Origin of the sequence: Streptomyces sp. NPDC088387 (assembly GCF_044753385.1) — a bacterium.
Taxonomy (GTDB): Bacteria; Actinomycetota; Actinomycetes; order Streptomycetales; family Streptomycetaceae; genus Streptomyces.
Genome location: NZ_JBIVNC010000006.1, coordinates 517,050 through 574,720, shown reverse-complemented (window position 1 = coordinate 574,720; position 57,671 = coordinate 517,050). Strand labels below are relative to the sequence as shown.

The window sequence follows — 57,671 nt, the reverse complement described above, 5'->3', positions numbered from 1 at the left end:
ACGCGTGCCCACCAGGCCGTGGACCCGGGTGTGCTCGGCGCCGTCGTCCGTCGCCGTCGCCGTGACGGTTCCGTCGCCCAGTACCCACTGGTCCCCCCAGTCCTGCATGGCGACGAGCAGCGGCAGCAGGGCGACTCCGGCGTCGGTGAGCAGATACTCGTAGCGGACGGGCCGCCGCTGATAGAGGGCCCGGCGCAGGACGCCGTGGGCGACGAGCCGGCCCAGCCGCTCCGTCAGGACCTTGCGGGACAGGCCGATCTCGGCCGCCAGCGTGTCGAAACGGACGTGGCCTCGGGCGACCTCCCGCAGCACCAGTACGTTCCACCAGTCCCCCAGGACCAGGGCCGCCTGGGCGATGCCGCAGGTCTCGTCAGCGTTGTGCATCCTCATGGACCCATAGTAGGTTCCTTTTCGGGACTCACTTTGTTTCCGGAGGGAACTTTTTGCTCGCAGTGATGCGGGCCCAGCGTGAGGAGTTGCACGTGACCGCCATCAGCCGGGTCGTCGCACGGGAGATCATCGACAGCCGGGGCAATCCCACGGTCGAGGTCGACGTAGAACTGAAGGACGGCTCGCTCGGCCGTGCGGCCGTGCCGTCGGGCGCGTCCACCGGAGCGCGCGAGGCGGTGGAGCTCCGTGACGGCGACGCCTCGCGGTTCCACGGCAAGGGCGTACGGCGTGCCGTCGACGCCGTGAACGAGAAGGTCGCCGACGCCGTGACCGGCCTGGACGCCGACGACCAGGCGGGCGTCGACCACACGATGATCGAGCTGGACGGTACGGACACCAAGTCGCACCTCGGTGCCAACGCCCTGCTCGGCGTCTCCCTGGCCACCGCGAAGGCGGCCGCGGCGTCGCACCGGCTGCCCCTGTACCGCTACGTGGGTGGGGTGGACGCCCGGCTGCTCCCGGTGCCGATGATGAACATCGTCAACGGCGGTGCGCACGCCGACAATCCGCTCGACTTCCAGGAGTTCATGATTGCCCCCATCGGGGCGGCCACCTTCGCCGAGGCGGTCCGCATCGGCTCGGAGGTCTTCCACACCCTGCGCGGCAACCTGGTCGCCGCGGGGCACAGTGTGAACGTCGGTGACGAGGGCGGTTTCGCACCCGACCTGCGCACCGCCGACGAGGCCCTGGACTTCGTCGTACGCGCCATCGAGCAGACCGGCTACAAGCCCGGCGAGGACATCACCCTCGTCATGGACCCGGCCTCCTCGGAGTTCTTCCACGACGGTGTCTACGACTACTCGGGCGAGGGTGTCCGCCGTACTCCCGCCGAACACGCCGACTACCTCGCCACACTCGTCGACCGCTACCCCGTCGCCTCCATCGAGGACCCGATGGCCGAGGACGACCATGAGGGCTGGCGCGACCTGACCGCGCGGCTCGGTGAGCGGTGCCAGCTCACCGGCGACGACGTCTTCTGCACCAACGAGACCCTGCTGCGCGCCGGGATCCGTGACGGCATCGCCAACTCGATCCTGGTGAAGGTCAACCAGATCGGCACGCTCACCGAGACCCTCGCCACGGTCTCGGCGGCCCACCGCGCCGGCTACACCGTCGTGATGTCCCACCGCTCCGGCGAGACGGAGGACACCACGATCGCCGACCTCGCCGTCGCCACCGGCTGCGGCCAGATCAAGACGGGCTCACTCTCCCGCTCCGACCGCACCGCCAAGTACAACCAACTCGTCCGCATCGAGGAGGAGTTGGGCCCCCAGGCCCGCTTCGCCGGCCGCGAAGCCCTGGGCCTGCGCCGCTGACGGGCAGCAGTCCCGCCGGGTTGCGGCAGCAAGAGGCCACCTCCCTGCGCTCAAGCACGCCCTCAGACACCGAGGTCTCCTTCCTCTCCCTTCGCGCCCGCGGGCGTCACGTTGTGGGCAGGGTCGTGTCGAGCCAGTCGAAGATGGTCTGGTGGGAGCGGGCCATCGCGCCCATGTGGCAGTGTTCGCCGGCGCCCTCGGCCTCGGTGAGGGTGACGAGGGTGGTGGAGGCGTTGGTGAGTGCCTTCTCGACCTCGTGGGGCTGACCCTTGAGGAACTGGTCGTTCTCGGCGTCCAGGATCAGGGTGGGAGCGGTGATCCGGTCGGCGACTCCGTCGAGGGTGTACGCACGGGTCCTGCGGACGAGGTCGGCGAAGGAGGTGGCGCCCATCGCCCAGACGCCGTTGCGCAGCGCCCAGCGCAGTTGGGTGCTGACGCCGGTCAGCATGGTCAGGACCGGGTCGGCGACATCGTCGCGTTCGTCCTTGATCCACCGGGTCAGCTCGGGCGGCAACGCCCGGTCGAAGGCGGCGTGGAAGTCGTGGATGCCGTCGTCCAGGACGAGCGCGGCGACGCGCTGGTCGAATGCCGCGCTGCGCGCGACGAGATAGCCGCCGAGGCTGTAGCCGAACAGGGCGATCCTGTCGTCGGCGAACTCGGGACGGCTCACGGCGTAGTCGAGGACCGGTGTCATCACGGCCTCCCAGTCGGGGCGGAAGACCAGCTTCTGTTCGCGCAGGGCGGCGCCCTGTCCGGGGCCGTCGAACGCGAGGACGTTGTAGCCGCGGCTGAGTGCGGCGGCGGCGATGGCGAAGTAGGCCTCCTCCAGCGTCGAGTCGTAGCCGCTGCAATACACGACGGTCGGGCGGGCGGCGCCGGAGTCGTCGACCAGGAAGACGTATCCCGGGAGCGTGGTCCCCTCGTAGGGGATGGCGACCTGCTCCACGGGGGTGTCGAGCAGGCCGGCCGCGGTGGCGAAGGCCTGGTGCGAACGGGACGACAGCAGTGTGACCTCCGGGTCGTGGGCGGGGTCCTCGCGCAGGAAGAACTCCGCCGTGCGGTAGTAGTTCGACGCCCGCAGCAACGCCTCGCGTGCGCTCACCCGGTGGCCCTCGGCCAGCGATCGCTCACCGATGGCCCGGGCCCGCTCGGCCGTCGCCTTCCATGCCCGGTGCCAGCCGGCCTCGTCGCCCTCCGCGATGTTCCGGGCCGTGGCGACCACCTCGCCGACATCCGCGCCGCCGTAGTTCGCGAAGCCGGCCGCGCGCAGCGACTCGAAGGAGAAGGACTCGTCGTCGAAGAGGAACTTCATGTGGTGCTCCGATCGATCTGGAGTAGCGAGACGGAACGGGGTCGTCTCGGCTAGCGACAGTACGCCGCCCCGCAGCCGAGACGCAACCGTTCCGTCTCACGTAACATGAACCCATGAGCCCCGGAACCTCGTCCCCCTCGGCGTCCCCCTCGGCGTCCCCATCCGCATCCGCATCCGCATCCGCATCCGCACCCAAGCGCGCCCCCGGCGGTCCCGTCCTGCAAGACGACGTGACCCGCGCCCTGGAGGTCGCCTTCTTCGAGGAGCTCGGCGCGGTCGGGTACGGCAGGCTGTCGATCGAGGCCGTCGCACGCCGGGCCGGCGCGGGCAAGGCGGCCGTCTACCGGCGCTGGCCCTCGAAGCAGGCCATGACGGTCGAACTGGTCTCCCGGGCCGCCGTGACCGCCGTGCGTGCGCACGACACCGGGAACCTGCACGACGACGTGGCCCGGTTCGTCCGGGACACCATGACGGCGCTGAGCGATCCGCTGGTGTCCCGCATCATCCCCGACCTGCTGGCCGAGACCGCGCGCAACGGAGAGCTGGCCGCGGCCCTGGTGCCGGGCATCCGGACCCCGCGCCGCGAGAACGCGGCCCGCATCCTCCACCAGGCCGTCGAACGCGGCGAACTGCCCACCGACACCGACGTCGAACTCGGCCTGGACTTCCTGGCCAGCCCGATCTACTGGCGACTGGCCGTGGTCAGGAACCCCGTCGACGACGTGTACGTCGAACGCGTCACCGCGAAGATCATCGCCGCGCTGAAGGCGTGAGCGGTCGGGCGTGGTCGGACCTCCTGCTGGACCTCCGCCGACCGTGTCCGGAGCCGATTGTCAGACCCGTCCGGAACACTGTCAGGACCAGGTACTGCGCAGGGCGAACGGAGACTCCGATGGGCGCGATGAACGAACTCCTCAACGTCACGGTCATCGGAGACCTCCATCAACGGCTGGGCCCTGTCGCGTCCGGTGACGATCTCGCCGCGATCACCGCCGACGAGCTCGAACCGCTCAGCCTGCGTGAGAGAACCGACCTCGTCTCGCAGGCCCTGCTGAGATCCCTGCCGCCCACCTGGCGTGAGGCCAACGCGATCGTCCGGGGGCTGCTCGAAGACCCGTCGTTCGACGGCTGGATCATCTGGCCGGTCGGGGAGACCGTGACGACACTCGCGCTCACCGACGGAAGTACGGCCGCCCTCGACGACGCCCTCGCGCTGATGGCCGAGCTGACACCACGGCTCACCAGCGAGTTCGCCGTCAGACGGCTGATCGAGGCCGACCCCGAGCGGGCCCTCGCCGCCGCACTCGGCTGGGCCGGACACCCGGACGAGCACGTGCGCCGGCTCGCCAGCGAGGGAACGCGCGCCTTCCTGCCCTGGGCGATCCGCGTACGCGCGCTGCTCGACGACCCGGCCGCGACCGTACCGATCCTGGACGCTCTCTACCGCGACCCCAGCGACTACGTCAGGCGCTCCGCCGCCAACCACCTGAACGACCTCAGCCGCCTCGACCCCGAACTGGTCGTCGCGACCGCCGGTCGATGGCAGGCCAGTCCCTCGGCAACAACACCCCGCGTGGTCCGTCACGCTCTGCGCACCCTGATCAAGAAGGGGGATCCCGGCGCGCTGGCCCTGCTCGGCTTCGCGCCGGCCGAGGTGGTGGTCGGAGACCTCGAACTGCCGGTGTCCGTCGTCGACCTGCCCGGCGAGCTGTCGTTCACCTTCACCGTCACCAACGCCGGGGACACACCGGCCGACATCGCGGTCGACTACGTCGTGCACTATGTGAAGAAGAACGGCCGGCTCGCCCCGAAGGTCTTCAAGCTCACCACCCGACGCCTCGACGCCGGAGAGAAGGCGACCCTCGCCGCACGGCACGGCTTCCGTCCGATGACCACGCGAGTGCACTACCCCGGCACACACGCGCTGGAGGTGCAGATCAACGGACAGCGGTACGGCCGGACCGAGTTCGAGGTGAAGTAAGTCCTGGTCGGTGGAGAGGGTCATCCGCCACGATGGGCGGCATGGAGACACCGAGTACCGACTGGATCACCCGGATCACCTGGATCACCGTTGCAGCCTTCGAGAACCTGCCGGGTCGCCCCCGCCGTGCCGTAGTAGTCGGCGGCCGGAAGAAGGTCATGGCCGGTAGAGGTGCGTCTCCGTCACCTCAGGCCTGCCTCCAGCACCGGCCGGTGTTCGGCGACCCACGTCCACGCGGCTCGTACCTGGTCGACGAAGCCCGCCGAGCGCAGCGCGACGCACGGTGGGTGGCCCATTTCGGCGGCTGTCTCGATCCCCCGCCAGCAGCGGTCCTGCCACCACAGGACCGTCTCCACGAGTTCGCCACGGTCGTCGAGCCCGTACGCGTCGCACAGCAGCCGCATCCCGCGCACGGCGGTGGCCGGGTCGGTGACCGACGGGCCGAGGTCCAGGTACTGCCAGCACATCTGGGCGATGTCGTGGATACGCCGTCCGGGAGCGGCGAGGTCCCAGTCCAGGAAGGCCACCGGGCGTAGGCCACGGCCCAGGTCACGGTAGACGGTGTTCTTCGGGGCCAGGTCGTTGTGGCACACGACTTCCTCGCTCCCGGCCAGGGCTCCGCCCGCGGTGCGGTCGTGGAACTCCCGTACCAGCCGGGCGACTCCCGCGAGGCTCTCGTCCGAGACCACCGCGGCCGGCTGCACCGGCTCCCAGGCCGCGTGCCCCTCCAGGTACTCCAGGATCTCGCGGCCGTCGGTGTCGATACCGAGGAAGCGTGGCGCACCCGTCCAGCCGTGCTCGGCGAACAGTTCGAGCAGTTCGTGCACAAAAGGGGCGTTCCGCGCCGGTGTACGGCGGACCGTGTCGCCGACCCGGACGACGTCGCTCACGAACCCGCCCGGCAGCCTGTTCCCGTCCACCCCGCCATCCTGACACGCCGGACCCGTGACCTGTCCGGGAACGGATCCGACCTCCTGACGTGCGGCGGGCGGTCCCTACCACTCGGGTCGGGTGCATCCGCGGACGTTCCCGAGTGGCGTTTGGGTGATGTGTTTCGCGCCAAAGTGCGGAGCGGCGGTTTTCGGCCGGACCCGAGACCGTCCCTCGTTGGTTCAGTCCGGACCAAGTTCGTGCACGCGGCCGGCTCCGGGTGGCGGGAACCGCCTTGGCCAGGATGCCAGTGCACGAAATGCCGAACAGATGGCCGCCTGCCACCGCTCGCCCCGGGACGGGACAGGTGGTGGATTGGTGTGTTATTCGCCCTTGTTCGTGCGGGTGCGCGCCTCCGCCCGCCCCGGACCGAGTGCCGAATACGGCGGATTGACTCCGGTGTGGTTCGCACGTGCGTACGCGACGTGTTCCGCCGGGCCGGATAGGGGCACATGGCACGTTGGCGCGGGGACCGGCTGCCGGATGGCGGCAGCCGCTGAAAAGGGGTGGGGGAGATGGTGCGTACTGTCGTGGTGCATGACGAGAACCTGCTGTGCTCGGCGCTGGTGCAGCTGCTCAGATCGGACGACACACTGGACGTCTCGTCGTTGTGTCCCGACGCAGACTGTCCGGATCACAGAGCGGTGGCCGCCGATGTCTGTGTCATGGACGGCGAGTATCTGACGGGTCCGGACAAGGGGCGCGTCGAGCGCCTGCGGATCCGTTTCGGGGGCCGGCTCGTCGTCCTCACAACGGCCAAGCGGCCGGGGGTGCTTCGCCGGGCGTTCGACGGGGGCGCCCTCGGACTGGTCGACAAGAACGCCCCCGCGCAGCGGCTGATCACCGCCGTGCACACGGTCGCCCGAGGTGAGCGCTTCCTGGACGAGTCGCTCACCGTGGCCCTGCTGAAGGGCTCGGAGATGCCGCTGACCACCCGGGAGCTGGGTGTGCTGGCCCTGGCGTCCCAGGGCGCGCCGATCGCCGAGATCGCGGCGCGTCTGCATCTGTCCCGGGGGACGGTCCGCAACTACATGGCCACGGCGATCCGGAAAGTGGGCGCCCGCAACCGGGTCGACGCGATCCGGATCGTCCAGAGCGCCGGCTGGACGTGACGCGCCGTCCGTGGCCTCGGCCCCCGGTCCCACCACCTCTTCGTGCGGGTCGCCGTCATGGCCGTGGCGCCGGACCGGCGAGCCAGTGGCCCGTCAGATCTCGGTAGAGGGGCGAACGGCCCAGCAGTTCGTCGTGGGTGCCGCACTCCGCGCGTACACCGTCCAGCACCAGGATCCGGTCGGCGCGGACCGCCGAGGACAGCCGGTGCGCCACGACGAGCAGCGTTCCGGGTCGTGCGGCGAGGGCCTTCTCCGCGCGGGCCTCGGTGGCCGGATCGAGGTGACTGGTGGCCTCGTCGAGGAGAAGCAAGGGTGCGGGTGAGAGACAGGCGCGGGTCAGCGCGATCAACTGCCTCTCCCCCGGCGACAGTTCGGTCGGCCGTACCGGGCCGTCGAGCCCGCCCATGCGCTCGACCAGTGGCTCCAGGCCAAGTAGCCGCACGGCCGCGTCGAGTTGCTCGCGGGTCACGTCCGTGTGCAGATACGCCAGGTTGTCGCCGACGGTGCCGGAGAACACGTAGGCCTCCTGCGGGACGAGTACGCGCAGTGCGGCGAGTTCGGCGGCGGCGCGGCCCGTCACGACCTGTCCGAACACGCGCACTTCGCCGCGGCTCGGTGCGAGCGTGCCGGCGACGAGGCGGGTGAGGGTCGACTTGCCGATACCGCTCGGGCCGACCACGGCAAGGTGCTCGCCCTGGGCCACACACAGGTCGAGTGCGTCGAGTACGGGTTCGGCGTGGACTCCGTACGACAGCGTCACGGATCGCAGTTCCACCGCCGGGGCCGTGCGGCGGGGTGGTGGGGCCGTGGGGCTGGGCGGCGGGGCCGGCACGTTGGCCGGTGTTCGTGCGGTCGTCGTCGCCGCGTCCGGCATCGGGCCGATGATCCGGTCCAGGACGACGAGCAGGCGGGCCCCGGCCGTGCCCAGTGCGGTCATCAGTGTGTGCAGCGCGGGCAGCAGGGACTGGACGAGGTAGGTGAACGCCCCCAGCAGGGCGCCCGCGCTCACTCCGCGTCCGCGCAGCCAGGGCACGGCCACCAGCAGCGCGAGCACGGGCAGATGGCCCGCGACGCCCAGGGCGGCCGTACGGACTGCGGCCCAGCCGGCCAGGGTCCGGGCCTGCGCGGCGGCGTCCGCCACCAGGGCCGCGCCCTCCCGTTCGCGTGCGGGCCCGGTCCCGCAGGCGGTGAGGTCCCGCAGTGCCGCGCGGGAGCCGGCCGCGTGGTGACCCAGTGCCTCGTCGGCGGCCAGGGCCCGGCGTTGGGCCGCCGCCATGGGCCGCAGTGTGCACAGGAACAGTGCCAGCCCACCCCCCAGCGGCGGCACGACCACCAAGAGCAGGGCGGGGTGCAGGGACAGCAGGCCCAGCAGGGCGCCTGCGGCGGTGAAGACGAAGGAGCGCAGGGTGAGGACGAGACCGGCGAAGCTGTCCCGGGCGATCTCGACCTGGTTCGTGAGCCGCGAGACGGCCGCCCGGTCCGCCCCGCCGGGTCCGCCCCTGGCGGACCGGTACATGGACCGGTCCACCGCGTGCCGCACCAGACCGTCGCGCAGCGGCTCCGTCAACCCGGCGAGCTGCGCGAACACCCCCCGAACGACCGGGGCACCGGACAGTACGGCGACCAGGGCTACCGCGAGCCACAGCAGTCCCCGGCGCGGGTCGTCGGCGAGGAAACCCTCGTCGACCGAGCGGGCGACCGCGTAGCCGACCAGGAACGCCTGCGCCGACTCGGCCAGCGACCAGAGCGCGAGCCGCGCCAGCACACCTTTGCGGCGGGCGAGGAACCGGCGTGCGCGCGGGGTGAGACGGGCCAGCGCACCGGTCCCGTCGTCCCGGGGTCCGTCGGGGTCCGAGGTCCCAACTCCGCGGTGACCGGCGGCTGTCACGGCCGCACCTCCGCCGACTTGTGATGGCGTACGGCGTCTTCGCGCGGCGGCACGACCTCAACCTCAAGACCGTCGACTCCGGCGACCTCGGTCCCGACAGCCCCGGTCCCGGCAGCCCCGGTGCCGCCAACCTGGGCCCCGCCGGCCCCGCTCGCGTCGCCGGCCCCGCTCGCGTCGCCGGCCCCGCTCGCGTCGCCTTCGACTCCGTCGGCGCCGAACACCTCCCGGTACGCCGCCGTGCGCCACAGTTCACGGTGCGTTCCGACGGCGCGCACCTCCCCCTCCTCCAGCCAGAGCACCAGGTCCGCGCGGTCCGCGACCGACGGGCGGTGCGCGACCACGAGCCGGGTGCCGTGCCGGACCGAGCGGCGCAGCGCCAGGTTCACCTCGTGCTCCGTGGCGGTGTCCAGACTCGAGGTGGCGTCGTCCATGACCAGCAGCCGTCCGGCGTGCGCGAACGCCCTTGCCAGGCCCAGGCGTTGGTGTTCCCCGCCGGAGAGCGGCGCCTGGGTCAGCGGGGTGTCGTAGCCGTGCGGCAGGCGGCGTACGAAGGTGTCGGCACCGGCCGCGCGGGCTGCTTGCCGTACGTCCTCGGGGGCCGGCCGCCGCGCCCCGGTGGCGACCGCTTCGGCGACGGTGCCCTCCCCCAGGACCGGGCGTTCGAAGGCGTAGGTCACCTCGGTGCGCAGTGCGTGGTGCGTCAGCCGCTCCAGCGGGACGCCGTCGAGCAGTACGTGTCCCTCGTCCGGGTCGATCAGCCGTCCCGCCACGGCCGCGAGGACGGATTTCCCCGCCCCGGTGCGGCCGACCACCGCGGCCGTGGTGCCGCCCGGCACGCGCAGGCGGTCGGCGCGCAGTACCTGCCTGCCGTCGCGCACCACACGCACATCGCGGAGTTCGAGGTCGCCGGGGCCGTCCGGCGGCAGTCGCCGCGATCCGTACGCCAGTGGGGGCATCTGCTCCAGTTCCAGGGTGCGGCGCCGGGCCTCGCGGGCGCGTACGAGTGCGCCGAGCAGTGCCGCGGCGCCGCCCACTCCGGCCGCGAGCTGTGCGTACCGGGTGGCGGCGAGCAGGTCGCCCACGCTCAGCTCGCCGGCGGCGAGGCGCAGGCCGCCGACGGCGGTGGCGGCCAGGATCAGCAGTGGGACGAGGACGTTGCTCCGGCCGAGCGCCCGTCCGTGCAGGGCCCACATGTGCCGTCCCTGGGCGGCCAGTTCGGTCAGCGGCGCCAGGACCCGGGCGCGCTCGCGGGCGCCGGTCCCGGCGGCGCCGATCGTGGCCGTGCCCTCCAGGGTTTCCAGGAGCCGTGACGCGATGAGGGACTGTGTGCGCTGGTAGGCGGCGACCGAGGCGCCCGTGTCGCGGGCGAAGCTCCGCAGCACCAGGGCCAACGCGGGCAGACCGGCCAGTACACAGGCGGCCACCCAGATATCGACGAAGGCCAGGGCGACGAGGGCACCGAGCGGGGTGATGAGCGCGGCCGCGATCGCGGCCCGCGCCGCGGGGGCGCCGCCCGCGTCCGCGGCGTTGAGGGTCATGCGGGTCCCGACGTCCCCCGGCTGGTGGGCGCGCGCGCTGTCCGGTACGGCGCGCAGCAGTCCGCGCAGGGTGCGGGAGCGGATAGTGGCCGTCCACGCGGCGTTGCAGCGGCCGGTGAACAGTGCGGTCAGGCTGTCCAGGAGCAGTTCGCCCAGGAGGAGTCCGGCGCTCAGCAGGAGCCACCGGCCCGCGTCGCCGTCACGCAGGAGCAGGTCCAGGGTGCGGCCGAGGACGAGGGGTTGGGCCACCGCGGTCGCGGCGGCGGCGACCGAGCACAGCAGGACCAGTGCTTCCAGCGTGCGCCCGGGTGCCGGACCGTCGGTCCCCTCCGGCGTACCGGGTGACCGCTGCTTCCAGCGCCTGCTCGTTCGCACCGGCGAATACCTCCGTCCGTCCCCCGGGGCCACCGGCCGTGGGCCCGGCGGACCCGGCGGATGTGGCGGCCCGCCCGGCCGTGGTGACCACGCGGGCGGGCGTGGCGCCCCGGGAGTTGCCCCGGGGCGCCGGTGCCGGGCGACAACGGTCAGCGTGTCGCCGTGGCCGTCAACTCCGGTGTCAGTTACAGGTCGTGACGCTCAGGCTGCTGTCGCCACAGAGCAGGAGGCTCGCGCGGCTCCCGGTCTCGACGTCCCCCATGGCCTCTTCCTTGGGGGTTTCCATCGACTGAAGGTCAAACAGGTTCATGACGGTTTCCTCTCGTACGGCAACGGGTGTGCTTTTTCACGACCCCTGATGGGGCCGAGTCATGGGGCCGCCGCTTGGGCGCGGCGGCGGAAGGAACGGCAGGCCGGCGGGTGTGTCGCCGAGTACGGAGGCGACAGCGAGAAGGCATCCGGCGGTTCCGGTGGAGAGGTCCATGGACAGGCGCATCATCTGCTCGCCGGGAAAGGCGAGCCGGCCTTCGTAGGACATGGCGTGCCAGGACAGCGCGTCGAGCTGGCGCCGGACGGCCTCGGGGCCCGTGCCAGGTGCCGGAGTGGTGGTGCGGCCGAGGTGGAGCACCATGCCGGCGACGCCCCGGTAGAGACCGGGCTGGGCGTAGAACATCGCCTGGGCCGCGGCCACGATCTCCGTCCGGGCCTGTGCGAACTCCGCGTCCTCCCGGTGCGTCAGGTAGTCGTCCAGCACCATGCCGATGCCCACGCTGCCCGCGCCGAGGTAGGGCATGGTGCGCCATCCCTCGTCGACCTGGAGGGCGCCGCCCGCGCCGCGGACACAGCGGGCGAGGTCCTGGCGCAGCGCGTCACGGGCGAGGTCGAGGAGGGTGGTGTCTGCGGTGCGTTCGAAGAGCCGCAGGAAGAGCAGTGCGCGTCCGGTGGCGCCGTACAGCAGACCCGCGCGGGGGCGGCCGGGTGCCTCGCGGCCGGCCGGCAGGCCGGTGGCGGCGAGCTCGGCGCAGCGCAGGGCGGCCGAGTGCAGCGTGGTCTGTCCGGTGGTGACGGCGAGGGAGTCCAGGGCCAGGCCCAGTCCGGCGGTGCCGCTGTGCAGGTCCGGGGCGAGCTGGTCGAAGGGCTGGTCGAGAAGTAACTCGGTGAGGTCGAGGGCACGGTCGCGGTGGCCGAGCCGGTCGAGCGTCCAGGCGATTCCGGCGATTCCGTCGTGGAAGCCGAGCGGCATCCCCGAGGGGGGTTGTTTGGTCCGCTCCAGGAGCCACTGCTCGCCGTCCTCGTACCTCCCCGCCCCGCTCTCGGCCAGGGCGTACAGCACGCCGGCCGCGCCGTGGCCGAAGGCCAGTCCGCCACCGGCGGTGGCGAACTGCGCGATGTCACCGGGGAAGAGCCGGTCCGTGCGGGTCGGCGTCGCGGAGGCGCGGACGGCCTCCGCCATGGAGTCCCTGCTGCGGGGCCAGTCGTCCGGCCGAACCGGGGGTATCGGTCCCTGGACGGCGGGTATCGGTCCCTGGACGGGGGGTGTCGGACCCTGGACCGGAGCCATCGGCTCCTGGAGCGGAGACATCGCCCCCCGGACCATTGGCACCGGCTCCCCGGCCGCAGATGCTGGCCCCGCGGACCCCGTCCCGGCGGGAGTGCGCTCGACGCGCGTGATCTCCTCCACCGCCGCGTCCAGGAAGGCGCGGTCCACCGGGAACTGGTCCGCCACCACGTCGGCGAGGTGGGCGGCCTTGCGCCGGTCGACGGCCAACAGGCTCGTGAGCGGCAGGAACAGCGCGAGCCGCAGACACGCCAGCGCGTAGCGGTCCACCGCCACGCCACGCCGGTCGGAGGGTGCCACGAACCCCGGGTTGGCGACGGTCTGCCGGCCCGGTTCGTCGACGTGGTGGGCGGACTCGAAGTCGAGGAGGGCGACGCTGTCGTCGTCCCGGATCATGATGTTGAACAGGTGCAGGTCGTTGAAGACCACACCCCGGGCGTGGACCTGGTCTACGGCGTCGGTGACCCGTGCGTGGACGTCAACGGCCCAGTCGGTGTACTCGGCGAGTCTCCGCTCCCCCGGGTCTGCCTCGATGAGCGGGTGGCGGCGGGCGAAGAAGGTGTTGAGGGGCTTGCCGTCGATGTACTCCAGGACGAGGAAGTGGTGCTCTCCGACGGTGAGGTGGTCGAGCACCTCGGGTGTGCAGCCGAGTCCCGACAGCCGCTCCAGCGCCCGGCGTTCACGGTGCAGCCGGGTCACGGCGTCGGCGCCGTCGGCCGCCAGTCCGGCGTGCGGACGCGCCTCCTTGAGGACGACGCGCCCGCCGGTACGGCTGTCGCGGGCCAGGTAGACGCCGCCGCCGTTGGAGAAGTGCAGGGCGGACTCGATGGTGTAGGGCAGGTCGGCGACGGTCACCGCCGAACGGGCGTCGAGGTGCGGGCGCAGGAAGGCGGGCGCGTTCACCCAGTCCGGCAGGCGGAAGACCGGGCCGCGCAGATCGGGCACCAGCACGCCGTCGGGTCCGGCGACGGCAGGCCGCAACTCCCCTTCCGCGTCGTAGCAGTTGCGGCGGGTGAAGCCGCCGTAGCGGACGTGGACTGGGCCGTCGCCGATTCTCAGGTCGCTGAGGATGTGCGGTCCGGGCTCATCGGTGAGCAGCTCGGACAGCTCCCCCACGAGCCGTTCGAAGTCCGCCTCGTCCGCCGGGTACACGGTGATGAACTTGCCGCTGCCGGCGCGGTCGGCGTACTTGGCGTTGCGCTGGTGCAGCAGATAGCGGCTGGGCACGAACTTGAAGGCCGTGCCGCCGGTGACGCAGTGCCGCCACACGCGGTCGAGTACGGACTCCGCGTTGTCGAGACACGCGGAGACGTGGATCTTCCAGCCCTGGGCGGGCAGTTCGGCGTCGACGGGGCGCAGTGCGAGCCAGTCGCCGCTCTCGTTGCGCTGCCATCCCCCGGGTACGGGTGCGGTGGCCGCGGCGTACCGGGAGCGTCCGGCCCCGGTACGGGTGCCGGTGCGGTGGGGAGCGTCGTAGAACTGCGGGTCCGCGTCGCAGTACACGGCATAACCCTTGTTCACGCGTTCTCCCCCCGTCGGTCGCTGACGGAGTCGACGTTGTCACGTGGCATATCGCCGCCGACAGTTACCGCTGTCATCACTCCGATGTGCGGAACGCACGGGTAACTTGGCGCGGCGCGGAGCACGGGGCGGGGGGATTTCGCCGGTGGGAGGTCCCGTGTCCTGGTCAGGGACGCCGGGGACCGGCGGGTGGACGCCGCGGACCGGCCGGCCCAGGGGGCGCTCCCGCCGACCGGTCCCGCGTCCGTGTCACGCGCTGCTCCGCCGCCGGCCCACGGTGGCCGCCGCGCGCCGGGGGCGATGCCCGCGCGTGTACACGTTCATGGAGTGGCGGGCAGACGGCCGTCAGCGGGCCGGCGGCGATCGACCGGGGACAAGGGTGGAAGTCCGGGTGTCCACCACGTGTTCCTGCTGTGTTCGCGATCCGCCAACGTAACGTCGACAGCATTCTGTCTACAGTATTCGGCGCTGGCAAGAGTGCGGACGGGCGCATGACTGCTGCTGGAGTCACAGTCGAATAGATCCAGCCATTTGCGGCTCGGCGCGTAGACTGTAGACGAAAACCAATTTCAGGCTCATTGAGCCACTACGGAGGGGTTGGAGCCATGGCGTCCGCGGCGTTGCCGACCGGTACCGTGCCCAAGCTGGAGCGACCCGGCCCGCTCCGCGAGAGGGTCTACGAGGCACTCCTGGAGCTCATCGTCACCAGGTCGCTCAGGCCTGGGCAGCATCTGGTCGAGACCGAGCTGGCCACTCACCTCGGGGTGTCCCGGCAGCCGGTCCGCGAGGCGCTACAGCGGCTCAACACCGAGGGGTGGGTGGATCTGCGTCCCGCACAGGGCGCGTTCGTGCACGACCCCACGGAGGAGGAGGCCGACCAACTCCTCGTGGTGCGCAGCCTGTTGGAGGCCGAGGCGGCGCGGCTGGCGGCGGCCAACGCCACGCCCGCCGCCACCGCGCGGCTGACCGGGTTGTGCGAGGCCGGCGAGCGGGCGCTGGCGGCCGACGACGTCGACGGGGTGGTCGCCGCCAACGCCGCGTTCCACGCGTATCTGATGGAGCTCGCGGCGAACTCCGTGCTCGCGGAGCTGTCCGCGCAGGTGGACCGGCGCGTGCGGTGGTTCTTCACGCCGGTCGCCCGGACCCGCGGCGCGCTGTCGTGGCAGGAGCACCGGGCGATGATCGACGCGATCTCGACCGGGGACGAGCTGCGTACGCAGCAGTTGATGAGGGAGCACACGGAGCACACCCGGGTCAGCTACCACGCACGCAGGGATGCCCGGCACTGACGGGCACGGGCGGTCGGATACGGCTGCCCGCCGCGGACCACCCGTCGTCGGGCGGCGTCACATCGCGGCGGGCGAGTGAGCCCTCCTCTCCTTTGTGCCGGTGCGGAACCCGTGGGACGTGTCAGGCCGTTTCGCCGCTCACCTGGAGCGACTTGGCCCGGACCCGGGAGGGTGCGGGGCGGCCCGGCTGCCGCAGCAGCATCGCGAGTCCCGCCGCGACCAGACCGAAGCATCCCGCGAGGGCGTACGCCCCCGAGTAGCCCCAGGCCGCGACCACCGTCGCGCCCAGTCCGCTGCCGGCCAGGCCGCCGACCAGCTTCGAGCTGTACACAAGGCCGTAGTTCTGCGCGTTGTTGTTCTCTCCGAAGTAGTCCGGGGTGAGCGAGGCGAACATCGGGAAGAAGGCGCCGCCGCCGAATCCGGAGACGAAGGCGAAGAACAGGAAGAGCCATTCGTTGCGGATGTCACCGGCCCACAGCACACCGAACTGCGACAGCCCCTCGATCAGTACCACCGCGATCAGGGTCTGCTTGCGGCCGATCCGGTCGGAGACCCAGCCGGTCACCCCGCGGCCGGTGCCGTTGATGATCGACATAAGACCCATGGACGAGGCGGCCACCAGCGGCCCGAATCCCATCTCCTTGGCGAACGGGACCTGGAAGGAGATGCCGAAGATGGAGACCCCGGAGCACAGCACCAGGCAGAACCACATCAGCGGGAGCATGCCGGTGCGGATGGCCTCCATCGGCTCGTACTGCCGTACGGCCGGCGGGTTCTTGGACAGTGCCTTGTTGCCGGCGTTCTTGCTGTGCTCGATCGGGTCGACCTCTTCGGGCCACCAGTTCTTGGGCGGGTCCTTGAAGAACCAGCCGCAGATCGCCACGAACACCAGGACGTAGACACCCACCCAGTCGAGCACCGTGCGGTAGTTCCCGGCGTCGAAGGAGTACGTGAACACGAAGATCATCGGCACCGAGCCGTAGGCGAAACCGCCGTTGACGAAGCCGGTCTTGCCGCCGCGCCGCTCGGGGTACCACTTGCCGACGATGTTGACGCAGGTCGAGTAGATCATGCCGGCGCCCGCGCCACCGAGGACACCGAAGCCCAGGATCGCCAGCGCCACGTTCGGCGCGTAGCTGAGGGCGAAGAAGCCGAGCCCGGCCAGGACGGCTCCGACGAGCATGGCCCCACGGGCCTTGAGGATGCCGCGTTCGCGCAGCCGTCCGGTCGGGAAGGCGACTCCCGCCTGGAAGACGGTCCAGAAGCCCAGCACCCAGAAGGTGTTGGTGGACGACCAGCCGTGTGCCGAGGAGAGCACTTCCTCGGCCGAGCCGAAGGCGTACTCCGCGACGCTGATGGCCATCATGGCCACCCACGGCAGCACCACCATCAGCAGTCGCGGGCCACCCAGGAGGTCCCTGGCGCTTTCGCCGATCCGGTATACGCGTCCGTTCGCATCGGTGACCTCGCGAAACGCGGGTCGTGGGGATGGAGCGGTGGTTGTCATGTCGTTTTCCCCTTGCTGAAGAGACTCGCCAGCGCCCCCTGGTCGGTACTCCGTGTGCAGTGCGGGGAGGTCAGGCTCCGGGCTGCGGCGCCTCAGGCCGACCTGCGGTGCGGACCGGTCGTCACGGTCGCACCGTCGAGGGTGGGTGCCGGCGCGGCGGGGGTTCGCTGCGCTGTGCCCGGGGTGGCAGTGGTACGCCGGGGATGGATCCGTTGGTGGCGATGGTCATCGCGTCACCTCACTCATTCGTCGCTCGTCGCCGAGCGCGACAGGACGGCAGCGGGGAGTGCATACCGTATGCAGTGATGAGGACCGTAGGCCTCCGGAGCCCTGTCGGACCCACTTGGGAGATTGAGGTTTTCCCCAAAAATGATCAAAGGGCTGGCATAGAACCGCCTCTGACCTGGCATTTTACGGTTTTTCAGCGCGGCCATAACACAAACGCGGAGTGATGGCATACAGTATGCAATCCATGAGGGGGTGAGCCCGCTCCCCGCCAGGCCCGGATCGAAGGAGCCGCCCCATGTCGTACCGCTCCGTCCTCGCCCACATCCTGAGCAGCACCATCGAGCCCTCCGCCGAGCAGACCAGCGCCCGCGAACGCTTCCCCCGCGCCTCGGTGGTCGCGCTCGGCGAGGCGGGGCTGCTCGGGCTCACCGTCTCCGCCCATCTCGGCGGCGGGGGCCGTGGGCTTCCCGAGGCGGCCGAGGTGGTGACCGAGGTGGCGCGCATCTGCCCGGCCACCGGCGCCGTGCTCCGGTCCCACTACGCGGCCGTGGCCCTCATCGAGGCGTACGGCGGCCCCTGGGTACGCCGGCGGGTCGCCGACGGCGGGCATCTGAGCACCCTCGCGCTGACCGACGCCGGCGCGGACGGAGAGCCCGGCTCCGACGGCCCGCACCCGGCCTCGTTCGCCTCGGGGACCGGCGACGTGGCGGCGCTCCACGCGCGCAAGCACAACGTCGTCGGGGCGGGTGAGGCCGACAGCTACGTGTGGTCCGCCCCGCCGGTCGACGGCGGTGACCGGCCGGACCTCTGGCTGGTCCCGGCGGACGCCCCGGGCCTGTTCGTGCCGGCGCGGCCCAACGGCACCGGGCCGCGCGGAAGCGGCGCCTCCACCGTCTGCGCGGATCCCGTCCTGGTCCCGGCGAGCGCGCGGCTCGGCCGGGACGGCGACCGGCGCGACGTGCTGGGCACCGTCCTGGCATGGCTGGCCGAACTGCCGGCCGCGCGCCCGGCGGTCCCGGCCCCGGTCCGGGCCAAGGCACTTGCCTGACCATCCGGACGTTCCCGGCTGTGGACGCGGCCATTGTCAACTGCATACAGTATTCCATGAACTTCGTGGACAGCCAGAGGACAACAGCAGGGGCGCATGCCGAACGAGCCGGAGGTCCAGCGACGGGCTCGTCGATCACCACCCCGTAGATCCATCCGATCGATCCAAGGGATTCCACATGCACAACGGTCAGGGGGAGGAACCGTGACGACGAGCATCAGCGATGTGACGACTCAGGCCACCATCAGCGCGATCGTGGCCGCCCATCGCGACCATCGTGGATCACTACTGCCGATACTCCACGCCATCCAGACCGAGCTGGGGCATGTGCCGGAGGACGCCGTCCCGCTGCTCGCCAAGGAACTCAACCTGTCCCGGGCCGACGTGCACGGCGTGGTGACCTTCTACCACGACTTCCGCCGCGAGCCGGCGGGCCGTACGACGGTACGGATCTGCCGTGCCGAGGCCTGCCAGGCACTCGGCGCCGAGGCCCTGGTGAGCTGCGCCCGTGACCGGGCCGGCGTCTCACCGGGAGAGACCCGCGCCGACGGTTCGGTCACCGTCGAGCAGGTCTTCTGCCTCGGCAACTGTGCACTGGGCCCGTCCGTCGAGGTGAACGGCGAGGTCCTCGGACGTATGGGCGTGGACCGTCTGCGCTCCCTCCTCGACGAGGCGGTCGTGTCGTGACCCAGGCCCCGAACTCCCCCGTGACGGTGTACGTCCCCCGCGACTCGGCGGCCCGGTCCGTCGGCGCGGACAAGGTCGCGGAGACCATCCGGCAGACGGCCGCCGAACGCGGCCTGCCGGTCAGGCTCGTGCGCAACGGATCGCGCGGCATGCTCTGGCACGAACCGCTGGTCGAGGTGGCCACACCCGAGGGCCGCATCGGCTACGGAACCGTCGCGCACACGGACGTCGCGGCCCTCTTCGACGCGGGCTTCCTGGACGGGTCCGAGCATCCGCTGCGGCTGGGCGTCGTCGACGAACTCCCCTGGCTGGCACGGCAGAACCGCGTCACCTTCGCCAGAGTCGGCGTCATCGACCCGCTCTCCCCCGAGGACTACGAGCGCCACGGCGGCCTCACCGGACTGCGCACCGCGCTGCGCATGCGGCCGGACGAGGTGGTCACCGAGGTCACCGAGTCCGGACTGCGCGGCCGGGGCGGCGCGGGATTCCCGGCCGGCATCAAGTGGAAGACCGTGCTGGGCTGCGACGGCCCGCTGAAGTTCGTCTGCTGCAACGCCGACGAGGGCGACAGCGGCACCTTCGCCGACCGCATGGTCATGGAGGGCGACCCGTTTATGCTCATCGAGGGCATGACGATCGCCGCGCACGCGGTCGGTGCCACCGAGGGCTACCTGTACATCCGCTCGGAGTATCCCGACGCGGTGGCCACCATGCGGGCGGCCATCGGCATCGCCCGGGAGCAGGGCTGGCTCGGCGAACGGATCCTCGGCTCGGACCTCACCTTCGACCTGCATGTGCGGGTCGGCGCCGGCGCGTACATCTGCGGCGAGGAGACCTCCATGCTGGAGAGCCTGGAGGGCAAGCGGGGTGTGGTCCGCTCCAAACCGCCGATCCCCGCGATCGAGGGGCTGTTCGGCAAACCGACCGTCGTCAACAACGTCCTCACCCTGGCCACCGTCCCGGTGATCCTCGCGGAGGGCGCGAAGGCGTACGAGGAACTCGGCATGGGCCGCTCCCGCGGCACCCAGGTCTTCCAGCTCGGCGGCAACATCGCCCGGGGCGGCATCGTGGAGACCGCGTTCGGCATCACCCTGCGCGAACTGGTCGAGGACTACGGCGGCGGCACGTTCACCGGCCGCCCGGTGCGCACCGTGCAGGTGGGCGGCCCGCTCGGCGCCTATCTGCCGACGTCGCAGTTCGATCTGCCCATGGACTACGAGGCGTTCGTCGCGGCCGGCGCGATGCTTGGCCACGGCGGTGTGGTGGTCTTCGACGATTCCGTGGACATGGCGGCGCAGGCCCGCTTCGCGATGGAGTTCTGCGCGGCGGAGTCGTGCGGCAAGTGCACTCCCTGCCGCGTCGGTTCGGTCCGCGGCGTCGAGGTGATCGACCGGATCGTGGCCGGCGAGGAGCGCGAGGAGAACCTCGCCCTGCTCGAAGACCTCTGTGAGCTGATGACCGACGGATCGCTGTGCGCCATGGGCGGGTTGACCCCGATGCCGGTGCGCAGTGCCGTCTCACACTTCTCCGACGACTTCCTCGCAAGGGGGGAGGGCACGGTATGACACTCCTCAAGGAACCCGACTTCGGAACCCCGGAACGGCCCGGCGGGGCGAGTATCTCCGTCGAGGTCGACGGACTGCCCGTCACGGTGCCCGAGGGCACCTCGGTGATGCGCGCGGCCGCGCAGGCCGGTATCGACATACCCAAACTCTGTGCCACCGACAGCCTGGAGGCGTTCGGCTCCTGCCGGCTGTGCGTGGTGGAGATCGACGGCCGCCGCGGCACCCCCGCGTCCTGCACCACACCCTGCTCCGACGGCATGGTCGTCAAGACGCAGACGCCCAAGGTCGAGAAGCTCCGCCAGGGCGTGATGGAGCTGTACATCTCGGACCACCCGCTGGACTGTCTGACCTGTTCCGCCAACGGCGACTGCGAACTCCAGGACATGGCGGGCGTGGTCGGACTGCGCCAGGTGCGCTACGGCTACGAGGGCGAGAACCACCTCGACGCCGCCCCGGACCTGAGCAACCCCTACTTCGACTTCAACCCGTCCAAGTGCATCGTCTGCTCGCGCTGTGTGCGGGCCTGCGGCGAGGTGCAGGGCACCTTCGCGCTGACCATCGAGGGCCGCGGCTTCGACTCCAAGGTCTCCGCGGGCGCCGGTGAGCTGTTCATGGACTCCGAGTGCGTCTCCTGCGGCGCCTGTGTCCAGGCCTGCCCCACGGCGACCCTCCAGGAGCGCTCGGTCGTCGAACTCGGCATGCCGTCCCGCTCGGTGATCACGACCTGCGCCTACTGCGGTGTCGGCTGCTCCTTCAAGGCCGAGCTGCGCGGCGACGAGCTGGTCCGGATGGTGCCCTACAAGGACGGCGGCGCCAACGAGGGCCACTCCTGCGTCAAGGGCCGCTTCGCCTTCGGCTACGCGACCCACCCCGACCGTCAGCTCAAGCCCATGGTCCGGGAGAAGATCACCGACCCGTGGCGCGAGGTCGAGTGGGACGAGGCCATCCAGACGGTCGCGCGGAGGATGCGCGGCATCCAGGACACGTACGGCCCGGCCTCGATCGGTGCGATCAGCTCCTCGCGGTGCACCAACGAAGAGGTCTTCGTCGTCCAGAAGATGGTCCGCGCCGCCTTCGGCAACAACAACATCGACACCTGCGCCCGGGTCTGCCACTCCCCCACCGGGTACGGGCTGAAGCAGACCTTCGGGGAGTCGGCCGGCACCCAGGACTTCAGGTCGGTGGCCGAGGCCGACGTCATCGTGGTCATCGGCGCCAACCCGACGGACGGGCACCCGGTGTTCGCGTCGCGGATGAAGCGCAGGCTCCGGGAGGGCGCCCAGCTCATCGTGGTGGACCCGCGCCGGATCGACCTCGTGCGCTCGCCGCACATCGAGGCCGCGCACCATCTCCAGCTGAAGCCGAGCACCAACGTGGCCGTTATCAACGCCATGGCGCACGTCGTCGTCACCGAGGGCCTGGTCGACCGCGGCTTCGTCGCGGACCGGTGCGAGGGCTTCGAGGACTGGGCGGAGTTCGTCGCCCTGCCGGAGAACAGCCCGGAGGCCACCGAGGCCGTCACCGGGGTGCCGGCCGACGAACTGCGGGGCGCCGCGCGGCTGTACGCGGCCGCGCCCAACGGGGCCATCTACTACGGCCTCGGTGTCACCGAGCACAGCCAGGGCTCCACCATGGTCATGGGGATGGCGAACCTGGCGATGGCGTGCGGCAACATCGGCCGCGACGGTGTCGGCGTCAACCCGCTGCGCGGGCAGAACAACGTGCAGGGCTCCTGCGACATGGGCTCGTTCCCGCACGAACTCCCGGGCTACCGCCATGTCTCCGACGACGCGGTCCGTACCGTGTTCGAGGAGCTGTGGGGGCGCTCGATCCTGGCCGAGCCGGGGCTGCGTATCCCGAACATGTTCGACGCGGCCATCGACGGTTCGTTCCGGGGTCTGTTCGTGCACGGTGAGGACATCGCCCAGTCCGATCCGAACCTCCAGCACGTCACCGCCGCGCTGAGCTCCATGGACCTGGTCGTGGTGCAGGACCTGTTCCTCAACGAGACGGCCAAGTTCGCACACGTCTTCCTGCCCGGCGCGTCGTTCCTGGAGAAGGACGGCACCTTCACCAACGCCGAGCGCCGGATCAACCGGGTGCGGGCGGTGATGAAGCCGAAGACGGGCAAGCACGAGTGGCAGATCGTCTGCGAGATCGCCACCGCGATGGGTTACCCCATGGAGTACGACCACCCGAGCCAGATCATGGACGAGATCGCCCATGTCACCCCGACGTTCACGGGTGTCTCGTTCGAGGTGCTCGACAAGCTCGGCAGTGTCCAGTGGCCGTGCAACGAACAGGCGCCCGGGGGCACTCCGACGATGCACGTCGACTCGTTCGTCCGCGGCAAGGGCAAGTTCGTGGTCACGTCCTACGTGGCGACGGACGAGCGCACGACCTCGCGCTTCCCGCTGGTGCTGACGACGGGCCGCATCCTCAGCCAGTACAACGTCGGGGCGCAGACCCGCCGTACCGGCAACGTGGCGTGGCACGCCGAGGACGTGCTGGAGCTGCATCCGCTGGACGCCGAGAACCGCGGTGTCACCGACGGCGACCTGGTGACGCTGGCCAGCCGGGTCGGCAGCACGACGCTGCGGGCACGGGTGTCGGACCGGATGCCGCCGGGGGTCGTCTACACGACGTTCCACCATCCGGTGACCGGGGCCAACGTGGTGACCACGGACAACTCGGACTGGGCGACCAACTGCCCGGAGTACAAGGTGACCGCCGTGCAGGTGGGTCTGGCCCACCCGCTGGAGCGGCACGCCACCGAGGCCGTGGGCACCGACCGGCTCGCGGCGGTGGACTGAGATGTCCGCCGCCGTGCCGTCCGAGCAGCGGATGGCGAACCAGATCGCCGCGAACTTCCGCCACGTCCCGGCCGACGCGGCGGCCAAGGAGATCGCCGGGCACATCCGCCGGTTCTGGGACCCGCGGATGCGGGCCCGGCTGCTCGATCTGGTGGACTCCGGGGCGGACGGCCTGGATCCCGTGGTCGTGCTCGCGGCGGAGTCGATCAGGCAGCCCTAGGAGGCGCGGCCGGGCAGCCCGGGGAGGCTGTGACCGCCCCAGGGGGTTTCTCCAGACTCCCGGGCCCCGCCCCGCCGGACCGGCCGCCCGCCGTATCCCATGACACCGCCTCATCTCCCTTCGCCAAGAGGGGAGATGAGGCGGATCCATGTGGGGGGCGGGCGGCTCAGGCGGCTGCCGCGCCGTCCAGGCCACGGCTGGTGACCAGCCGTACGCGGCCTTCGCCGAGGTGGTAGGAGAGGCCCACGACGCCGGCTCCGGCGATCAGCGCGGGCGAGCGGTCGACGAGCAGGTCGACGGTTCGGCGTATGTGCTCGTCCACGATGTCGGGCTCCTCGCTCAGCCCGGCCGCGCGGGCGGCCAGGACGCTGGGCGTGACCCGCTCGACGACGTCCCGGACGTACCCGGGCGGGGCCACGCCGTCCTCCAGGACGGTACGGGCGGCCCGGATCGCTCCGCAGGCGTCGTGGCCGAGGACCACCACGAGGGGGCAGCCGAGCTGGCCCACGCCGTACTCGATGCTGCCGAGCACCTCGGGGCCGACGACGTGGCCGGCGGTGCGGACCACAAAGAGGTCGCCGAGTCCGCGGTCGAAGATGATCTCGGCGGCCAGTCGTGAGTCCGAGCAGCCGAAGACCACGGCGAAGGGGTGCTGCCCGGGCATCAGGGCGGCCCGGCGCGCGGCGTTCTGGTTCGGGTGCTGCGGGTCTCCGTCGACGAAGCGCCGGTTGCCCGCGAGAAGCGTGTCGAGGGCCTGGTCTGCGGTGGGCGTCTGGGTGAGGGCCATGGAATCAGGATGCGGAGATTCCATACAGTATGCAATACATGTGCACGGACCGTTTTCCCGTGCGGGGCGGGGCCTTTGGGGCCGTGCGCACGGGATCGGCCCGAGCCGCCGACGGCTCGGGCCGATCCCGTGGACTACGCGCCGGGCGTGGTCACTTCTTGCCCGACAGGCCCTTGGGGTTGAGGTGCGCGATGGCACCGCTCTCCGTGCCGTCGGCGGGGTCGATCACGCAGTCGATGAGGGCCGGCACACCCGCCGCCAGCGCCTCGCGCAGCGCCGACTCGACCTCGTCGGGCGTGGTCGCCTGGTAGCCCTTGCCGCCGAACGCCTCGATCATCAGGTCGTGGCGGGCCTTGAGAGCAGTGGGCGCCGGGTCCGCCGCGTGGCCGGAGGGCTCGTCGCCGCGGTACACACCGCTGTTGTTGAGTACGACGGTGACGATCGGCAGGTTGTAGCGGCACACCGCCTCGATCTCCATGCCGCTGAACCCGAAGGCGCTGTCGCCCTCGATGGCGACGACCGGCTCCCCCGTCTCGACGGCGGCGGCGATCGCGTAGCCCATGCCGATGCCCATGACGCCCCAGGTGCCGCTGTCCAGGCGGTGCCGCGGTACCTGCATAGGGATGGTGTTGCGGGCCAGGTCCAGGGCGTTGGCGCCCTCGTTGACGACGTAGGCGCGCGGGTTGTCCGCGAGGACGTCACGGATGGCCTGGAGCGCGCCCAGGAACTTCATGGGGTGCGCGGTCCGGGCGGCCTCCAGGCGGCCGGCCATCTTGGTGACGTTCTGCGTGGAGCGGGCGGTGAGTTCCTCGCGCCACTGCGCCGGGGCGGAGATCCGGCCCGGCTTGCTCCGCTCGACCAGCGCCTCCATCACCGAGGCGACGTCACCGACGAGCGGGGCCGCGATGGGCTGGTTGCTGTCCATCTCGGTGGCGGCGATGTCGACCTGGACGAACTTGGCGTCCGGGTTCCACTGGGGCGCGTCGCCGTGGCCGAGCAGCCAGTTGAGGCGGGCGCCGACCAGCATGACGACGTCCGCCCGCTTCAGCGCGAGCGACCGGGCGGTGGCCGCGGACTGCGGGTGGTCGTCGGGCAGCAGGCCCTTCGCCATCGACATGGGCAGGTAGGGGATGCCGGTGCTCTCGACGAACTCCCGGATCGTGCTGTCCGCCTGCGCGTACGCGGCGCCCTTGCCGAGCACGACCAGCGGCCGCTCGGCGCCGGCGAGCAGCTCGATGGCACGGTCCACGGCCTGCGGCTGCGGCAGCTGGCGGGGCGCCGGGTCGACCAGCTCCCACAGCGAGGCCGCGCCCTTGTCGGCGTCGATGATCTCGCCCAGCACCGCGGCCGGGATGTCCAGGTACACACCGCCGGGGCGGCCGGAGATCGCGGTGCGGATCGCGCGGGCGATACCGCGCCCGATGTCCTCGGCCCGCTGTACCCGGTAGGCCGCCTTGACGAACGGCCGGGACGCGGCGAGCTGGTCCATCTCCTCGTAGTCGCCCCGCTGGAGGTCGACGAGGTGCCGCTCGCTGGATCCGGAGATCTGCACCATCGGGAAGCAGTTGGTGGTGGCGTTGGCGAGCGCCACCAGGCCGTTGAGGAAGCCGGGCGCCGACACCGTGAGACAGATGCCGGGCTTCTGCGTGAGGAAGCCGGCCGCCGCCGCCGCGTGTCCCGCGTCGCTCTCGTGCCGGAATCCGATGTAGCGGATGCCCGACGCCTGGGCGAGACGAGCGAGGTCGGTGATCGGGATGCCGACGACCCCGTACACGGTCTCGACTCCGTTGAGTTTGAGCGCGTCGACGACCAAATGGATCCCGTCGGTGAGGGCGGCAGGTTCGGCTGCGCCCTCCACCCCCGTCTCCTGCATGGCAGCGTCGGTCATGGTCCGGTTCCTCCCTGGAGGGTCGCTCACTCGGCTTCTCGGTTCTTACCTTCGGCACTGTTCTTACCTTCGCGGCGATGCGGCCGAGGCGTCCAAGATCTGTTGGCAACCAGCTGATTTACGGTGTTTATCGATGCGGACGGAGTGCCGCCGCTCGCGCCACGGGGCGCTCGCGGGCGGCGGCCGGCGACCGTGCGTGAGGGCACATCGCCGGACCCGGCGCCGTCAGTCCGCCCCACTGACAGCCAAGGGCTGTCTTTCGTACGGGTCCACGGCCGTGCCGCACGCCACTGCGACGGGGGGCCGGGTCGCCGCGAAGGCCTCGTCGAGCGACAGCCCCGCGACGACGTTGCGGAACGCCCTGGCGGCGACCGAACCCGGAGTCGCCGCGTGGATCGCCACCGAGATCTGCGCCCTGGTATCCGGCGCGACCAGCCGCACGGCCCTCGTCGGGCCGGTCACCGGCATGCTGTCCAGCCAGGTGTGCGGCACCACGCTCGCCCAGCTGCCCGTGCCGACGTAGGCGCACAGGGAGGCGACGGAGTCCGTCTCGACCTGGGGCGCCGCGACCGTGCCGCAGGTCTCGAAGGCGTCGTTGATGAACTGGCGGAACCTCATGTCCGGCGTCAGCAGGGCCAGCGGGAGCTGCGCCGCCTCGGCCCAGGTGATGGTGGGGCCGGCCGGCACCAGATGCTCGCCGGAGACCAGCAGCACGTACTGCTCCTCGTAGAGCGGCACCACCTCCAGGCCCTCCAGTTCCTCGGGTCCGAAGTGGGCGATGGCGGCGTCCAGTTCGAACTCGCGCAGCTGGCGGACCAGTTCCGCGGAGGAAAGGCGTGAGCAGACCTTCACCCGGGCCAGCGGGTGCATCGCGCAGAACGCGGCGACGGGCAGCGCGGTGGTCGTCGACACGGTGGGCCCCGTCCCCAGCCGCAGTGTGCCGGTGATACCCGACCGCATGACCGCGACCTCGGCCTTGAACGCGTCGTGCTCGGCGAGGATCCGCTTGGCCCAGACGACGAGCCGCTCACCCTCCGGGGTCAGGCCCTCGAAGTTGTGTCCCCGGTTGATCAGTGTGACGTTCAGTTCCCGTTCCAGCTTGGCGACGGCGATCGAAAGTGCCGGCTGGGAGACGAAGCAGGCATCCGCGGCCCGTGCGAAGTGTTTCTCTCGGGCCACGGCGACGAAGTACTCGAGCTGCCGGAACAACATGGAACGGCTCCTGTTCGTGTCGTGCCGACGGCCACCGAACTGGCTGATCGGTGGCTCCGTCCGCAGCTCACGGGGAAGATTGTATGCAGTATTCCTTATCCAGGTTGGGTGCGCCATACTGCCGACACCGCGGATCCGAGAGAGCTTGGTCCGGGAGACCTCGGTCGAAGCGGCAGGCCGGTGGAGAGGCCGGTCGGTCGAGGGGCAGGTCGGTCCGGTGGAGGGGCCGGTCGGTCGAGGGGCAGGTCAGTCGAGGGGCAGGTCGAGCAGGGCGTTCTCGACCACCTCGGGCATCGCCGGGTGGATCCAGTACTGGCCGGCGGCCATGGAGCGGGCGTCCAGCCCGAAGGACATGGCCTGGATCAGCGGCTGGATCAGTGTGGCCGCCTCCGGGCCCATGATGTGGGCGCCGATCAGTTCCCCGGTGGCCGGGTCCGCGAGCACCTTCGCGAAGCTGCTGGTGTCCTCCATGGCCCAGCCGTACGCGATACCGCTGTACGCCCGGGTCGAGGTGACGTAGCGGCGTCCGGAGGCCTGCGCCTCCTGCTCGGTCAGTCCCACCGACGCGATTCTCGGCGAGGAGAACACCGCGTGCGGGACGAAACGGTGGTCGGACGCGCGTGGGGCGTCGGGGTGCAGCAGGTTGTGCTGGACGGTACGGGCCTCGTGGTTGGCGACATGCTTGAGCTGCCACGGCGAGGAGATGTCACCGAGGGCCCACACTCCCGGCACCGAGGTCGCCTGCCGCGCGTCGACCACGATCCTGCCGTCCGGACGCAGCGCGAGCCCGCCCGCGGCCGCGTCCACGAGATCGGAGTTGGGACGGCGGCCTGTCGCGACGAGCAACTCGTCGGTTTCCAGCGTCGCCGCGCCGTCGGGTCCCTCGACGTCCAGCAGCAGGGTGTCGCCCTCCCTGCGGACACCGGACAGTTTGCGGTTGAGCAGCACGTTCCAGCGCTCCCGCGCCAGCTCGGTGAACCGGCGCGCGATGTCCGTGTCCTCGCGCCGAAGCAGCACGTCGCCGCGTGCGACGACGGTGATCTCGACGCCCAACGAGGAGAACACATGGGCCAGTTCAGCGGCGACGAACCCCGAGCCGAGGATCGTCATACGGCGCGGCAGCCGGGCCATCCGCATGACCGTGTCACTGGTGTGGAACCCCGACTCCGTGTCCAGACCGGGCACTTCGGGGACGTCCGGGCGACTCCCCGCGGCCACCACGACCTTGTCGGCGGTCACCGTGACGGGACCATCCTCCGTCTCCACCGTCAGTCGCCGCTCGCCGGTGAACCGGGCCGTGCCGCGGTAGAGGGTCACGTTGTCGCGCCCGCTCGCACGGAAGCGTTCGCCACCCGCCGCGAGCGGATCGATACGGCCGAAGATCCTGTCCCGTACGGCGGGCCAGTCGACGCGGTGCAGAGCAAGGTCGACGCCCAGCTCGGCCGCGTGCTCCGGCGCGCGGGCGGTGTCGGCGGTGTGCACGAACATCTTGGTCGGTATGCAACCGACGTTGAGGCAGGTGCCGCCGAAACTGCCGAGCGGGCCGACGCCCTTCTCGACGACCGCGACGTCCCAGTCGGCGAACCGCCTGTCGACGATCGAGTTCCCGGAACCCGAACCGATGACGACGAGATCGAAATGACGGTCCATGGAAGGGATCCCTATCCGGTTGTCGTGGTGGCGGTGGTGCTGTGCCGGCGTGGGACGCCGAGTGCCGAGAGTATCGAGCGGGCCGCCCGTGCTCCGGCGCCGAGGGCTCCCTCGACATGGCCGGCGTGGTCGGTCGCCGTCTCGGTGGACGCCCAGTGCAGACGGCCGTCCAACGCGGGCCTCTGATAGCGGGGATGGCCGAAGAGGGAGTGGTCGGTGAGCTGCTGGACCGAGGACGGCGATGTCCATACCTCCTCGCTCCAGTTCTGCACATGCAGCGTGACGGGAGTGGCCGCGGCGGGGCCGAAGAGTTGGGCGAGCTGGGTGGTGACGGCCTCGCCGAAGCCGGCGCGGACAGCACCCGCCGGTGCGAATCCGAAGAGGGCGGCCGGTTCGCCGCCGGGCCCCGACATGTCGTGGATCTCCTGAAGCGGACCGGTCCTGCTGAACGCCGCACCGGCCAGACCGTCGTCCCGCCAGAACGCCGAGGAGTACCGGGCCACGACCTTGGCCACGGCCCCCATCCACACCGGAGTCGACCGGGCGAGGCGGGCCAGGTCGGCGGGCAGCGCGCCACCGAAGTCGACGCGTTCCAGCGCGAGGGCGGGTGGCAGGGCCAGGACGACGTGCTCGGCGTAGAGGGTGTCGACGCCCTCGGCGCCGGTGTGCACGGCGAGACCGCCGCGCCCCACTGCCACCCCTACGGCGGTGACGGGGGTGCTCAGCCGCAGGGCCCCGTCGGGGAGGGCGGCGGCGAGGGCCGTGGCGAGGCGCTGGGCGCCGCCCGCGAAACGGCGGGACGTGGGGGCGTCGATCAGGTTGCCGGTGAGGCGGCGGATGCCGGTGGCCTCCTGGAGGAGCGTGTCGCCGGCGAGATGCTGGTCGAAGGTCTCGACTCCGGTACGTGCGGCAAGGGCCCGTACGTTGTCCTCGCCGTCCCAGAACCAGGTGGCGCCCAGGTCGAGGGCTCTGCCGGGATGCGCTGTCGTGGCGGAGAGCAGACGTCCGCCGACGCGGTCACGGGCCTCCAGGACGAGCGGGGTGAGGCCGGCCGCGTGCAGGGCGGTGGCCGCGGCCATGCCGGAGGCACCGGCGCCGACCACGATGACGTCGTGACTGTCGGTCTCGGAGTGGCTGTCCCCGTGGGACATGTGTTGCTTCCTTTCGGGTGTCGCATCCTTCGGGTGTCGCATCCTTCGGGAGTCGGATCCCTTCGGGAGTCGGTTCCCTTCGGATCAGGCGGTTTCCAGGACGGTGCGGAAGCGGGGAGCTCCGCCGCGCAGACGGCCGACCGCCTCGGCGGCCTGCTCCAGCGGCATACGTTCCACCACGGGCCGTACGCCGGTGACGACGGCGAACCGCATCGCCTCCTCGGTCTCGCGGGCGCTTCCGGTGAGGTGTCCGGTGAGGGTGTGGCCGTTCATGACGAGCCGCGCGGCCGGTACCGTCACCGATCCCGCGTCGACCCCGACGAGGGTGAGTTGCCCGTGCGTCCTCAGACCCGTGAGCAGTTCGTCGACGGGTGCGGTGGAGGAGGCGGTGTAGACGATGAGGTCGGCTCCGCCGAGTTGCCTCAGGGCGGCTCCGGGCGCCCGGGCGCTGCTGTCGATGTAGTGGTGTGCGCCAAGGGCACGGCTGGCCTCCTCCCGGTCGCCGCCCCGCGCGATCGCGACGGTCTCGTAGCCGAGGGCGCTCGCGAACTGCACGGCGAAATGGCCCAGTCCGCCGATTCCGAACACGGCCACCCGCCCTCCCGGCCGGATACCCGCCCTGCGGACGGCGTTGAAGGTCGTCACACCCGCGCAGCCGAACGGGGCCGCGTCGACGAGGTCGAGTCCGTCCGGTACCCGCACGAGCGCGTCGGCCGGCACGGTGACGCTCTGCGCCCAGCCGCCGGGGTACGACAGGCCGGGAACCTTGCGCTCGGCGCAGTGCACGACATCGCCCTCCCGGCAGTACGCGCAGTGCCCGCAACTGCCGCCGAACCAGCCGACGGCCACCCGGTCCCCGACGGACCAGCCCTCGACCCGGTCGCCCAACTCGGCGACCACTCCGGCGATCTCGTGTCCGGGAACAACCGGGAAGTCGGTGTTGTCGCCGGTGGCCGCGGCGGTCGCGATGTCCGCGTTGCACACACCACTCGCCACGACGGACACACGGACCCAGGTGCCCGTGGGGGACGACGTCCGCGTGACCGACGGACTCAAGGCCCCCAGAGGTTCGGTCACGGCCATGGTCACATGGGTGTCCGTCATGGCGCCCTGCTCCTTCGATCTCGGCGATGTACATAGCTGCCGGTTATACGGAACCATCCGCACCCCGACCGGATCCCACCGTAGGCAGCGGGAAACCGGCCCGGTAGAAGACATCCGTGAATGCGGCGATAGGCCATGACTATGACCTGGGCAGCTTGCCCAACTCATACAGGGCGCTTATAGCCGGATTCAGCGGGATCCTCTACCGGACCCCACCTGCCCTGCCTACCTTTACCGGCATACGCGGAGCCGATCGCGGCCCCGCCCATGACCGGCCCACCGAGGGAGGCACAGGCCCCCTCCCCGACCCACACAGGCGGAGCCATGCATGACCTCACCGCGCTACTGCGCGAGTACGACCTCGCCCGCGCCTACACCGACGAACTGTGGAAGGACCTCACACCCGACGAGGTGACCTGGCGCCCGGAGGAGAACTCCAGCGCCATCGGCTGGCACCTGGGTCACCAGGCACACGTCGCGCACTTCATGGTCCGCAACCTCACCGCCGCCGAGCCCAGCCCCGACCCGGAGTTGGACGGGATCATGGATTCGGCGAACCCGGAGAAGTTCCGTGGTGCGCTTCCCACGGTGCGGCGTCTGACCGAGTTCCGCGACACCGTCGCCGAGCGCGTCCACGCCCGGATCGGCGACATCGCCGCCGGCCGTGTCGGCGCACCCACCCAACTGGCCGTCGTCGGCTCGGTTCTGCTCACCGCGCTGATCAACCACGAGTACCAGCACGACCAGTGGATCGGCGAGGTGCGGTCCGCGTCCCTCGGCCACGCCCTCCCGGACGACCCCGCCTCCGACCGGATCGGCCGCGTCGACGGCTACCTCACGCTCAACCCCTACGCCTGAACGACCCCGGTACCGACCCACCCGGACACCCGACCCGCCCTCACACCTGGCCCGGCCAACCCGCACATCCGGCCCGGGTCGCCTACTCACCCCACCTCACATCAGGAGCACCACATGTCCACCCACCACCCCGACTTCACCGGCCAGAAGGTCATCGTCGTAGGAGGCACCAGCGGCATGGGCCACGCCGTGGCCCGCCATGTCCTCGACGCGGGCGGCACCGCGGTCATCACCGGACGCACCCAGGCCGGCGCCGACGCGGCAGCCTCCGAGCTGGCCACCCACGGCAAGGCGGTGGGCCTGGCCGCCGACCTCACCGACCCGGACGCCGTGGACCGTCTGCGCACCACCCTCACCGAGCAGCACGCCGACGCCACCCTGCTCGTCAACGCGGCCGGCGTCTTCGCGCCCAAGCCGTTCCTGGAGCACACGGCCGAGGACTACGACCGCTACCAGGCCGTCAACCGCGCCTTCTTCTTCCTCACCCAGACCGTCACGGGCAACATGGCCGCCCGGGGCGCGACCGGATCCGTGGTCAACATCGGCTCCATGTGGGCCCACCAGGCCGTCGCCGCGACCCCCTCGTCGGCGTACTCGATGGCCAAGGCCGCCCTGCACTCCCTGACCCAGCACCTCGCCATGGAACTCGCCGTCCACGGCATCCGTGTCAACGCCGTCGCCCCGGCCGTCGTACGCACCCCGATCTACGAGGAGTTCATCCCGCGGGCCGCGCTCGACTCCACGCTCGACGGCTTCAACTCCTTCCACCCGCTGGGCCGCACCGGGACCCCCGACGACGTGGCCGCCACCGTCACGTTCCTCCTGTCGGACCGGACGGACTGGGTCACCGGCGCGGTCTGGGACGTCGACGGCGGAGTGATGGCCGGCCGCAACTGACCCCCGCGTCGCCGCCCGAGCCGCTCGGAGTGCCGCATAAATCCCATGGATTGATCGACGGCGACGCCCTGTTCGGCAAAGCCGGCCCGCCCGCTCTTGCCGGGCGTTCGGCCGCCGTGTAGAGATGGGGGCGTAGAAAGCGCATACATCGAGGTGGTCGGCGCTGCGGCGGGCCTCGGTGGGTTCGGGGGGCGCGGGTGCCGAGGTGGACCGGACGGCCACTAAGTACCTTTCCAGCCGACGGCGTTTGAGAGGACCATGCCGAAGTCGAGCCGGTTGTCGCTGACGGACGGGGATCTCGCCGCACTCGGTTCGTGGGCGGAGGGCAGGAGGGACCGGGCCGTTCGGCTCGGCGTGGTGCTGGACGCGGCGGCGGGCCTGTCCGTCTCCCAGAGCGCGCGAAGACTCGGCATCTCCCGCCCCACGGTGACGGCCTGGCGGCAGCGGTACGCCGCGCACGGGCTGGCCGGCCTCGAACACCGGCCGCGCAGCGGTCGCCCGGCACGTATCGACGAGGCCGATGTCGTCGCCGCGACCCTCGCGGGACCGGCCGCACCCCAGCGCGCCTGGTCGGCACGGGCGCTCGCCGACCACCTCGGGATCTCCCACACGGCCCTCGGCAAGGTGTGGCAGCGCTGGCACGTCCGGCCCGGCGAGGCCGGCACGGCGCTGCTTCTGCCGGTCGATCCGCCGTTGCCCTGCCGGCGCCCGGAGCTCCTCGCGGCGGGGTCGTCGGCGGACGGTTCGGCGTTCGTGGTGGTCGCCGAGAGCGTCCCCACACATCAGCCGCGGTACGGGGGCGCGACGGCCGAGGAACGGCAGATGCGGTACGCGGCACTGAGCGCCGTGATGCGGCAGACGCAGCCGGGAGACACGGACCGGGCGACGGCACCAGCACCGGTGCGGGCACCGGCACCGACCGGCGACGGTTCACGACAGGCGCGGCCCGCGGAACCCCGGGCCACTGCCGCGGTCCCGCCCGTGGTGCCGCCCGTGATGCCACCGTGGGTCACCCTGCCCGGGTCCGCACGCCCCCTGCACGTCCTCACCTGGGGCGATGCGACGGGTCCGGTCGGGCTGCCGGCGAGTGCGCGCCGGCATCGGGCCCCTGCCGCCATGAGCTGGCCGGCGACCGTCTGTCTGCTGGCCCAGCTCGAACTGCGGCACCAGCCGCACGCCGCCCGTGTGGCGCTGGACTCGCTGGCCGACGCGGCACGGCATCTGCCCGAGGCGCCGCCCGGCACACCGTTCCGGTGGGTGCGCGAGACGCGCAAGGAGACACGGCCCCAGCGGCGCGGTGTGCACCGCGCGTTCGACCAGATGGCGTTGGGCTCCTACAACGAGAAGCTGGTGATCGAGTCCGTCAGGGTCAAGGGGTCGCTCAGCCGCGTCGAGATCGCGGAGCGCACCGGGCTCACCCCGCAGGCGGTCTCCCGTATCACCCGGGGCCTGCTGACGACCGGGTTCCTGCTGGAGGAGGGGCGTCGTTCGACGGGCCGGGGCAAGCCGCGTGTGCCGCTCACCCTGCGCCCCGACGCGGCGTGTGCCATCGGGATCCACATCGACCCGGAGAAGATCACCCTCGTACTCGTCGATCTGTGTGGCACGGTCCGGGCCGGCCGTTCGCTGGCGCTCACCGCGCAGAGTGATCCGCGGACGTGCCTGGAGTGGATGCGGCGGACGACGGCGCAGACCGTCGCCGAGGCCGGGCCGATCGCGGCGAAGCTGCTCGGCGTCGGGGTCGCCGCGCCGGGTCCGCTGGACGTGCACGAGGGGGTGCTCCTCAACCCGCCCCTGTGGAAGGGATGGAGCGAGGTTCCGCTGCGTACGGAACTCGGGCGGGTGCTGAACCTTCCGGTGATCCTGGAGAAGGACGCGACCGCGGCCACGATCGGTGAGCAGTGGCTGGGCGCCGGGGAGAGCGGTACCGACTTCGTCTATCTCTATCTCGGTGCGGGGGCGGGCAGCGGGGCGTTCCTCAACGGGGACGTGTACCGCGGCGCCTCCGGCAACGCCGGTGAGTTCGGTGAGCTGACCGCCTACGCCCTCGACCGTGTGACGCCCGAGGGCGGGCCCGCGATGGTGCCCGAGTGCGCTCCGATGTCCGCCGTGGTCGCCCGCGCCCTGGAGGCGGGGCTCACCCTCCCGGAGGGCGAGGGCAAGTACGACGCCGTGTGCCGGGCGGCGGCCCAGGGCGACACCCGCGCGATCACGGCGATCCGGCAGGTGGCCGGGGTGGTGGCACGAGGTGCGGTGGCCATGACGGATCTGTACGACACCGATCTCATGATCATCGGTGGACCCGCGGTCCCTCCCGAGGTCGCCGAGCTGTATCTGGCGGAGATCTCCGCGTCGGTGAACCGTTTCCCGATGGCGCGGCGGGTCCGTCCGGTCCGGGTGACCTACTCGACGCTGAGCGCCTCCGCGGCGGCGGTCGGCGCGGCGGCGGGTGTCTTCCACATGTCGTTCGCACCGCGCCTGCGCACACACAAGGGCGCCGCCTGACGCCCGGTAAGCGCTGTCCTCCCGACCGGTCGTGGCTCCCCCGGCCGGCGATCCCCGCGACGCCCGCGCCGGGCGGCGAACTCCCCCGACTGTAAAAGTACTTACGCCCCACGCGCGCGGCGGCAACGAGCGCCCGGCTCGTCGTACGAAGTCGGTCACAGTGCGGACGCCGCCAGTTCACACCGCGGAAACGTCCGGCGCGCTGGAAGAAAACAACGTTTCCAGCCGCGAACGCGGTCGGGCGGAACGGCGCGGAAGTGTTGACGCGACCGGGCGCTCTGCATTTCCTTGCTCAAGGCACCTGGTCATCCCGCTGCCCCATCCCCCGAGCAAGTCGACTCCGTCCCCCACGGGAGTTCTCGATGTCTTCCTCGCTGTCCCGACGTACGGTGGTTTTCGGCGGCGCGCTTGCCGCGGCCGGACTCACACTGAACCGCCTCCCCGCCTCTGCCGCCGTCCCGGGTGAATCCAATGGGGGCGTGCGCATCATGCCTCTCGGCGATTCGATCACCGACGGATTCACCTCGTATCCCGGTGGTTACCGGGTCAGGCTCTGGCAGTTGCTGGCCGCCGCCCGCCACACCGTCGACTTCGTCGGCTCGATGACCAACGGCCCGGCGGAACTCGGCGACCACGACCACGAGGGTCACTCCGGCTGGCGCATCGACCAGCTCGACGCGCAGATCGGCACCTGGCTCCCGCAGTCCGACCCGCGCACCATCATGCTGCTGATCGGCACGAACGACCTCAACCAGAACCACGACATCGCGAACGCCCCGGCGCGCCTTTCCGGACTCATCGACCGTATCCGGGCCGCGAAGCCGCGCTGCGAACTGTTCGTCGCCACCATTCCCCCGCAGTCGAACGCCACTCTCGAAGGCCGGGTCCGCGCCTACAACGCGGCGATTCCCTCCGTGGTGGCCCAGAAGGGAAGGCGCGTCCATCTGGTGCGTATGTACGAGGCGCTGACCACGGCCGATCTCGCGGACGGAATCCACCCCACCAAAGCGGGTTACGACAAGATGGCGCCCGTTTGGTACAACGCGCTGCGCGCCGTTCCCTCCTCGCTCGTCCCGCTGCGGACAGCCTCCGCATCCACGCGCTGAACTCCGCACAGGAAAGGTCTGACATGAGCGAGCACAACCATTCCCGAAGGACATTCCTGCGCGGCGCGGGAGCGCTGGGCGCCGGAGCGGCCGTATGGGCCGGGGCGGGCGGCCTCTCCCAGGCAGGTGCGGCCCCGGTCGCCCAGCAGGCCGGCAGCGCGGCGGCCGCCGCCGTCAAGGGCAAGGTCTACGTCGGCTACCAGGGCTGGTTCGCCTGCACCGGCGACAACTCCCCCGTCAACAAGTGGACCCACTGGTCGACGGGCACCTCCCCGTCCCCCGGCAACCAGACCTTCGAGCTGTACCCGGACATCTCCGCGTACCCCGCCGCGGGCCTCTACCAGACGGGCTACGCGAATCTCCGCAACGGAACACCCGCCAAGCTCTTCAGCTCGCACTCGACCGCGGTGGTCGACCAGCACTTCCGGTGGATGCAGCAGCACGGAATCGACGGCGCGGCCCTTCAGCGCTTCGGCAGTGACATCGTTGCCATCGACCAGCCGCGGTTCCGGCAGCGCAACGAGATCCAGTCCAAGGCACGGGACGCGGCGCAGAAGTACGGGCGCGGCTTCTACATCGAGTACGACATCAGCGGCCTCAACGACGCCAACCTGGTCTCGGCGATCCGGACCGACTGGACGAACACCATCACCGGCAGTCTCGGGCTGACCAACTCGCCCGCGTACACCCGCGAGGGCGGCAGGCCGGTGGTCCATCTGTGGGGCCTCGGGGTGTCCAACCGGGCGGGCACGATGGAGGGTTCACTGGAGCTGGTCAACTGGTTCAAGAACAGGGGCTGTTACGTCATCGGCGGGGTGCCCCGCGGCTGGCGTACGGACTCCAACGCCAAGCCCGGGTTCGGGCCCGTGTACAACGCGCTCCACATGGTCTCCCCGTGGAACGTCGGCAACTCCGTCGTCGACCAGCAGCTGTTCAACGACGACATGGCCCGGCTCCGGGCGAACGGCCAGGACTACCAGCCGGTCATCTTCCCCGGCTTCGCCTGGTCCAACTGGAAGCCCGGGTCCCCGAGGAACGAGATCCCGCGCAGGGCGGGCAACTTCATGTGGCAGCAGGCCGTCGCCGTGGCCCGCTGCGGGACGAGGTCCGCGTTCATCGCCATGTTCGACGAGTACGACGAGGCCACCGCCATCGCGCCGGCCGCGACGGACGCGTCGCAGATCCCGGCGAACCAGTACTTCCTCACGCTCGACGCCGACGGCACACGGGTGTCGTCCAACTTCTACATGCGGCTCTCCGGAGCGGCCACCCGCATGATCAACGGCTCCGCCCCGATCAGCACCACCATTCCGGTTCCGCCCGTCGGCTGAATCAGCCCGTCGGCCGATCTCCGGAATCCGCAAGCCCTTCACGACAAAGGCGGCGACTGATGCCACTGTTCGACCTGCCCCTGCACGAACTTCAGGGGTACCGCAGTTCGTCCGTCGAACCCTCGGACTTCGACGCGTTCTGGGACAAGACCCTGGGCGAGGCCCGCGCGCACGACCTGGACGCCCGCTTCGAGCGGGTGGAGACGGGCCTTTCGACGGTCGAGGTGTACGACGTGACGTTCGCCGGGTTCGGCGGCCACCCCGTCCGGGGGTGGCTGCGCCTGCCTGCCGGCGCCGCCGAACCCCTGCCGCTGGTCGTGGAGTTCGTCGGCTACGGCAGCGGGCGCGGCCTTGCGCACGAGCGTCTGCTGTGGGCGTCGACGGGCCGGGCGCACTTCGTGATGGACACCCGCGGCCAGGGAAGTTCCTTCGGCAGTGGCGGTGCCACGCCGGACCCGGTGGGTGCGGGTCCGGCGTACCCCGGCTTTATGACCCGGGGCATCGAAGCTCCCGAGAACTACTACTACCGCAGGGTGCTGACGGACGCCGTACGGTCCGTCGAGGCGGCACGCTCGCACCCCCTGACCGACGCGGCGCGGACCGCGGCGACGGGAGGAAGCCAGGGCGGCGGGATGGCTCTGGCCGTCGGCGGCCTGGTGCCCGACCTCGTCGCGGTCGCCCCCGACGTGCCGTTCCTGTGCGACTTCCCGCGCGCCACCGTCCTGACCGACCGTCCCCCGTACCGGGAGATCGGGCAGTACCTCAAGACACACCGTGGCCGTACGGCTCAGGCGCTGCGCACTCTGTCGTACTTCGACGGCGTGCACTTCGCCGCGCGGGGGCGGGCGCCCGCGCTGTTCTCGACCGGCCTGGAGGACACGACCTGCCCGCCGTCGACCGTGTTCGCCGCGTTCAACGCATGGGGTCACGAGGACAAGGCGATCGAGGTCTACGACTTCAACGACCACGAGGGCGGCGGCCCGTACCAGGAAGCGAGGAAGATGAGCTGGCTCGGGTCCTACGCCTGACACCGGGCCGTACGGCGTCAGGTCCCGCCGGCGCGGGTGGACGCGAGGCTGTCGGCGAGGTGGAGCAGGTCGTCGCCGAGCGGGGAGTCGGCGCTCCACACCGCCTCGAAGGAGATCTGCACCTCGCGGCCCGCGTCCACGAGCGGCCGGTGGGGCACGTCGGGGGAGGTGAGCTTGGACCGGGGGACGATCGCCGATCCCAGGCCCAGCCTGGTCCAGTCCTCGAGGACCTGGTAGCCGGCGGCCTCACCGGGATACGTCAGCAGGGGCATCTCCTGTGCCTCGAAGAGCTGACGGGTGAAGGTGGTGAGCCCGCAGGTGTCCGGCACGAGGATGAAGCGCTCCTTGCCGGCGTCCTCGAGTTCGAGCGGGGCCGCGTCCGCCGCGTCGGGGGTGACGACGACGATCGGCTCGACGTCGATGACCCGGTGCTCGAAGCGGGGCATCGCGGCCACGGCCGGGATCAGGATGATGTCCAGTTGACCCGCGAGGAGGCATGCGCGCAGGTCCTGCATGTTCGCCTCGCGCAGGACCAGGTCGCGTGGCGCGGGCAGGTCGCGGACCACTCCGAAGGCCTGGGCGACCAGGCGCGAGCCGATCAGCGGCGACATGCCCATACGGATCTTCTGCTGGGCCGGTTCGTTCAGCCGCCGGGCCTCCGCACCGACGGCGTCGAGCGCGACCAGCGCGCGCTCGACCAGCGGCAGGATCCGGGCACCGAACGCCGTCTGGGTCACACCGCGCGGGGACCGGTCGAAGAGCCGGCCGCCCAGGCGCTCCTCCAGCTTGGCGACGCCGTTGGACAGGGCCGGCTGTGTCACGCCGTACGCGCGGGCCGCCGCGCTGAACGACTTGGTCTCGGCCACCGCCTGCGCGTACCTGAGTCCTTCGAGATTGAGGCGCTCGTTCATAGCCATGCCTTATCGCCGGGGTGGGTGCTGTGCCGCCGCGCAACGCCTTCCGGCTGGGGCTACGGCGGTACGTCCGCCCGTCCAGGATAACCAGCCGATATGAGTGCCGGGGAGTCACGGCCCGTCCAGCGCCTCGAAGGCCTCCCGGACCAGCCCGCTCAGCCCGCCGATGGTGCGCCCGGTCTCGCCCAAGTCGGCTCGTACGGCGAACAGCGCTCGGATCGCGGCGACGCCGGCCCGCGCCTTGACCGCCGCCCGGAGGCGGATCCTCGCGTGATCCTCGTCGGGGGCGGAGAGTGTGAGGCGTTGGCACAGGGCGTCCGTGACGGCTTTCTCCAGGTCGAAGAGGAGGAACCGGTCGGTCTCGGGGCCCAGACGTGCGGGCGGGCCGGTGATGAACACGGCCGGTGGGACGTCGTACTGGGCGCCGAGTTCGAGGACGGCGTGGAGCAGAGCGGTGTAGGGGGGCTCGTCGGCGGGCCGGTCGAGCAGGAGCCGGGTGAGGCGCGGGATGAGTTCGCGGACCTGGCCGGCGACCAGTGACTCCTTGGTGGGGAAGTAGCGGAAGAAGGTGCGTTCGCCGACGCCTGCGGCCTGGGCGATGTCGCGGACCGTGGTGTTGGCGAAGCCGTGCTCGTCGAAGAGACGGGAGGCCGCGTCCTCGATGGCCTTGCGCGTCTTCTGCTTGTTCTGTTCACGGCGTCCGGGACTCTCCATGCCCGCGATCATCTCCTCCCGCGCCCGCCGATCAAAGTGGCAGTGCTGCCAGTTTTCTGTAAAGTGGCAGCGCTGCCACTTTATGTGCCGGGGTGATCCCCCGCACCTTCCACCTGGAGCACTTCCATGGCCACCCTTCTGTACCGGCTGGGCCGGGCCGGCTTCCGCCGCCGCAAGCTGGTGCTCGCGATATGGCTTGCCGTACTGGCCGCCGTGATCGCCGCGATGTCGCTGTTCGGCGGCGTCGCCAAGCTGGACAACGACTTCTCCATTCCCGGCTCCGAGTCCCAGCAGGCGCTGGACACCATGGGCCGCGAGTTCCCCGGAACGGCGGGCACGGGCGCGCAGCTGGTGTTCACCGCGCCGCCCGGCCAGAAGGTGACCGAACCCCGCCTCGCGGCGGCGATCGACGCCACGCTCGCCGAGGCCGCCAAGGCTCCGCAGGTCGTCGGGGTGACCTCGCCGCAGCGGGCCGGGACCGTCTCGGCCGACCAGCGGGTGGCGGTGGCCGAGGTCTCGTACGCCGTGGACGAGGACGATCTGCACGCGGGCAGCCTCGACGCCCTGGACGATGCGGCGGCGCCGGCCCGCGCCGCGGACCTCGACGTCGACCTCGGCGGTCAGGCGTTCGGCGGCGGTGGCGCGGAGCCCGGCGCGCAGGACCTGATCGGTGTGGCGGTCGCCGTGGTCGTACTCGCGATCACGTTCGGCTCGCTGCTCGCGGCGGGGATGCCGCTGCTGACCGCGCTCGCCGGTGTCGTCGCGGGCGTGGCCGGAGTGCTCGCGCTGACCGGCGTCGCGGACATCTCGTCGACCGCACTGACCCTCGCGCTGATGATCGGCCTCGCGGTCGGCATCGACTACGCGCTGTTCATCCTGACGAGGCACCGCGCGCAGCTCGCCCGCGGTGACGATCCCGAGCACGCGGCCGGCACGGCCGTGGGCACGGCGGGCGGGGCGGTGGTCTTCGCCGGCCTGACGGTGATCATCGCGATGGCGGGCCTATCGGTGGTCGGCATTCCGTTCCTGACCGTGATGGGCCTGGCCGCCGCGTTCGCCGTACTCGTCGCCGTCGCGGTGGCGCTCACCCTGCTGCCGGCGATCCTCGGCCTCGCCGGACGGCGCCTCGCCCCGAAGCCGGGCTCGCGGGCCGCACGCCGCGAGGAGGCCGTCGCCGCCGACGAGAAGGTGGCGGCGAACGCGGGTGAGCGCTGGGTGCGGCTCGCTACGGCCAGGCCGTGGCTGACCGTGCTGGTGGTGCTGGGCGCGCTCGGCGCGCTGGCGTGGCCCGCGAGGGATCTCGCCCTGGCCCTGCCGGACAACGGATCGGCCCCGGCGCACAGTTCGCAGCGTGCCGCGTACGACACCGTCGACCGGGCGTTCGGGCCCGGGTTCAACGGCCCGCTGGTCGTCCTCGCCGACACCGGGGGCGCCGACTCCCCCAAGGCCGCGGCGGACTCGATCGCACAGGACCTCCGCGGATTCGACGACGTCGCCGTCGTGACGCCGCCCTCGCTGAACAAGGACGGCACGTACGCGGTGATCCAGGTGGTGCCGAAGAGCGCCCCGGACGCGCAGGCGACCGAGGACCTGGTCACCACCATCCGCGACCGGGAGCACAGCGTGCGGGAGGAGACCGGAGCGACGATCCGGGTGACCGGGCAGACCGCGGTGGCCATCGACGTGTCCGCCCAGCTGTCCTCGGCGCTGGTGCCGTTCGGCGCCGTCGTCGTCGGACTGTCGCTGCTCCTGCTGCTGGTGGTCTTCCGGTCCGTCGTGGTGCCGGTGAAGGCCGCACTGGGGTTTCTGCTGTCGGTCGCGGCCACCTTCGGTGCCACGGTGACCGTCTTCCAGAACGGGCACCTCCAGAGCCTCGTCGGGGCGGACGGCGCGACCCCGATCGCCTCGTTCCTGCCGGTCGTCGTCATGGCCGTACTGTTCGGACTCGCCATGGACTACGAGGTGTTCCTCGTCTCGCGCATCCACGAGACGTACACCCACACCCGCCGGCCCCTGCACGCGGTTCACACCGGCGCCCGGCACAGCGCCCGGGTCGTCACGGCCGCCGCGCTCATCATGGTCTCGGTGTTCGCCGCGTTCGTGCACAGCGAGTCGATGATCCTCAAGCAGATCGCGTTCGCGCTGGCGCTCGGCGTCCTGATCGACGCCTTTGTGGTCCGCATGACGCTCGTACCGGCGGTCCTCGCCCTGACCCGGCACGCCGCGTGGTGGCTGCCCGGCCGGCTGGGCAGGTGGCTGCCCGATCTCGACATCGAGGGCGCGCGGCTCACCGCGGGGCTGCCCGCTCCCCGGGAGGAACCGGCGCCCGCCCCGGCGGCACACGGCTGAACCTCGGCCCGAGGATCTTCTCCCCGGACCATTGACTGTTTGCTATAGCAGGGGCAGTCTTGCGGGCATGAGCACTGACGCCCTGGGGCCCATGGAGACGATGTCGCTGGCCGACCAGGCCTATCGGCGGCTCCGGGACGCGATCCGCGAGGGCGCGCTGCGGCCGGGCGAGAAGATCACCGAACGTGATCTCGCGTCCCGGCTCGGCGTCAGCCCCACCCCCGTGCGCGAGGCGCTGCGCCAGCTGGTGCACGAGAAGGTGGTCGAACGGGTGGGGCCCAGGGCCCTGCGGATCGCCGACCATTCCTCGGCCGCACGCTCGGAGATCGTCGAGGCCGAGGTACGGCTGTCCGCGCTGATGGCCCGGCTCGCCGCGCGCAACGCGTCCGCCGAGCAGCTCACCGACCTGGTGTCCCTGCTGGCCCGGACGGACCGGATGGTGGTCGGCATCGAGGAGACGGTCGCCGAGCAGGGGCCGGAGGCGGATGTGGCCGACCGGCTGACCGCCGTGTTCCGCAATCTGCGGCTCTTCCATCACCAGGTGGAGGCGTGCGTGGGCAACCCGGTCCTGACCGGACTGCTGGGCCAGGCCCGCGCGTTCAGCGACGAGGAGCGTCTCGACCTCACCATGAGGCTCGCCCCCGAGCGGGCCGAGACGTTCCGCGCCCGCTACCGCGAGCACCGGCAGATCCTGGACGCCCTTCTCGAACGGGACGAGGACCGCGCCGAGGAGCTGGCCGCGCGGCACCACCGCGCGGCGCTCGTCCAGCTCTCCAGCAGCTGACCCCGCGCCGCCCGCCCCACCCCGAGCCCGCCCGACCACCACCCTCGAACCGCCGCCCGACCGCCGGAGCGTATGGGATGCGCCCGGCCGACAGGCAACCCTTTTGCTATAGCATGTAGCACAGGAGCCGTGATGATGCCCGATTCTCCGCCGGCCGCCGACGCGGGCCCCTCGGTGCCGCCCCCGCGCGTCGGCGACCGAATGAACCGCAGCGCGGTGCTGTGGGTGACCCTCGCCGTCTTCGCCCAGGAAGCGGTGTGGAACTTCTACGACGCCCAGGTCCCCGAACAGCTGCGGCACTACTTCACCTCCGCCGGAGTGATCGGCCTGATCATGGGCCTTGACCACTCCTGGGGCATCTTCACCCAGCCGTCCGTCGGTTTCCTCTCCGACCGGCTGGCCCGCCGTCGCACCGGCCGCTGGCCGATCGTCCTGATCGGCGCGGCGATCGCCACCGTGCCGTTCGTCCTCATCCCCTGGGCGACCAGCCTGCCCGTGCTGATGCTGTGCGTGGTCGGTTTCGCCGCCGTCGCCAACGCCTTCAAGGGCGTCACCGAGACCCTTGTCTCGGACTACGTCGCCGCGTCGAACCGCAGCAAGGCGCAGGGCTTCGTCAAGGCGGGGGTCAGTCTCACCATCGTGATCTCCTCCCTGATCAGCCTGCTGGTCGTGGACCGCAGCCTGCGCCTCGCCTTCGCCATTCCCCCACTCCTCATGCTCCTTGTGCTCGGGCTGTCCTGGGCCTTCCTCGGCCGGCGCCACACCACGGCGGCCCTCCCCGAGGAACAGGCGGAGGACGTACGGGAGTTCGCCTCGCCGTGGGCCGTGCTCAAGGACGCGGTACGCACACCGTCGAGCCCCGCGCTCCTGCTGATGGTCGGCATCTTCTGCTTCGCCGGGATGTGGTCCGCCCTGCGCTCACTGATGACGCCGTACGGCACACAGGTCCTCGGCCTGACCCGCGGCGAGGCAGGTGGCCTGGCCCTCCCCGGCGCCGTCGCGTTCCTCGTCTGTGTGCTGCCGATCGCGTTCGCCTCCAACCGGCTCGGCCAACTGCGCTCCATGCGCTACGGAGTTGGGCTGTTCGTCGCGGGACTGCTCGTCGGCTTCGCCTTCCCCACCGTGCCCGGCACGATCACGTCGATGGTGCTGTCCTCGCTCGGATACGCCTCGTTCGCGGTGAACGCGCTGGTCGCCCTGTGGAACCTGGCACCGGGTCAGCGGGTGCTGGGCACCTACACGGCCCTGTACACGATCGCCTCCCAGTCGGGCATGGCGCTGGGCCCGGCGCTCCTCGGCACCACGATCGACCTCACGAGCTGGCGCTACATGCTGCTGAACGCGGCGGTCTTCGCCGCCGTCACGTTCCTGGTCTTCACGCGGCTGGCCCGGCGTGCGCCCGACCGGGTGGCGGGCTGACGGCCCGTACCGGTCCGCCGTACGAACCCTCCGTACCCACCCGTCGTACTCACCCGCGGTGTCCCCCCGTCCCGTCTCACCCGTCCCCTCCCACCCGCCTCCTCCCACCCGCATGACGAAAGGCACACCCCTCATGGAACTCCGCATCCTGGCCCCCACCGGGGCCCTCGGCGCCGGATTCGACTCCGCCGCCTTCGCCCGGGGTGTCGCCGCCCGTCCGGATGTGATCGCCTGCGACGCCGGGTCCACCGACTCCGGGCCCGCCGCGCTCGGTTCGGGCACCCCGAAGCTGTCCGCCCAGGCCGTCACCCGGGACCTGCGGATCCTGCTGCGGGCGCGGGACGAGCTCGGTGTTCCGCTGATCATCGGCTCCTGCGGCACATCGGGCCGGGACGTCGGTGTCGACCGGGTCGCCGGACTCGTGAGGTCCATCGCCGCCGACGAGGGCCTCCACTTCAAGCTGGGGCTGATCTACTCCGACCAGCCCGCGGCCCGTCTTCAGGACCTCTACGACGCCGGCCGCATCCAGCCGCTCGCGAACGCGCCCGCCATCGACCGGGAGTCGTTCGCGCGCGGCCACACCGTGGCGATGATGGGCGTGGAGCCGATCCAGGACGCCCTCCGGGACGGCTGCGAGGTGGTCCTCGCCGGTCGCGCCAGTGACACCGCGCTGTTCGCCGCGCTTCCCCACATGCGCGGGGCCGACCCGGGGCTCACCTGGCACATGGCCAAGACCGTCGAGTGCGGTGCCGCCTGTGCCGTACCGCCGTCGGCGAACGGCCTGCTGGCCACGCTGCGGGACGACCACTTCGACGTCACGACCCTCGCGCCGGACACCCGGCTGACCCCACGTTCGGTCGCCGCGCACACGCTGTACGAGAACGCCGACCCGTTCCACATTGCCGAGCCCTCGGGAGTCCTGGACACCACCGAGGCGACCTACGAGGCCGTCGACGACCGGACCGTGCGGGTTCGCGGGGCCCGCTATCTGCCGTCCGACGGCTACACCAACAAACTCGAGGGCGCCGAACTCGTCGGCTACCAGACCATCGCCATCGGCGGCGTACGCGACCGGGTCGTCATCGACACCCTTCCCAAGCTGCTGCCGCTGGCCAAGCAGTACTTCGACGCCAAGATCCGTGACGTCTTCGACGGAACCGTCGACCCGGCCGACATCGACATCGACTACCGCCTCTACGGCGCGGGCGCGGTGCTCGCCGCCACCGAACCCGACCCGCTCGACCCGCGGGAACTCGGTGTCCTCATCACCGTCACCGCCCCCGACCAGGCGACCGCGCACGCCATCGCCACCTTCGTCACCCATGCCAGCAGCCATCTGCCCATCGCCGAGTACGACGGCCTGGTCTCCACCCTCGCCTACCCCTACTCCCCGCCGGAGACGGACCGCGGCCCGCTGTACCGCTTCACCCTGAACCACGTGGCCACCGGCGTCACCCCGACCGAACTCTTCCGCACCACCACCCAGGAGCTGTGACCCATGACCACCCTCCTCGACCACTGCTCCCTGATCCGCTCGAAGAACGCCGGCCCCTTCACCCTCACCTTCGACTTCATGTGTCACGACCACGCGGCCTACGACGCCCTCGTCGCCACCGGCTTCCTCAACCAGGCCCTCTTCGCGGCCCTCTACGGCATCGCCCCGGAGCGGATCCTCGTGGTCAACCACCCGCACGCCCTCGCCGTGAAGGTCTCCCTGCCCCGCCCCACCGTCCAGGGAGACATCCACGACACCGACTGCTACGGCGGGCAGCAGTACGGTCCGCTGATGGACATGGAGATCCCCGCTCCCGGTGTCACCAGCTGATCTCCGCGGCCACCGGCAGATGGTCACTGCCGGTGGACGGCAGCACCCATGAGCGCGTCGGGTCCACTCCACGGACCAGGATCTGGTCGATCCGGATCACCGGGAACTCCACCGGCCACGTGAAGCCGAATCCGTCCCCGGCCGCGTCCTGGGCGGAGCGCATCCCGGAGGTGAGGTCGGCGAAGGCACGGTCGTCCGTGCTGCCGTTGAGGTCGCCGAGCAGCACCACCCGCTCGCTGCGGTCCGCGGCGACGGCCTCGCCGAGCGACTGCGCGCCGGCGTTCCGCCGGCCCGCCGACAGACCCGACCTGGGGTTCACCCGTACCGAGCCCAGGTGGGCGACGTACACCGCGAGTGGCCCCTGGTCCGTGGCCACTGTCGTCCGCAGTCCGCGGCTGTACTCCGCCTGCACGTCGTCCGGAAGGGTGGCCGCGAGCGCCCCCGCGTCCATCTTCACGTCGACCGCCCGGGTGTCCGACAGCGGCAGTCTGCTCCACAGTCCGACGGTGCCCTGCACCTCGTGGAACGGGTACGCCGTCGCCAACTCCTGCTCGTACGTGCCCAGGGCCTGCGGGGTGATCTCCTCCAGAGCCAGTACGTCCGCGCCGGACGCGATCAGGTCGCGGGCGGTGCCGGCGGGATCGGGGTTGTCGGCGCCGACGTTGTGGCTGGCCACGGTGAGGTCGCCGCCCGGCCGGGACTTGTCGCTCAGCACACCGCCGAAGAGGCTCAGCCACACCAGGCTCGGCAGCAGCAGCGCGACCACGGCGGAGGCGGAGCGGCGCCACAACGCGCAGGCCAGCAGGGCCGGGACGAACACGCCGAGCCAGGGCAGGAAGGTCTCCACCAGACTGCCGAGGTTCCCGATCCGGTTCGGGATCCATGCGTGCAGCATCATCACGAGGCCCAGCAGCAGCGCGAGCCCGGCGAGGAGCCGGCCGCGCTTCCAGGGCTCGGGCCGTGCGGCGCGACGGACGGTCCGGCGGATCCGTGTACGCAGGCTCCGGGTCGCGAGGGCCCGGTGACTTCCGGGGCCGCCCGTGATCTCGCGGTCCGCCTCGCCCTGTCGGGTCACGCGCTGTCGGCTCTCGCCCTGTCGGGTCTCGTCCTGTCCGGTCTCGGCCGTGTCCACCTGTGTCATCGTCTGTCCTCGTTCACTGCTGGTGTTCGGAATTACGTGACCGCGAAGTCGAAATAGGTGTCGGGGTAGGGCTCGTCGTTGAGGGTGTAGTGCCACCACTCGCTGCTGTACGAGCTGAATCCGCAGGCGTCCATGAGGGAGCGGAGATTGCGGCGGTTCGCCGCTTCGCGTCGTGTGGTCCCGTCGGCGCCGTGATGGGACCGTGAGTCCATCAGGTCGTGGCCACCACCCATGGCGGCGAGTTCACCGCTCTCCAGGTGATAGAGGGTCAGGTCGACGGTGCTTCCGCGGCTGTGTCCCGACCTGGTGGCCACGTACCCCCTTTCGAACATCTCGGCCCGGTTGATGTTCGGGTAGTGGCGTGGCTTTGTGCGGCCGTCCTCGGGCTGTTCGGCCCAGCGGAGAAAGCAGTCCACGGCGCGTTGTGGGCGGTATCCGTCCCAGAGAAGCAGTCCGAAGCCGAGCGACTCGGCCTCCTGCTGTGCCTTCTCCAGTGCCGCGCACAGGGCCCTGGTGCCGACGATCCGATTCGCGTGGTAGCCGTCGACCGGTTTGCCGGTGAAGTTGTCCCAGGTGGCGTACTTGGCGTCCCAGCGTATTCCGGACACCAGCTCGTCCACGAAGACGAAGTCGTCTCTCATCGGCTCTTCCCTGCCAGTGCCAACGACACAAGCCGGTCGATCACTTCGCCGAGCGGCAGGTCCGCGGCCGCCATCATCCGCGGATAGCGGCTGTAGGAGGTAAGTCCGGGCAGGGTGTTGACCTCGTTGAGTACGACCTCGCCGTCCTCCTTGAGGAACATGTCCACCCGTGCCAGTCCGCTGCATCCCAGCGCGCTGTAGACGGCCTTCGCCGCTTCCTGGACGCGGGTCCGGGAAGCCGCGGGAATGTCGGCGGGAACAACGGCCACCGAGTTGTCGGAACCGCTCTCGGGCCGCGCCTCCTGATGGATCCTGAAGAATCCGTGCGAGAGGGCGATGCGGTCCACCTCGCCGGTGATCAGGTCGGGATCGTTTCCGAGGATGGCGCATCCGATCTCGCTGCCGACGACGCCCTCTTCGATCAGCACCTTGGAGTCGTACTGCCGCGCGCTCTCGACGGCGCTCCGGAGTTCCTCCTCACGGGTCACCTTGCTGACGCCGAAGGACGACCCGGAGCGGGCCGGCTTCACAAAGACGGGATAGGTGAGTTCACCGGGGTCGACGCTCTCGCCCGGCGTGACCGTCCGGAATTCCGGTGTGGCGATTCCGGCGCTTCTGGCGACGACGTAGGCAAGGGACTTGTCCATACAGACCGCGGAGCTCTGGACGTCGCAGCCGACGTAGGGGATGCCGGAGAGCTCCAGCAGCCCCTGCATCGCGCCGTCCTCGCCGAACCTGCCGTGGACGACGGGCAACACGACGTCCAGGCTGATCAGTTCGTACTTTCCCTCGTCCAGGACGAGCAGACCGCGGACGCTCCTGTCCGGCGACAGCAGGGCGGGGCGGCAGTCGCCGTTCTCCCAGTCCGCGCCGGGTCCGTCGCAGAGCTTCCAGGCGCCGCTCCGGGTGATCCCGACGTAGAAGGGTTCGTACTTCTCGGTGTCGAGGTGTTGTGCGACCTGCCGCGCGGACTTGACGGAGACGGGGTGCTCCTCGCCGGCGCCTCCGAAGATGATCCCGACCTTCAATCTAGCCATGCTGAAGCCTGCTTTCGAATGTCAGACAGTTGGTGAGGGAGTTCTCGACCGTGTCGCTCAGGGCGTGGTCCGTGAAATAGGCCGTGTGCGGGCTGATGAGCACGTTCGCCATGTTCTGGAGCCGCAGCAGCGGTTTGCTGTCGATGGGCCGGTCCCGGCAGTCGGCGTAGAAGATCCCCTCCTCCCCTTCGAGGACATCCAGCGCCGCACCCCCCAGATTTCCGCTTTCCAGGGCCTCGACCAGGGCCTCGGTGTCGACGAGTGGACCGCGTCCCGTGTTCACGACGAATGCGCCGGGTTTCATCCGCCCGATACGCCGGTGGTCGAGGAGATGGCGGGTGTCCGCGGTGAGTGGCACATGGAGCGTGACGATGTCGCTCGAGCGCAGCAGCTCGTCGAGGGGCAGATGGTCGGCGTCGACCTTGGGAGAACTGTCGTGGGCCAGGATGCGACAGCCGAATCCCCGCAGCCGGTCCACAACTGCCGCGCCGATACGCCCTGTTCCCACGACCCCGACGGTCAGGTCGCGCAGTTCCCTCCCGCGTACGTCGTTCAGCCGGTAGTCGTGGAGGTCCGCGCGCCGGACGACGGATTTGGCGTTCCGTACGGCCATCAGCATCAGCATCAACGTGTAGTCGGCGACGCTGTCGGGCGAGTAGGAGACGTTCTCGACGGTCATGCCGAGGCTTTCGGCGTACGCCACGTCGATGTGGTTGTAGCCGATGCTGCGGGTGGAGATGTACGCGACTCCGGCGCGACTGAGCGCGAGCAGGGTGGAGTTGGTGATCCGGGTTTTGTGACCCACGCTGATACAGCGGTTTCCGAAGGCCAGCTCGACATTGGACTCGGAGACCGCGTCCTCGGTGATGACCGGCACGACGCCGAAGAGGGGTGCCGTCTCCCGGAACAGCGCGGCCTCGTCCTGTCCGCATCCGTAAACGGTGATTTCCGCTGCCGGGACGTCCGAGGCGGACGGGAGCACCGGCGACCAGGTGCGGCGGGCCGCTGTTCTGGCTGGTTCGCTGTAGGTCATGCCCACAGTCAAGGGTCCGGGCCGTTGCCGGAACGTATGCGGTTTCCGATACGCCGACGATATATTACCGGCCAGTAATAGCGAGGGTTCTCCTGTCGCCACCACCGATTACAGGTGGCGCGGTCGCCTCCGGCAGGATGGGGCCATGACCGAGATCCGCACACCCCGCCTCCTCCTCCGCCGCTGGCACGACGACGACCTGGTGCCCATGGGGGACATCAACGCGGACTCGCACGTCATGCACTGGATCGACGACGGCGCGGTGCGCGATCTGGACCAGACGGCCGAGGACATCGAGCGGTGGGAGGAGGAGTGGGACGACGAGGGCTTCGGCCGCTTCGCCGTCGAGCTGCTCGCCTCGGGTGAACTGGCCGGATTCACGGGCCTGTACGTGCCCGAGTTCCTGCCGGAGGTGATGCCCGCCGTGGCGATCGACTGGCGGCTCGGCTCACAGTTCTGGGGCCAGGGTTACGCCTCCGAAGCCGCCCAGGCCACCCTGGAGTTCGCCCTCCAGGACCGCGGCCTCGACCGGGTGATCTGCATCAACCGGACGGGCAACGAAGCCTCCGAGAACGTCATCCGCAAGCTCGACATGACACAGGAGAGCGTGACGGACCACCCCGTCCACGGCTATCCGCTGAGCGTGTACGCCATCGATCTGACCGAGTTCCAGGCCTGAAGGGGCCGAGACAGGTGACCTCCATGACTGACGACCGATACTCCCGGCTCGCCGCCGAGCACCTTCCCGGCGAACTCGCCGAGCGCTGGACCGCGCTGCTGCGCCCCTGCGTGCTCCTCCGTCCCGCCGAGGACGGCGAGGCGGTGGCCGCGGTGCTCGGCGGAGAACCGGAGCTTCCGGCCGGGGTCGGCCGGCCCGAGTGGGCGGGGCACGGGCCGCTGTCCTTCATAGCCGCCGTGCATTGCGCGGCCCTGCCCCGCGAGGGGCTGGCGGAGCAGTTCCCCCAGGAGGGGACGCTGCTCTTCTTCTACTTCGACGGTCAGACCGACGGCGACGCCTTCGTCTCGCACGAGGACCCCGAGAGCTGGGCCGGGACCCAGGTGTTGTACGTCCCGCAGGGCACCCCCGTCCTCCCGGCGGGCACACCACCGGAGCTGGAGGCGTACCCGCGGGTGGAACTCACCGCGGACGCGGAGCAGAGCGCCCCGGACCTGACACTGCCGCAGGCCCGCAAGGCCCTGCTCGGCGACCACCGGGAGTGGCCGCACCCACGTGAGACCCCGGCCGAACTCAAGGCTTTCCTGCGCGCTTTCAAGCGGCTGCGCGGACACATCGGCCATCAGGTCGGCGGCCATGCCCTGCCCATCCAGAATCCGGTGGAGTACGACGTCTCCTGCACGGACCTCGACGACCCCCGCCGCTGGGGCGACCCGGTCCACGACGAGCAGGCACAACGCTGGGTTCCGCTCGCCCAGTTCGACAGCGACGACGACGCGGACATGACGTGGGGCGACGAAGGAGCCCTCTACTGGCTCATCCGCCCCGAGGACCTCGCCGCCCGCCGCTTCGACCGGGCCCGGCTCACGGTGCAGTGCTAGGGCCCGTCTTCCGACTGATCCCGCCCAGAGTGGGATTGACGTGGGACTACGCCGGGAGGGTCGCCGGCCGCGATGCGGCGAGCGGTCCGCGCCACTCTCCGCAGCCTTCGGTGGGGCAGTTCCGCGGCAAGCACCGACAGCGGTACGACGACGGCCAGTGCGGCCAGTGAGTACTTCCACATGTGCCGGTCCAGGGCCCGCCGGGTGAGCGGCCTGTCCGGGAGGGGCCGAGCGGCGCCCTGGCGGCCACCACCCGGCTACCAGCCAGTAACATATCGTCGTCCTATCGAAAACCGCATACGCCGTGGCAACACCCCGCCGCCTTGACTGACGGCATGACACACAGCGCATCGGCCCCCGTCCACGTCCGCCCCGGCAACCGGTCATGATCCCGCTCAGCCTCAGGGAGATCGCCGCCGTCGTTGGCGGAACGGTCGTGGGCGACGGCGCCGTGACGGTGACCGCGCCGGCCGTGCTCGACGGGCGGCGGGCCGAGCCTGGCGGTCTCTTCGTCGCCTTCTCAGGTGAGCGCGTCGACGGGCACGACTACGTCGCCCAGGCCGCCCGTGCCGGTGCGGTGGCCGTGCTCGGCTCGCGGCCCACCCCGCTGCCCACCGTCGTCGTGGACGACGCCCCGGGCGCGTTGCAGGCGCTGGCGGCCCATGTCGTGGCCCGGCTGCGGGACCGGCTGACCGTGGTCGGGGTGACCGGCTCGCAGGGCAAGACCAGCACCAAGGACCTGTTGGCGTCGGTGCTTTCGCGTGCCGGGCACACCATCGCCACGTTCGGCTCGCTCAACAACGAGCTGGGTGTGCCGCTCACCATGCTGCGCGCCGACGCGGACACGCGGTTCCTCGTCCTGGAGATGGGCGCCCGGCACGTCGGGGACATCGCCGCGCTCACCGGCCTGGTCGCTCCCGACATCGCCGTTGTCCTCAACGTGGGCCAGGCCCACCTCGGCGAGTTCGGTTCGCGCGCGGCCATCGCGAGGACCAAGGGGGAGCTGGTGCGGGGGCTGGCGCCCGGCGGCACGGCCGTCCTCAACGCCGACGATCCGCGGGTGGTCGCGATGCGTTCGCTCACCGACGGTCCGGTGCTGACGTTCGGCCGGGCGCGGCACGCCGACGTACGGGTGCGGGAGCCGGTGCTGGACCGGTTCGGCCGGGCCTCGTTCACCCTGCGGACCGCCGACGCGTCCGTGCCCGTGTCGCTGCCGCACCTGGGAGCGCACCAGGCGCTCAACGCGTCGGCCGCCGTCGCCGCGGGGCTGGTGGCGGGCGTGTCCCTCGACGTGGCCGCGGCGGCGCTCGCCACCTCCTCGCTGTCGAAGTGGCGGGTCGAGCCGCACGACCTCGCGGGCGGCGTACGGCTGCTCAACGACTCCTACAACGCCAACCCCGACTCGACCCGCGCCGCCCTGGACGCGCTGGCGGCGATCGAGTGCGGGCGCCGCGTCGCCGTACTCGGCGAGATGCTGGAGCTGGGTGAGGAGAGCGCGGCCGAGCACCGGGCCGTCGGCGAGTACGCGGCGGAGCGGGCCGACGTGGTGGCCGTGGTGGGTGAGGCGGCCCGGCCGATCGCCGACGGGGCCGGGGCACGGGCCGTGCTGCTGGCCGACAGGCAGACGGCCGTCGAGTGGCTGCGCGAGCACCTCGGCGCCGGCGACGTCGTACTCGTCAAGGCGTCCCGCGGGGCACGCCTCGACGAGGTCGCCGCCGGGCTCACGTAGCGGGGCGGTGGACAGGGACCGGTGTCGCGGCTCAGCGCGCCCGTCGGCGCATGTACATGTCGAACGCCCGGTAGACCAGGGGCCGCAGCGGCAGGTCCCACTCCCCCACGTACCGCACCGCCCGGCCTCCCGTGCCGACCTTGAACTGGATGAGGCCGACGTGCGGGTCTTCGGCGTCGAGGGTGGGGGTGATGCCGCGCAGGTCGTAGATGTCGCAGCCCGCGTTCCGCGCGTCGCGGATCATCGCCCACTGGCAGGCGTTGGAGCCGCGCACCTCGCGCTTCTCGGTGGAGGAGGCGCCGTAGGAGTACCAGGCGTGGGCGCCGACGCGGACCATGATGGTGGCGGCGACCAGGTCGCCGTGGTGGTGGGCCAGGTAGAGCTTGATCCGGTCGGGATCCTCGGCGCTCAGGGCCGCGAACATGGTCTCGAAGTAGCGCAGCGGGCGCGGTGTGAAGTGGTCGCGCTCGGCGGTGTGGACGTAGAGGTCGTGGAACGCCTTCAGGTCCTCGGCGGCTCTCGGGGCCGTGCCGACGGTGACCGCGACGCCCTCCTTGGCGGCCTTCTTGATGTTGCGGCGCCACTGCTGGTTCATGCCCCGCAGGAGTTCGTCCTCGGTCCTGCCGGCCAGCGGGATCTCGTACTTGAACTGCGGGTGCCCGACCCCGAAGCCGTCCTCCGGGCTCTGCGGCAGCCAGCCTGCTTCCCGGAGGCGGCTGCCGACGCGGGCGCCGACCGGGTCGTCCCACTGGCCGGGCAGGTCGGTGAGCCGTGCCACGCCCGCGTCGGCGATGCCCTCCTTGACCTGGGCGGCGCTCCAGGTGGTGGTGGTCACGGGCGGGCCGAGCCGGATCGCGAACGCGCCGTGCGCCTTGAGGTGGGCCGCCAGCGGGGCGAGCCAGGCGCCGATGTCGCCGGTCCAGTCGATGGCCGGGCCCTCGGGCAGATAGGCCAGTGTGAAGCGGTCGAGCCGCGGCACCGGGCGGTGCAGGACAAGGCCGGCGCCGACCAGGCGCGGGCCGTCGAACCAGCCGAGGGACTCACTGCGCCACTCGGTCTTCACCCGGGCCCATGCGGGGGTCTGGAGAAAGCTCACCGACCGCCGCGTCCGCACGAACGCCAGGTGCTCGGCAGCGCTGATCGGACGGACGGCCGGCCTCACGCCTGCCGCAGCAAAACCTCGGTGTGCGGCTCGTTCACTGAAAGACATGCGCCAAGCCAAGGCAGCACGGTGTTGCCGGAGCGTATGTCTTTTTCGATACGGCGACGATATGCGCGGCCTCGTAGCATCGACGGCATGCGTGTGCTGATTGTCGAGGACGAGCCCTACCTGGCCGAAGCCATCCGTGACGGCCTGCGTCTGGAGGCGATCGCGGCGGACCTCGCGGGCGACGGCGACACCGCTCTGGAACTGCTGAGCGTCAACACGTATGACATCGCCGTCCTCGACCGCGACATTCCGGGGCCCTCCGGTGACGAGGTCGCCAAGCGCATCATCGCCTCCGGCAGCGGGATGCCGATCCTGATGCTCACCGCGGCCGACCGGCTCGACGACAAGGCCTCCGGGTTCGAGCTCGGCGCCGACGACTACCTCACCAAGCCCTTCGAACTCCAGGAGCTGGCGCTCCGGCTCCGGGCGCTCGACCGCAGACGCGCGTACCACAAGCCTCCGGTACGGGAGATCGCCGGTCTGCGCCTCGACCCGTTCCGCCGCGAGGTCTACCGCGACGGCGTGTACATCGCCCTGACCAGGAAGCAGTTCGCGGTGCTCGACGTCCTCGTCGCCGCCGAGGGCGGTGTCGTCAGCGCCGAGGAGCTGCTGGAGCGGGCGTGGGACGCGAACGCCGACCCGTTCACCAACGCCGTGCGCATCACCGTCTCGGCGCTGCGCAAACGGCTCGGCGAACCGTGGATCATCGCGACCGTGCCGGGCGTCGGCTACCGCATCGCCACCCGGTCCGAGTCGGGAAGCGGGGGCGGCGACCGTGCGTAGGGCGCCCGGGCTGAGCGTCCGCCTCAAACTCACCCTCAGCTATGCCGGGTTCCTCGTCCTCGCCGGTGTGCTGCTGCTCGCCGCCGTGGCGGTGGTCCTGTGGCAGGCCCGGTGGCTGATGGTCAACGACCAGGGGTCGTGGGTCGCCACTCCGGGCACCGTCTTCCTGCCCAAGTTCGCCCCGTGGGCGGCCGGATCCATGACGTTCCTGCTGGTCTTCGGTCTGCTGGGCGGATGGATCCTCGCCGGACGCATGCTCGCCCCCATGACCCGCATCACCCACGCCGCCCGGATGGCGGCCGACGGATCGCTCGCCCACCGGATCCGGCTGCCGGGCCGCCGGGACGAGTTCCGAGAACTCGCCGACGCCTTCGACGCGATGCTCGAACAGCTCGAAGCACATGTCGCCGAACAGCGGAGGTTCGCGGCCAACGCCTCCCACGAGCTGCGCACCCCGCTGGCGATCTCGAAGACACTGCTCGACGTGGCCCGCACCGATCCGGACCGCGACCCGGATGAACTCATCGACCGCCTCCAGGCCGTCAACACCCGCGCGATCGACCTCACCGAGGCACTGCTTCTGCTCAGCCGCGCAGGCCAGGGCTCCTTCAGCCGGGAACACGTGGACCTGTCCCTGCTCGCGGAGGAGGCCACCGAGACGCTCCTCCCCCTCGCGGAGAAGCACGGGGTCACCATCGAGACCCGGGGTGACATCACCACCACGGACGGATCGCAGGCGCTGCTGCTGCAACTGACCACGAACCTCGTGCACAACGCGATCGTGCACAACCTGCCCGAACAGGGCACGGTGTGGGTCACCACCGGCGTGCGCCCCGGCAGAGCGGTGCTCATCGTCGAGAACACCGGCGATCCACTCACCCCGGAGCTGGCCTCGACGCTCACCGAACCCTTCCAGCGCGGCACCGAGCGGGTTCACACGAGTCATGCCGGGGTGGGGCTCGGCCTGGCCATCGTCGCGACCATCACCCATGCGCACGGCGGCATCCTCACCCTGACTCCGCGCGCCGGCGGGGGGCTGCGCGTCACCGTGGAACTCGTCTCCGCGGCCCCGCTCGCCGACCACTGACCGGTCCCGCCCTCCGGACCGGTCAGCCGTACATCGCCACGCGGTAGAGAGCCGCGAGCGCGTCGTCGACGGGGTGCGGCCGCGGGCTGCCGGAGGAGTCGAGCCGGTTCCACCGCTGAAGGTTCACCGCGACCGCCATCCGCCGCTTTCCGTCGGCGCGGATCATGGCCAGTGCTCCACCGCCCCAGACCGTGCCGCCGTGGCCCCAGAACACCTCCTGACCGGGAGCCTCCATCGGGTGCAGGCCGAGTCCGTACTCGATCGTCCTGCCCTCCTGGGAAACCATCGGGACGGTGCGCTGCATCTGCGCCAGCGAGGACGCGCCGACGATCTTCCCGGCCAGGAGCATGCCGTAGAAGCGGTTGAGGTCGGCGACGGTCGATATGAGCGAGGCCGCCGGCCCCACCCATGACATGTCGTAGACGCTGTAGTCGCGCGGTGGGTCGATCATGCCGAACCAGGCCTCGTAGAGCCGTGAGTGCGGCCCGTCGACGTGTGGTCCGGTGGGGAACACGGTGTCCCGGAGTCCGGCGCGCTCGATGACGTTACGGGTGATGTAGCGCTCGGCGGTGGTGCCGGTCACCTGGTGCAGC

The 57,671-nt window shown here is 71.0% G+C and carries 48 protein-coding genes (2 of these 48 cut by a window edge); 26 read left to right on the top strand and 22 right to left on the bottom strand.

Annotated elements, in window-relative coordinates:
* A protein-coding gene (locus ACIQAC_RS19445; protein ID WP_402192644.1) for a winged helix-turn-helix transcriptional regulator crosses the window boundary here: on the bottom strand, positions 1-390 show its 5' portion. The gene continues 546 nt to the left of window position 1, outside the view; only the first 390 of its 936 coding nucleotides appear in the window; its start codon is at positions 388-390; the stop codon falls past the left edge of the window.
* A 92-nt stretch (positions 391-482) separates the two neighbouring features.
* Between ACIQAC_RS19445 and eno the strand changes: the two genes are divergently transcribed.
* A complete protein-coding gene (gene eno, locus ACIQAC_RS19440; RefSeq protein ID WP_402192643.1) occupies positions 483-1,766 on the top strand; it encodes a phosphopyruvate hydratase in 1,284 nt (427 codons plus the stop codon).
* A gap of 106 nt (positions 1,767-1,872) precedes the next feature.
* Here eno and ACIQAC_RS19435 read toward each other — a convergent pair whose 3' ends face one another.
* Positions 1,873-3,078 (bottom strand): alpha/beta hydrolase family protein, encoded by a 1,206-nt coding sequence (locus ACIQAC_RS19435; protein WP_402192641.1) that lies wholly within the window; start codon positions 3,076-3,078, stop codon positions 1,873-1,875.
* A 230-nt stretch (positions 3,079-3,308) separates the two neighbouring features.
* On the opposite strand from ACIQAC_RS19435, the gene ACIQAC_RS19430 reads away from it, so the two are divergent.
* Entirely contained in the window at positions 3,309-3,851 is a 543-nt protein-coding gene (locus tag ACIQAC_RS19430; RefSeq protein ID WP_402192640.1) for a TetR-like C-terminal domain-containing protein, read from the top strand.
* A gap of 119 nt (positions 3,852-3,970) precedes the next feature.
* A complete protein-coding gene (locus ACIQAC_RS19425) occupies positions 3,971-5,059 on the top strand; it encodes a DNA alkylation repair protein (protein ID WP_402192639.1) in 1,089 nt (362 codons plus the stop codon).
* Between the two features lie 182 nt (positions 5,060-5,241).
* Here ACIQAC_RS19425 and ACIQAC_RS19420 read toward each other — a convergent pair whose 3' ends face one another.
* Positions 5,242-5,979, bottom strand: coding sequence for a phosphotransferase (locus ACIQAC_RS19420; protein WP_402192637.1), 738 nt, complete (start codon positions 5,977-5,979; stop codon positions 5,242-5,244).
* A 516-nt stretch (positions 5,980-6,495) separates the two neighbouring features.
* On the opposite strand from ACIQAC_RS19420, the gene ACIQAC_RS19415 reads away from it, so the two are divergent.
* On the top strand, positions 6,496-7,101 hold the full coding sequence (locus ACIQAC_RS19415; protein WP_402192635.1) for a LuxR C-terminal-related transcriptional regulator: 606 nt from the start codon (positions 6,496-6,498) through the stop codon (positions 7,099-7,101).
* 55 nt (positions 7,102-7,156) lie between these two features.
* On the opposite strand, the gene ACIQAC_RS19410 is transcribed toward ACIQAC_RS19415, so the two are convergent.
* The 4 genes from ACIQAC_RS19410 to lanKC form a co-directional block, all read right to left on the bottom strand.
* Entirely contained in the window at positions 7,157-8,917 is a 1,761-nt protein-coding gene (locus tag ACIQAC_RS19410) for an ATP-binding cassette domain-containing protein (RefSeq protein ID WP_402192703.1), read from the bottom strand.
* Between the two features lie 68 nt (positions 8,918-8,985).
* Complete coding sequence (locus ACIQAC_RS19405) at positions 8,986-10,902, bottom strand: ABC transporter ATP-binding protein (protein ID WP_402192633.1); 1,917 nt, start codon at positions 10,900-10,902, stop codon at positions 8,986-8,988.
* Positions 10,903-11,083: 181 nt separating this feature from the next.
* Positions 11,084-11,212: a SapB/AmfS family lanthipeptide gene (locus ACIQAC_RS19400; RefSeq protein ID WP_006130296.1), complete on the bottom strand. Its 129-nt coding sequence runs from the start codon at positions 11,210-11,212 to the stop codon at positions 11,084-11,086.
* A gap of 36 nt (positions 11,213-11,248) precedes the next feature.
* On the bottom strand, positions 11,249-13,981 hold the full coding sequence (lanKC, locus tag ACIQAC_RS19395) for a class III lanthionine synthetase LanKC (protein WP_402192631.1): 2,733 nt from the start codon (positions 13,979-13,981) through the stop codon (positions 11,249-11,251).
* 605 nt (positions 13,982-14,586) lie between these two features.
* Here lanKC and ACIQAC_RS19390 point away from each other — a divergent pair.
* Complete coding sequence (locus ACIQAC_RS19390; RefSeq protein ID WP_402192629.1) at positions 14,587-15,270, top strand: GntR family transcriptional regulator; 684 nt, start codon at positions 14,587-14,589, stop codon at positions 15,268-15,270.
* A 121-nt stretch (positions 15,271-15,391) separates the two neighbouring features.
* Here the strand turns inward: ACIQAC_RS19390 and ACIQAC_RS19385 are convergent, their stop codons facing one another.
* On the bottom strand, positions 15,392-16,777 hold the full coding sequence (locus ACIQAC_RS19385) for an OFA family MFS transporter (RefSeq protein ID WP_402192627.1): 1,386 nt from the start codon (positions 16,775-16,777) through the stop codon (positions 15,392-15,394).
* Positions 16,778-17,300: 523 nt separating this feature from the next.
* Here ACIQAC_RS19385 and ACIQAC_RS19380 point away from each other — a divergent pair.
* From ACIQAC_RS19380 to ACIQAC_RS19360, 5 genes are all read left to right on the top strand, one after another.
* A complete protein-coding gene (locus ACIQAC_RS19380) occupies positions 17,301-18,053 on the top strand; it encodes an acyl-CoA dehydrogenase family protein (protein WP_402192625.1) in 753 nt (250 codons plus the stop codon).
* A 204-nt stretch (positions 18,054-18,257) separates the two neighbouring features.
* Positions 18,258-18,740 carry a formate dehydrogenase subunit gamma gene (locus tag ACIQAC_RS19375; RefSeq protein ID WP_402192624.1) on the top strand — a complete coding sequence of 161 codons (483 nt, stop codon included), beginning with the start codon at positions 18,258-18,260 and terminating at the stop codon, positions 18,738-18,740.
* Positions 18,737-20,305 carry a formate dehydrogenase beta subunit gene (locus tag ACIQAC_RS19370; protein ID WP_402192622.1) on the top strand — a complete coding sequence of 523 codons (1,569 nt, stop codon included), beginning with the start codon at positions 18,737-18,739 and terminating at the stop codon, positions 20,303-20,305. Before ACIQAC_RS19375 ends, ACIQAC_RS19370 begins: the two co-directional genes overlap by 4 nt.
* Positions 20,302-23,118: a formate dehydrogenase subunit alpha gene (fdhF, locus tag ACIQAC_RS19365; RefSeq protein WP_402192620.1), complete on the top strand. Its 2,817-nt coding sequence runs from the start codon at positions 20,302-20,304 to the stop codon at positions 23,116-23,118. Before ACIQAC_RS19370 ends, fdhF begins: the two co-directional genes overlap by 4 nt.
* Before the next feature lies 1 nt (position 23,119).
* Positions 23,120-23,338 (top strand): formate dehydrogenase subunit delta, encoded by a 219-nt coding sequence (locus ACIQAC_RS19360; protein WP_402192618.1) that lies wholly within the window; start codon positions 23,120-23,122, stop codon positions 23,336-23,338.
* A gap of 166 nt (positions 23,339-23,504) precedes the next feature.
* Here ACIQAC_RS19360 and ACIQAC_RS19355 read toward each other — a convergent pair whose 3' ends face one another.
* From ACIQAC_RS19355 to ACIQAC_RS19330, 6 genes are all read right to left on the bottom strand, one after another.
* The gene (locus ACIQAC_RS19355) at positions 23,505-24,125 is read right to left on the bottom strand and encodes a carbonic anhydrase (RefSeq protein WP_402192616.1); all 621 of its coding nucleotides are present in this window, start codon (positions 24,123-24,125) and stop codon (positions 23,505-23,507) included.
* A 151-nt stretch (positions 24,126-24,276) separates the two neighbouring features.
* Positions 24,277-26,013: an oxalyl-CoA decarboxylase gene (oxc, locus tag ACIQAC_RS19350; protein WP_402192614.1), complete on the bottom strand. Its 1,737-nt coding sequence runs from the start codon at positions 26,011-26,013 to the stop codon at positions 24,277-24,279.
* A 225-nt stretch (positions 26,014-26,238) separates the two neighbouring features.
* Entirely contained in the window at positions 26,239-27,225 is a 987-nt protein-coding gene (locus ACIQAC_RS19345) for a LysR family transcriptional regulator (protein ID WP_402192612.1), read from the bottom strand.
* Between the two features lie 246 nt (positions 27,226-27,471).
* The gene (locus tag ACIQAC_RS19340) at positions 27,472-28,875 is read right to left on the bottom strand and encodes a mycothione reductase (protein ID WP_402192610.1); all 1,404 of its coding nucleotides are present in this window, start codon (positions 28,873-28,875) and stop codon (positions 27,472-27,474) included.
* A gap of 11 nt (positions 28,876-28,886) precedes the next feature.
* Entirely contained in the window at positions 28,887-30,026 is a 1,140-nt protein-coding gene (locus tag ACIQAC_RS19335; protein WP_402192608.1) for a flavin monoamine oxidase family protein, read from the bottom strand.
* An 84-nt stretch (positions 30,027-30,110) separates the two neighbouring features.
* Complete coding sequence (locus ACIQAC_RS19330; protein ID WP_402192606.1) at positions 30,111-31,130, bottom strand: alcohol dehydrogenase catalytic domain-containing protein; 1,020 nt, start codon at positions 31,128-31,130, stop codon at positions 30,111-30,113.
* Between the two features lie 324 nt (positions 31,131-31,454).
* On the opposite strand from ACIQAC_RS19330, the gene ACIQAC_RS19325 reads away from it, so the two are divergent.
* From ACIQAC_RS19325 to ACIQAC_RS19300, 6 genes are all read left to right on the top strand, one after another.
* Positions 31,455-31,988 (top strand): DinB family protein, encoded by a 534-nt coding sequence (locus tag ACIQAC_RS19325; RefSeq protein ID WP_402192604.1) that lies wholly within the window; start codon positions 31,455-31,457, stop codon positions 31,986-31,988.
* 114 nt (positions 31,989-32,102) lie between these two features.
* The gene (locus ACIQAC_RS19320; RefSeq protein WP_402192602.1) at positions 32,103-32,885 is read left to right on the top strand and encodes an SDR family NAD(P)-dependent oxidoreductase; all 783 of its coding nucleotides are present in this window, start codon (positions 32,103-32,105) and stop codon (positions 32,883-32,885) included.
* Between the two features lie 258 nt (positions 32,886-33,143).
* Positions 33,144-35,390 carry an ROK family protein gene (locus ACIQAC_RS19315; RefSeq protein WP_402192600.1) on the top strand — a complete coding sequence of 749 codons (2,247 nt, stop codon included), beginning with the start codon at positions 33,144-33,146 and terminating at the stop codon, positions 35,388-35,390.
* A gap of 488 nt (positions 35,391-35,878) precedes the next feature.
* Complete coding sequence (locus ACIQAC_RS19310) at positions 35,879-36,496, top strand: SGNH/GDSL hydrolase family protein (protein ID WP_402192701.1); 618 nt, start codon at positions 35,879-35,881, stop codon at positions 36,494-36,496.
* A 23-nt stretch (positions 36,497-36,519) separates the two neighbouring features.
* On the top strand, positions 36,520-37,827 hold the full coding sequence (locus ACIQAC_RS19305; protein ID WP_402192598.1) for a glycoside hydrolase family 71/99-like protein: 1,308 nt from the start codon (positions 36,520-36,522) through the stop codon (positions 37,825-37,827).
* Positions 37,828-37,886: 59 nt separating this feature from the next.
* The gene (locus ACIQAC_RS19300) at positions 37,887-38,855 is read left to right on the top strand and encodes an acetylxylan esterase (protein ID WP_402192596.1); all 969 of its coding nucleotides are present in this window, start codon (positions 37,887-37,889) and stop codon (positions 38,853-38,855) included.
* Between the two features lie 17 nt (positions 38,856-38,872).
* On the opposite strand, the gene ACIQAC_RS19295 is transcribed toward ACIQAC_RS19300, so the two are convergent.
* Together ACIQAC_RS19295 and ACIQAC_RS19290 are read right to left on the bottom strand one after the other, a co-directional pair.
* Positions 38,873-39,766 (bottom strand): LysR family transcriptional regulator, encoded by an 894-nt coding sequence (locus ACIQAC_RS19295; RefSeq protein WP_402192594.1) that lies wholly within the window; start codon positions 39,764-39,766, stop codon positions 38,873-38,875.
* 114 nt (positions 39,767-39,880) lie between these two features.
* Entirely contained in the window at positions 39,881-40,483 is a 603-nt protein-coding gene (locus ACIQAC_RS19290) for a TetR family transcriptional regulator (protein ID WP_402192592.1), read from the bottom strand.
* A 126-nt stretch (positions 40,484-40,609) separates the two neighbouring features.
* Between ACIQAC_RS19290 and ACIQAC_RS19285 the strand changes: the two genes are divergently transcribed.
* The 5 genes from ACIQAC_RS19285 (at position 40,610) to ACIQAC_RS19265 (ending at position 46,860) form a co-directional block, all read left to right on the top strand.
* The gene (locus ACIQAC_RS19285) at positions 40,610-42,832 is read left to right on the top strand and encodes an MMPL family transporter (RefSeq protein ID WP_402192590.1); all 2,223 of its coding nucleotides are present in this window, start codon (positions 40,610-40,612) and stop codon (positions 42,830-42,832) included.
* A gap of 67 nt (positions 42,833-42,899) precedes the next feature.
* Complete coding sequence (locus ACIQAC_RS19280) at positions 42,900-43,616, top strand: GntR family transcriptional regulator (protein ID WP_402192587.1); 717 nt, start codon at positions 42,900-42,902, stop codon at positions 43,614-43,616.
* 132 nt (positions 43,617-43,748) lie between these two features.
* On the top strand, positions 43,749-45,035 hold the full coding sequence (locus ACIQAC_RS19275) for an MFS transporter (RefSeq protein ID WP_402192585.1): 1,287 nt from the start codon (positions 43,749-43,751) through the stop codon (positions 45,033-45,035).
* Positions 45,036-45,168: 133 nt separating this feature from the next.
* On the top strand, positions 45,169-46,530 hold the full coding sequence (locus ACIQAC_RS19270; RefSeq protein WP_402192584.1) for an acyclic terpene utilization AtuA family protein: 1,362 nt from the start codon (positions 45,169-45,171) through the stop codon (positions 46,528-46,530).
* 3 nt (positions 46,531-46,533) lie between these two features.
* Positions 46,534-46,860 (top strand): DUF4387 domain-containing protein, encoded by a 327-nt coding sequence (locus ACIQAC_RS19265; RefSeq protein WP_402192581.1) that lies wholly within the window; start codon positions 46,534-46,536, stop codon positions 46,858-46,860.
* Here the strand turns inward: ACIQAC_RS19265 and ACIQAC_RS19260 are convergent.
* From ACIQAC_RS19260 to vanH, 4 genes are read right to left on the bottom strand one after another with little or no spacing between them, the layout of a single operon-like run.
* Positions 46,850-48,001, bottom strand: coding sequence for an endonuclease/exonuclease/phosphatase family protein (locus ACIQAC_RS19260; RefSeq protein ID WP_402192578.1), 1,152 nt, complete (start codon positions 47,999-48,001; stop codon positions 46,850-46,852). The genes ACIQAC_RS19265 and ACIQAC_RS19260 overlap by 11 nt on opposite strands.
* 32 nt (positions 48,002-48,033) lie before the next feature.
* Positions 48,034-48,642, bottom strand: a complete 609-nt coding sequence (gene vanX, locus ACIQAC_RS19255; RefSeq protein ID WP_402192575.1) for a D-Ala-D-Ala dipeptidase VanX — start codon at positions 48,640-48,642, stop codon at positions 48,034-48,036.
* Complete coding sequence (gene vanA-Sc, locus ACIQAC_RS19250; RefSeq protein WP_402192572.1) at positions 48,639-49,679, bottom strand: D-alanine--(R)-lactate ligase VanA-Sc; 1,041 nt, start codon at positions 49,677-49,679, stop codon at positions 48,639-48,641. Before vanA-Sc ends, vanX begins: the two co-directional genes overlap by 4 nt.
* Positions 49,672-50,712: a D-lactate dehydrogenase VanH gene (vanH, locus tag ACIQAC_RS19245; protein WP_402192571.1), complete on the bottom strand. Its 1,041-nt coding sequence runs from the start codon at positions 50,710-50,712 to the stop codon at positions 49,672-49,674. Before vanH ends, vanA-Sc begins: the two co-directional genes overlap by 8 nt.
* A gap of 145 nt (positions 50,713-50,857) precedes the next feature.
* On the opposite strand from vanH, the gene ACIQAC_RS19240 reads away from it, so the two are divergent.
* From ACIQAC_RS19240 to murF, 3 genes are all read left to right on the top strand, one after another.
* Positions 50,858-51,391 carry a GNAT family N-acetyltransferase gene (locus ACIQAC_RS19240; RefSeq protein ID WP_402192569.1) on the top strand — a complete coding sequence of 178 codons (534 nt, stop codon included), beginning with the start codon at positions 50,858-50,860 and terminating at the stop codon, positions 51,389-51,391.
* A gap of 23 nt (positions 51,392-51,414) precedes the next feature.
* The gene (locus ACIQAC_RS19235; RefSeq protein WP_402192567.1) at positions 51,415-52,269 is read left to right on the top strand and encodes a YwqG family protein; all 855 of its coding nucleotides are present in this window, start codon (positions 51,415-51,417) and stop codon (positions 52,267-52,269) included.
* Between the two features lie 385 nt (positions 52,270-52,654).
* Complete coding sequence (gene murF, locus ACIQAC_RS19230; RefSeq protein ID WP_402192566.1) at positions 52,655-53,998, top strand: UDP-N-acetylmuramoyl-tripeptide--D-alanyl-D-alanine ligase; 1,344 nt, start codon at positions 52,655-52,657, stop codon at positions 53,996-53,998.
* Between the two features lie 31 nt (positions 53,999-54,029).
* Here murF and ACIQAC_RS19225 read toward each other — a convergent pair whose 3' ends face one another.
* Positions 54,030-55,208: a lipid II:glycine glycyltransferase FemX gene (locus ACIQAC_RS19225; protein WP_402192563.1), complete on the bottom strand. Its 1,179-nt coding sequence runs from the start codon at positions 55,206-55,208 to the stop codon at positions 54,030-54,032.
* An 87-nt stretch (positions 55,209-55,295) separates the two neighbouring features.
* Here ACIQAC_RS19225 and ACIQAC_RS19220 point away from each other — a divergent pair, with 87 nt between their 5' ends.
* Both ACIQAC_RS19220 and ACIQAC_RS19215 read left to right on the top strand, forming a co-directional pair.
* Complete coding sequence (locus ACIQAC_RS19220) at positions 55,296-55,991, top strand: response regulator transcription factor (protein WP_402192560.1); 696 nt, start codon at positions 55,296-55,298, stop codon at positions 55,989-55,991.
* Complete coding sequence (locus ACIQAC_RS19215) at positions 55,984-57,078, top strand: sensor histidine kinase (protein WP_402192558.1); 1,095 nt, start codon at positions 55,984-55,986, stop codon at positions 57,076-57,078. Before ACIQAC_RS19220 ends, ACIQAC_RS19215 begins: the two co-directional genes overlap by 8 nt.
* Positions 57,079-57,100: 22 nt before the next feature.
* Here ACIQAC_RS19215 and ACIQAC_RS19210 read toward each other — a convergent pair whose 3' ends face one another.
* Positions 57,101-57,671: the 3' portion of a serine hydrolase domain-containing protein gene (locus tag ACIQAC_RS19210; protein ID WP_402192556.1), read on the bottom strand. The gene runs 575 nt beyond the window's last position; 571 of the gene's 1,146 nt are visible here — the last part of the coding sequence; its start codon lies beyond the right edge, outside the window; it ends in the stop codon at positions 57,101-57,103.

Coding starts and splice junctions, on each gene's coding strand:
- ACIQAC_RS19300 (WP_402192596.1), top strand. CDS start 37,887: ATGCCACTGTTCGACCTGCCCCTGCACGAACTTCAGGGGTACCGCAGT.
- ACIQAC_RS19425 (WP_402192639.1), top strand. CDS start 3,971: ATGGGCGCGATGAACGAACTCCTCAACGTCACGGTCATCGGAGACCTC.
- vanH (WP_402192571.1), bottom strand. CDS start 50,712: ATGACCTACAGCGAACCAGCCAGAACAGCGGCCCGCCGCACCTGGTCG.
- ACIQAC_RS19335 (WP_402192608.1), bottom strand. CDS start 30,026: ATGTCCCACGGGGACAGCCACTCCGAGACCGACAGTCACGACGTCATC.
- ACIQAC_RS19285 (WP_402192590.1), top strand. CDS start 40,610: ATGGCCACCCTTCTGTACCGGCTGGGCCGGGCCGGCTTCCGCCGCCGC.
- ACIQAC_RS19280 (WP_402192587.1), top strand. CDS start 42,900: ATGAGCACTGACGCCCTGGGGCCCATGGAGACGATGTCGCTGGCCGAC.
- ACIQAC_RS19270 (WP_402192584.1), top strand. CDS start 45,169: ATGGAACTCCGCATCCTGGCCCCCACCGGGGCCCTCGGCGCCGGATTC.
- ACIQAC_RS19390 (WP_402192629.1), top strand. CDS start 14,587: ATGGCGTCCGCGGCGTTGCCGACCGGTACCGTGCCCAAGCTGGAGCGA.
- ACIQAC_RS19380 (WP_402192625.1), top strand. CDS start 17,301: ATGTCGTACCGCTCCGTCCTCGCCCACATCCTGAGCAGCACCATCGAG.
- ACIQAC_RS19435 (WP_402192641.1), bottom strand. CDS start 3,078: ATGAAGTTCCTCTTCGACGACGAGTCCTTCTCCTTCGAGTCGCTGCGC.
- ACIQAC_RS19315 (WP_402192600.1), top strand. CDS start 33,144: ATGCCGAAGTCGAGCCGGTTGTCGCTGACGGACGGGGATCTCGCCGCA.
- ACIQAC_RS19305 (WP_402192598.1), top strand. CDS start 36,520: ATGAGCGAGCACAACCATTCCCGAAGGACATTCCTGCGCGGCGCGGGA.
- oxc (WP_402192614.1), bottom strand. CDS start 26,013: ATGACCGACGCTGCCATGCAGGAGACGGGGGTGGAGGGCGCAGCCGAA.
- ACIQAC_RS19345 (WP_402192612.1), bottom strand. CDS start 27,225: ATGTTGTTCCGGCAGCTCGAGTACTTCGTCGCCGTGGCCCGAGAGAAA.
- ACIQAC_RS19275 (WP_402192585.1), top strand. CDS start 43,749: ATGATGCCCGATTCTCCGCCGGCCGCCGACGCGGGCCCCTCGGTGCCG.
- ACIQAC_RS19265 (WP_402192581.1), top strand. CDS start 46,534: ATGACCACCCTCCTCGACCACTGCTCCCTGATCCGCTCGAAGAACGCC.
- ACIQAC_RS19355 (WP_402192616.1), bottom strand. CDS start 24,125: ATGGCCCTCACCCAGACGCCCACCGCAGACCAGGCCCTCGACACGCTT.
- ACIQAC_RS19240 (WP_402192569.1), top strand. CDS start 50,858: ATGACCGAGATCCGCACACCCCGCCTCCTCCTCCGCCGCTGGCACGAC.
- ACIQAC_RS19260 (WP_402192578.1), bottom strand. CDS start 48,001: ATGACACAGGTGGACACGGCCGAGACCGGACAGGACGAGACCCGACAG.
- ACIQAC_RS19400 (WP_006130296.1), bottom strand. CDS start 11,212: ATGAACCTGTTTGACCTTCAGTCGATGGAAACCCCCAAGGAAGAGGCC.
- ACIQAC_RS19325 (WP_402192604.1), top strand. CDS start 31,455: ATGCATGACCTCACCGCGCTACTGCGCGAGTACGACCTCGCCCGCGCC.
- ACIQAC_RS19340 (WP_402192610.1), bottom strand. CDS start 28,875: ATGGACCGTCATTTCGATCTCGTCGTCATCGGTTCGGGTTCCGGGAAC.
- ACIQAC_RS19225 (WP_402192563.1), bottom strand. CDS start 55,208: ATGTCTTTCAGTGAACGAGCCGCACACCGAGGTTTTGCTGCGGCAGGC.
- murF (WP_402192566.1), top strand. CDS start 52,655: ATGATCCCGCTCAGCCTCAGGGAGATCGCCGCCGTCGTTGGCGGAACG.
- fdhF (WP_402192620.1), top strand. CDS start 20,302: ATGACACTCCTCAAGGAACCCGACTTCGGAACCCCGGAACGGCCCGGC.
- ACIQAC_RS19295 (WP_402192594.1), bottom strand. CDS start 39,766: ATGAACGAGCGCCTCAATCTCGAAGGACTCAGGTACGCGCAGGCGGTG.
- ACIQAC_RS19385 (WP_402192627.1), bottom strand. CDS start 16,777: ATGACAACCACCGCTCCATCCCCACGACCCGCGTTTCGCGAGGTCACC.
- vanA-Sc (WP_402192572.1), bottom strand. CDS start 49,679: ATGGCTAGATTGAAGGTCGGGATCATCTTCGGAGGCGCCGGCGAGGAG.
- ACIQAC_RS19235 (WP_402192567.1), top strand. CDS start 51,415: ATGACTGACGACCGATACTCCCGGCTCGCCGCCGAGCACCTTCCCGGC.
- ACIQAC_RS19310 (WP_402192701.1), top strand. CDS start 35,879: ATGCCTCTCGGCGATTCGATCACCGACGGATTCACCTCGTATCCCGGT.
- ACIQAC_RS19290 (WP_402192592.1), bottom strand. CDS start 40,483: ATGGAGAGTCCCGGACGCCGTGAACAGAACAAGCAGAAGACGCGCAAG.
- ACIQAC_RS19330 (WP_402192606.1), bottom strand. CDS start 31,130: ATGACGGACACCCATGTGACCATGGCCGTGACCGAACCTCTGGGGGCC.
- ACIQAC_RS19320 (WP_402192602.1), top strand. CDS start 32,103: ATGTCCACCCACCACCCCGACTTCACCGGCCAGAAGGTCATCGTCGTA.
- ACIQAC_RS19220 (WP_402192560.1), top strand. CDS start 55,296: ATGCGTGTGCTGATTGTCGAGGACGAGCCCTACCTGGCCGAAGCCATC.
- vanX (WP_402192575.1), bottom strand. CDS start 48,642: ATGAGAGACGACTTCGTCTTCGTGGACGAGCTGGTGTCCGGAATACGC.
- ACIQAC_RS19360 (WP_402192618.1), top strand. CDS start 23,120: ATGTCCGCCGCCGTGCCGTCCGAGCAGCGGATGGCGAACCAGATCGCC.